Genomic DNA, 50,923 nt, shown 5'->3' on the forward strand with positions numbered 1-50,923 from the left:
CTCCTACCTAACTTCCTCGCATTCGCCAAATTTTGAGGTGGGAGTCTTACTGCCCGTTAAATCGGGATAAAAGGAGTGAATGTTTTATGCACCGTATTACGCTTGAACAAGTTTTTAAACATCACATTACACAAAAATATGTAAACCGTTCTGGAATGGTCCACGCGATTGCTGTCGCTTACCATGCGTTTCACTTAGCCAAAAAGCATCACGCCTCAGTCGATGCTGCGACAAAGGCTGGCTTCCTTCATGATATCGGACATCACACGTGGTACACAGGCGGCGAATGGGACTATGACTTGTATAAAAAGAATGATATACATGCGATTAAAGGGGCAGAAAGATCTCATAAATTGCTTATTAGATTAGGAGAACATCCGAAACTAGCAAAAGAAATTTCTGTTGCAATTCTTCTGCACACTGATTCTTTCCTACTAGAACAAACACTTGAAAGAACACCTCTACAAAACGTTATTAAGTGGGCGGATGAAGCCGATGAAGAGCCAGGCGGCGCACATCATTATAGAACGATTTCTTATGAAAAAGCATTGAAAGCAATTCAGCAATTAGACCGATTGGTAGAACGTGAATTACAAATAGAGCAAAAGAAATCGAATGACAAGGCAGAACATAGTTATCAATGAGAAAGAGGCATCACTATAGGGTGATACCTCTTTTATTATTTTCCCCTAAAAAAACACGCGGAATATTTCAAATTTAAATCTTGTATGTAATATTTAAACGTAACATTCCAAATTCAAATCAACTATAATTTTATATACAAATATAAAGAGGTGATTTGAACATATGCAATCCGCTACACAAATTCCACACGAACAGAAAAACTCCATGTCATGGTTACAATTTCTTGGAGTTTTATTCATTCTCTTTCCATGTCTCTCATTAATAAATATACTCTTTACATTTTTACCTATTGAGTTATATGGATACATTAACCCAGATACAAATAAACCTTTGCTTGAATCTATAGAAAATGTAAGTTATGAATTAGTTGCCCTACTTTTACTAATCGTATATATCATGAAATATAAACCACTGAAAGAACTAGTATTACCCACATTCGATTTTCGAGTTTTAAAATCTTTTCAGATGTACATCTATGTTCTCATTTATTATGTACTCACCCTGTTTGTAGATATGTTTGTATTAGATAAATTATTCCCTTCATCCGTACAAGAACAGTCTGATGCATTGCAACTTTCAACACTAGAGCACTATCCACTTCTCTTACTTCTAGCTGGTGGGATTTTTGCACCTATTTTTGAAGAGCTTGTGTGCAGAGGTATTCTTCTTCGTTTTTTCGAAGAGAAGTTTACCTTTTGGCCAGCTGTAATTCTCTCAAGTTTAATTTTCGGTATTGCTCATACGTACTCTGTGGGAATTATGGTTAGCGCATTTATGACGGGAATATTTGCTTGTTTATTGTACAAACAAACTAAATCTATTATTCCAGCTATGCTATTACATATTTTGACTAATATAATCGCCTTTTCAACGTAAAAAAGAGGTATCATCACGATACCTCTCTTTACTCTTTTATCACAACTTCAAACTCTTCTTCCATCACACTATCCCCTAGCTTTTCAAAGAGCCAATAACACATCATCCATACATTCCTATCAAATTATACATATTCATTAATAATATCCAAAATAAACCTTATGTAGTAAAATATAACTCATTACATAGAAGGAGATTATATATGTTGAGCTTACTTTGGGTTGTGTATATGCCACTTCTTGTTTTATGCGGATTTTTCGGTGGTATTTTTTTAATTATTACTAGCATTAAACATCGCAAATTATTTGTTGGTTTAATGGGACTACTTAGCTTCTCCTTTGTCACGCTACCTTTTGTTTTTTGGGGTATGGGGGTGAATAGCGATACAATCCTCCCTATTTCAACTACTTTATATTGGATACTGTTTTCTTTAACTGGATTATTGGCAGGATTAAGTGGATTACAAGCAAAAATTAAAAGTATACGCAACATGGGATTCATTATTTTTATTGCTGGAATATTAGGGGTCATCTTCTGGGAACTCATGTCTGTAGGTGATTCATTCTATACCTAATAGTTTTTTAGAAATCCACAAATCGGAGGTAATATAGAAGTGTTTGGAATATTAACTTGGACGATTTTGGCTCCTATTTTGATGCTATGCGAATTCATCATTGGCATTTTTTTAATTGCTGCTGGAATTAAATACCGAAAATTACTTACTTTTATAGCAGGATTGATTTGCATATTGCTTATCGTTGTTCCTATCATTTGTATAGGTTATGGAATAGACATAGAGCAGATGATCCCAATTTCAGGAACTTTATATTGGTGTCTCTTCTCTTTAGCTGGACTATTAGCTATTATAAGCGGAAGACAAATATCAAGTATCCGTTCTATGGGGACGATTTTGTTTATAACAGGATTATGCTCTGTGAGTGGTTATCATCTTTTATATCTCACTCTTTAAAAAGATAAAAAAGCAGGGAAATTAATTCCCTGCTTTTCTATTTCGTTTATTGCCTGATGGTAAGAAGAACGATAACAACCAAGCAATACCGGCTAATATTGTTGCAATTAAGAAGGCATCATTAATACCGTTAATTGCAGATAGCTTTGAAATTTGTCCGAATAATAGTTGCGTGCTCATCGCATCTCCTGCTTGTGCAGATCCAGCAACTGCAGCTAGGCTTTGGCCCATGCCGTGCACTTTATCAACTAAAATTGGGTTTGACGTTGTTAACATATTGCCGTAATCCGCTACGTGAGCAGTCGTTTGTTGCGTCATAAGTGTGATTAATATCGCTGTTCCAATTGAACCAGCTACTTGTCTTGACGTATTTTGCGTTGCTGTACCGTGAGAAATTAATTTCATCGGCAGTGCGTTCATACCAGCTGTCATAATTGGCATCATAATGAATGACATACCAATTGAGCGTATAATATAATCCGTCATAATAACGCTATACGGTGTATCCATCGATAACGTTGTAAATTTATATGTCGCAAATGTTGTAATGGCTAATCCGACAATTGCTAACGGACGAATACCATACTTATCAAATAGTTTACCTGCAACTGGTCCCATGATCCCCATAATTAATGATCCTGGAAGAAGTAATAAACCAGATTCCATTGGCGTAAAGCCGCGAATATTTTGCAGATATACAGGAAGTAATAACATACCTCCGAATAAGGCCATCGTTACAATCGCGTTAATTACTAATGTGAAAGTGAACGTCGGATATTTAAATACTTGCAAATCAAGCATTTTATTGTCCGTTGTTAACTCTCTCCAAATAAATACTGCTAAACCAATGACACCGATGATCATTGTTATAACAACTTCTGCACTAGTCCAGCCATTATTTCCAGCTTCACTAAATCCGTACAATAAGCTTCCTAGTCCAATACTTGAACTAATAACACCAAATACATCTAACTTTGTTTTAGACACCGGCTGTGCTAGTGTGAAGAATTTTAAAGATAAGAACGTAATAATTAAACCGATCACAAACATCCCATAGAACATTAAGTTCCAGCTATAATTTTCAATTACCCAACCTGTTATAGTTGGTCCGATAGCTGGTGCTAAAATCATCGCTACCCCTAGTAACCCCATCGCTGCTCCGCGTTTATGAGGCGGGAATAATGTCATGAAGATATTCATACCAACTGGCATTAAAATACCTGCACCGACCGCTTGAATAATGCGGCCCGTCATCATCATTGTAAAGTTACCTGATGTAGCACAAATGATAGATCCTACCGTGAAAAATAACATTGCCGCTACGAATAATTTACGATACGTAAATCGTGAAACTAAAAAGGCACTAATCGGCACTAAAATTCCGTTTACAAGCATGAAGCCTGTAATTAACCATTGGGCCGTTGAAGTTGATACGTTAAATTCGTTCATTAACGGAGGCAATGCAACATTAATGATCGTTTGATTTAAAATAGAAATGAACATACCGAGAATTAATACAGTTACAACTGCCTTTACATTCACATTCTCTACCGGCAATTGTCTCTTCAGCATTTCTTTTTCCTGTTTTACTTGCTCTTGCTTCCCTGTTTCTAATTCCACTACGTTAGAAGCTTCTGTTTCTTGTTTTTGTTCAATTTCTTTCTCTTCTGTTTCTAACTTACTTACTTCTATTTTACTTACGGCTGGGACTTGTTCTTCTCCCACGTTCGTTTTTTTCTTTCGTAAAAGACGATTTACAAGGAAGAAGACGATTATACAAAATAGTGCATATCCTACAATTGCAATTGAGGACATCTCATCTCCCCCTTACTTATGAATACGAACTGACACATTCATTCCAGGAACAATATTTACTGATTTACTATGGTCTAAAGAAATTTTAACTGGTACAACTTGCTTTACTTTCGTATAGTTCGCTGTTGCGTTACTTGATGGTAACATTGAGAATGTATTTGCTGTTGTTAATCCAACTTGTTCTACTTTTCCTGTTAACGTTGTATCTGGGTATGCATCTACATACACATCTACTGTTTGGCCTTTTTGAACATCATCAATAGTTGTTTCTTCAATGTTTGCTGTTACCCATAAGTTATTCATATCAAATGCGTAAGCAATTGGGCTACCCGCTCCAACGAACGCATTTGTTGTTGCGTTTGATTGTACAACTGTTGCATTTTGCGGAATCGTTACGTCTACTGTTTGCTCACCATTTGCTCCTGCTACAGTAACAGCACCTAATTTATCGTTCTCATTGTAGTTTTTTCCTACTTCTGCTTTCCAGTCAGTTAATTTACCCGCTACTGGTGATGCAATTGGAATTACCTTCCCGTCAATTTTTGCATTGTCTGTTTTTAAATAGTTTTCCGTTTGATTGTAATAGTAATAACCGCCGATACCGCCGCCAACTAATACAATTAATGTGATAATGTTGATAATTATCATTCTTCGAAACTGATTCATTGCATTCCTCTCCTTATATCGCATATAATTTTTTTCTAAACTATTTACATCCTTAGTGTTTATATTGTTTAATTGTTAATTATATTAACCTTTAAACAAAAAAAGCACACCTTTTACGACGCAAACTATGTTTTGTCTGCATCCTAGCGGTGCTGATTTCTAAAGGACTATCGTTTATAATTATAAATAATTATCCCGAATCTACAACCAACAATTTAAACCTATATGTTGTTTAAACAACATTACACTATACATGTGTTGTTTAAGTTTAAAAAATTAAACGAGGTGAAGTAAAAATGTCTATTAAAAATACAAATGATCCACGTGTAAAACGAACGAGACAACTCATACAGGATGCTTTTGTCGCTTTAGTAGGCGAAAAGGGCTTTGAAAATGTAACTGTGCAACATATCGCGGAACGCGCTCCTGTAAATCGTGCTACATTTTATAGCCATTACCATGATAAATATGATTTATTAGAAAAAAGTATAGAAGAAATGTTAGAAAAACTAGCTGAAGTAATTAAACCGCAAAAACGAAATAAAGAAGATTTTCAGCTCACATTTGACTCACCACATCCAACCTTTTTAGCTTTGTTTGAACATATAGCAGAAAACGTGAACTTCTATAACGTTATGCTTGGTGATAAAGCCGCTGGAAACTACTCTTATAAAATGATGAAAACAGTCCAAACACATTTAACATTAAGCTTATCTATTTCACAGCCGGATGATGAAGAACTCATGGTTCCTCGTGACATTCTTATTAGTTATGTTACAGGGGCTCATATCGGAATGATTATGTCATGGTTAAAAAGAGGCATGATTTATACCCCGCATTTCATGGCAATGCAATTAACTCGCTTAATTATTTTAGGAGCCCATACTGCAGCAGGATTAGAAAGACCATTTTAAAAACGGAAAAAGCGAAGGAAATTACCCTTCGCTTTTTTCTATTAATTAAATGTAATGTTATGTACAGCCTCTTTATCAAGACGTTTAATAACTTCTACAATTAACTTCACTGCGTTTTCGTAATCATCACGATGTAACATCGTTGCATGAGAATGAATGTAGCGTGTCGCAATCGTAATTGCCATAGACGGAATACCATTTACAGAAATGTGAATTGCTCCTGCATCCGTTCCCCCGCCCGCTACAGAATCATACTGATATGGAATTTGTAATTCATCAGCAACATCAACAACGAAATCACGTAAACCTGTATGACCAATAACGGAAGCATCATATAAAATAATCTGCGGCCCATCACCCATTTTACTTTGTGCTTCTTTGGCTGTTACACCTGGTGTATCCCCAGCAATACCAACATCTACAGCGAATGCGATATCTGGCTTAATATAGTTTGCAGATGTTTTCGCACCACGAAGACCAACTTCTTCTTGTACAGTCCCAACGCCGTATACAACGTTTGGATGCTTTTCATCTTTTAATTGTTTTAATACGTCAATTGCAATTGCACAGCCAATTCGGTTATCCCATGCTTTTGCAAGTAACATCTTTTCATTCTTCATCACTTGGAATTCGAAGTACGGTACAACTTGATCTCCTGGTCTTACGCCCCACTCCATCGCTTCTTCTTGGCTAGAAGCACCAATATCGATGAACATGTCTTTAATTTCAACTGGCTTTTTACGAGCTTCTGGAGGTAAAATGTGCGGTGGTTTTGAACCAATTACACCTGTTACATCTCCTTTACGCGTTACAATCGTTACGCGCTGTGCAAGCATAACTTGCGACCACCAGCCACCAACCGTTTGGAAACGAAGGAAGCCTTTGTCATCAATTTGTGTAATCATAAAGCCAACTTCATCTAAATGACCTGCCACCATAATTTTCGGGCCGTTTTCTTCCCCAACTTTTTTCGCAACTAAACTTCCTAAATTATCAGTAGAAAGTTCATCTGCAAACGGCTCAATATATTTCTTCATTACTTCACGTGGTTCACGCTCGTTACCCGCAATACCGCGTGCGTCTGTTAATTCTTTTAGCATTGTCAATGTCTCGTCTAATTTTGTCATTGCCAACACCCTCCTTTTTCTTCAGTCACTTTATTATACAAAAGTAAATTGAAATATTCAAAAATTAACTTAGTATCCTTGTGTTTGACGCTGATGATTTACTTCATTTTTATCTAAATATGCTTTTTCAATTTCTTCTTGTTCAAATTCAAGCGCTTGTCCAAGGCGAAGATAGCTTGTAAATAGTTCAATATAGTTCGTGATAGAAGGTTGATCTGTAAAACGAATCACTTTCGCATATGTGTCTAAGAAAATTTCCACTTGTGTTTTATTCGTTTGCGCACATTTATAGAATAAGAAGTTTTTATCAATTCCTAAATCGATTCCGATTGATAAAATAAAATGCAAACCATCTACGTATTCTTCTAATATTACTTCACGTTCTGACGCTGGTTTATTGCTCCAATATTTAAAACAACGTGTTTCATTTGCAAGTTCTCCAATTTCTACAAGAAGAGCTAACATTTTTTCTTTTAACAATTTCTTCGGTTGTAATTCATGCTCTTTCACAATACGGTCATCTAATTCTTTTTGTAATTTAAATAGTTGTAGTAAGTCCATTCTATTGTCCTCCTCCAACATCGCATTTTCCGCAACAATGTTGTTTCATCTCAAAGTTCATTATTATTTTTCGTTTCTTATTAACAAGTCAGCTACCTACATCTTTATAAAGATAGCTTGTCCTTAATTTGCAAATACGTTTCAATCATCGCTCACAGATTGTTCACTTGATGAAAGTTCCATATCATCTTTCCATTATAGCAGTGTCGTTTCTGCTAGGAAAGATGCACTTCCTCACGAATGAGTTCAAATAAAAAAAGTCAGGAGGATTCGCCTGACTTCATATGTATATTCTTTTATATCGCTATAGCTTTTATATTGATTTTGTCATATCGATAACGACACGTCCATTAATCTTTCTTACTTTCATGTAAACGCACGCCTCCTCGTTATCGTTACAAAAACTCTTACAAGCACATCTTAATATAATAGAGAGCAATAACTCATTTAATTGTGACGACACTAAGCGGGAAATTTCACAAGTTATTGAATGGTTATAATGAATACAAATAAAAAAACCTTAGAAGAAAGATCTTCTAAGGTTTTAAACAATTAGTTAATGTTGTTTTTTGCAACTGTTGCTAATTCAGCGAAAGCTTTTTCGTCATGAACAGCTAAGTCAGCAAGCATCTTGCGGTTAACTTCGATGCCAGCATTTTTTAAACCGTGCATTAAGCGGCTGTAAGAAAGACCATTCATACGAGCTGCTGCGTTGATACGTGTAATCCATAATTTACGGAAGTCACGTTTCTTTTGACGACGGTCACGGAATGCATACATTAGAGATTTCATAACCTGTTGGTTAGCAACCTTAAATAATGTACTCTTAGAACCGTAGTAACCTTTTGCTAATTTTATAACTTTTTTACGACGTTGACGAGTAACTGTACCACCTTTTACTCTTGGCATAATATTACCTCCTAGTTTGTTCTATATATCAGCCGAACTTATTTTAAGTTGTCAAGCATTTGACGAATGCGTTTGAAGTCACCAGCGCTAACTACACCAGCTTTACGTAGTTTACGTTTAGCTTTTGTAGATTTGTTAGCGAATAAATGGCTTGTGTAAGCGTGAGAACGCTTCAGTTTACCAGATCCAGTCTTTTTGAAACGCTTTGCAGCGCCGCGATGAGTTTTTTGTTTAGGCATAGGTATTTCCTCCTCTATCTATTACTTATCGTTTTTCGGTGCTAAAACTAAGAACATACTGCGTCCTTCCATTTTAGGCTTAGATTCAATTGTACTAACTTCAGCACAAGCTTCTGAGAAGCGATCTAAAACACGTTGACCGATTTCTTTATGAGTAATGGCACGTCCTTTAAAGCGAATTGACGCTTTAACCTTGTCGCCTTTCTCTAAAAACTTGACAGCATTACGAAGTTTTGTGTTAAAGTCATGTTCATCAATTGTTGGACTTAAACGAACTTCTTTCATGCTAATTACTTTTTGATTTTTGCGCTGTTCTTTTTCTTTCTTCTGTTGCTCAAAGCGGAATTTACCGTAGTCCATAATGCGGCATACTGGCGGTTTCGCATTTGGAGCAACCAATACTAAATCAAGATTAAGACCTGCAGCTAAGTCTAAAGCGTCATTACGAGACTTGATTCCAAGTTGATCGCCGTTTGCGCCAACTAAGCGTACTTCACGTGCACGAATTTGCTCGTTAATCATCATATCCTTGCTAATAGTAAGCCACCTCCAAGGTTTTCTTAGAATACGTTTTGCAATTGTAGAACCCGAACAAAAAAAGTGCGGGCACACGGCACCCACACTTGTAATATCTTTAGTAAGAAATACATTTACCTGCTAACTGCGAATGCGTCCATCAGGTGAGAAGCGGGTGCTTCTACTTGTCAAAACCATATTCTATTATCCTTGATGAGTTTATCATAGGACATGACGTCTGTCAAGAAGACGCGATGTGTTTTACTAACAACAAGAAATATTGTAACAAACAACCAGCATACTTGCAATACTTTTTTATGATAAGTATTGTTTGGTTATTTTTTCTAGATTTTCTTTTTTATAATACATAAAAAAGCCGCGGTATACCGCGGCTTTTTCTTATCGTTTTCCTTCTACTTTAATCATGTCAACAAACGCATCTAATGCGATTGTTTCTGATTTTTGTTCACCATATTTACGTACGTTAACGCCATTTTCAGTAACTTCATTGTCACCTACTACAAGCATGTACGGAATCTTTTGCATTTGTGCTTCACGGATTTTGTAACCAATTTTCTCTTCACGAGTGTCTAATTCAACACGGATACCAGCACGTCGTAATTCATCTTGTACTTTCTTCGCATAATCTAAATGTACTTGCGGAGAAACTGGAATTACTTGCGCCTGAACTGGAGCTAACCAAGTTGGGAATGCGCCTTTGTATTCTTCAATTAAGAAGGCTACAAAACGTTCCATAGTTGATACAACACCACGGTGAATTACAACTGGACGATGTTGTTTACCGTCTTCACCAACGTAAGTTAATTCAAAGCGTTCTGGAAGTAAGAAGTCTAATTGTACAGTTGAAAGTGTTTCGTCTTTTCCAAGAGCAGTACGAACTTGAACATCAAGTTTCGGACCATAGAATGCCGCTTCACCTTCAGCTTCATAGTAATCAAGACCCATTTCATCCATAGCTTCTTTTAACATACCTTGTGCTTTTTCCCACATCTCATCATCAGCATAATACTTTTTAGTATCTGCTGGGTCACGATAAGATAGACGGAATGAATAGTTTTCTAAACCGAAATCTTTGTACACTTCTAACGTTAAGTTTACAACACGTTTTAATTCTTCTTTAATTTGATCTGGACGAACGAAAATGTGCGCATCATTTAAAGTCATTCCGCGTACACGTTGTAATCCAGATAATGCTCCAGACATTTCATAGCGGTGCATTGTTCCAAGTTCCGCAATACGGATTGGTAATTCACGGTAGCTGTGAATATCGTTTTTATAAACCATCATATGGTGAGGGCAGTTCATTGGACGAAGAACTAATTCTTCATTATCCATTTCCATTGATGGGAACATGCCATCACGGTAATGGTTCCAGTGACCAGAAGTTTCATAAAGCTCTCTACTTCCTAACACTGGAGTGTATACGTGATCATAGCCTAAGCTTGCTTCTTTATCAACGATGTAACGCTCGATAATACGGCGAATTGTTGCACCTTTTGGTAACCAAAGTGGTAAACCTTGTCCTACTTTTTGGCTATTAGTAAATAGTTTTAACTCTTTACCTAATTTACGGTGATCGCGCTCTTTCGCTTCTTCAAGCATACGTAAGTGCTCATCTAATTCTGCTTTCTTAACGAATCCAGTACCGTAAATACGTTGTAACATTTTATTATTGCTATCGCCGCGCCAGTAAGCACCTGCAACGCTTAATAATTTAAACACTTTAATCTTCCCTGTAGATGGAAGGTGAACACCACGGCAAAGGTCGAAGAATTCGCCTTGCTCATAGATTGAAATAACTGCATCTTCTGGAAGATCGTTAATTAAATCTAATTTTAACTCATCGCCGATTTCTTCAAAGCGACGAAGTGCTTCTGCACGTGGTACTTCATGACGAACGATTTCTAAGTTTTCGTTCACGATTTTTTGCATTTCTTTTTCGATTTTCTTGAAGTCTTCAACTGTAATTGCTTCTTCCATATCAATATCGTAGTAGAAGCCATTTTCGATTACTGGACCAATGCCAAGCTCAAGCTTAACATCTTTATATAAACGTTTTAACGCTTGTGCTAAAAGGTGAGCTGTTGAGTGGCGTAAAATATATAAGCCATCTTCAGAATCTAATGTAATAATAGAAACTGCACCATCTTCTTCGATTGGTGTAACAAGATCGATCATCTCATCGTTTAATTTTCCAGCCACAGCTTTTTTCTTTAAGCCTGGGCTAATAGAAGCTGCGATTTCTTCAGTTGTTACTCCTTTTGGAAACTCCTTCACAGCTCCATCAGGGAAAGTAATTTTAACTACATCTGCCATCACTGGTCACTCCTCTTTTTTTTCAAAATAAAAAACACTCATCCCATAAAAAGGGACGAGTGTTGAATTCGTGGTTCCACCCTTGTTCCAATTAACCTTATTGTTAATTGCTCAAGTTCAACATAACGGTGTTGTCCGTTAGCAATTACTAGAAAAACGTTCACTGCTAAAGTTTAGAGGTGGTAAGTAATAATCCCGTAATAGGAAGCTCGCACCCTAAGGCTTCCCTCTCTGAAAATCGTAGAAAACTACCCATGTCCTCATCATAACATTTCGATATATTTCATTTATGTAGGTAATTATATGCTCAAAAACTTAGAAAATCAAGGGCGTTACCTTTATTTTTTAAATTTTTCACGTTGCGCTCAAATTCATGTAATCCATGTAGTTGCACTCGTTCCTGAAATACATTTCGCAAAGTAATAATCATATTATGATCTTGTTCTTTCGTATATAAATAAATCTTTTTCGGCGAAATAGAAAGAAGTGGTGCAATTACTTTCGTATCAATATATACATCCTGTTTCTTTAATAATTCTTCATCTATATATTGAACCAATTTATCCTGTTTTAAACGTCTACCTTTATCATCATAGAAAATAAAACTTTCATCAAAAATAAGATGTACACAGGACAAACGTGATTTCCGGCTACTTACTTGTTGGCGAAGTGTCTCAATGAACATTTGATATTCCTGCTCCATCTTATACTCATCAATTGCAACTTCAGCAAGCCTAGCTATCATTTCCCTATATGTACGAAGACGAAAACGAACGTATGATGAAAACGAGAATGAGAGCGGATCACAAAGCCAATCATTCAAAGATGACGCAATATAAGATTCGAATTTTTGACGTGTTAAATCACGGGCTACTCCTTTTCTTCTTTCCTTTAAAATCTCATGTGCCATATGCAATATTTGATGACACTCTTCTTGTTCTTCATAAAAAAACTTTTCCTTTAAAATGGTATGAATCCATTCATTTTGTTTCACATTCATAATGAAATATAGTAATACTGGCAATAAAATCTTTTCAATATAATTCGATTCACATAATGGTATATGAATAACAACCTTTTGTTCGTTTAAATATACACTTGTTTCCTTATATAAGGATTCCGTTCTTTTCGTTAGTTGTCTGTATACGTGCACAGCATCATTTTTTTCTTCGAAGCAAATTTCAATCACTTTTGTCCCCCCTTTTATCCCCGCTCTAAAGGATTGCATCTATACGTTACAAATCCTATAAGAGTCCGATCTATGGAAGTTCACTCTTAGTAGAAACCTATCTCCCATTGTTAGAACATCCACTCGATATGGCTTGCTAATTTTATATATATTAAGGGAGGGAGAAAAAAATGATACAAGCTACTCTGAAAAAATGTTTAAAATAAAAAAGAGCAAGCTTCTCAGCTCGCTCTTTACTTATTACGACGGTTCTTCCCGCCAATTGGGATTGGCTTCGCTAAATATTTAATTCGTTCCATAATACGGGCCGCTTTCATCTCTTCTGCTTCACCGCGCTGTGTATACGTTAAATGATGTTCCAACTGTTTGAAATCAAAGTTAGATGTAAAGAACGTCGGTAAGTTTTCCAACATACGGAACTGTAAGATTGCACCGAGTACATCATCACGTACAAAACTTGACATCGCTTCTGCCCCGATATCATCTAACATTAATACTTGTACACGTTTGACAGCATCAATCTTTCCGCTAATCGAATTATCTTGAATCGAACTTTTGATTTCACGTAAAAATTCAGGAAAGTATACGAGCATCGAACTAATTTTCTTTCGCGCAAGCTCATTTGCAATTGCCCCTAAAAGATACGTTTTCCCTACACCAAATTTACCGTACAAATATAAACCTTGTGCTTTTTTACCTGGTTCGTATGTGTTTAAAAATTCATTCGTTGCACCTATTGCATCAATACGTGCATCTAAACCTGAAGGGTCTAAATTTTCCATAGTTGCCTGCAAAATGTCAACTGGCATATATACACTTTGAACAAGTTTTTCATATTTTTTTCTCTCATCATATGCTACTTTTCTAATACAACGATCGTATTGAATATCAATCATCTTACCTTGGATGACGAGCTTCGGCTCATATCCTTGTAGCATATTTTTACATGACCCTAAATCTGGACAATCCGCACACCCTACACTTTGTCCAATATATTCATATAACTTCACAAGACTTCGTTCAATCATAGAAGTCGTTACTTCACCTTTATGTTCGTCTATAAATTCTTTCACACGAGGGTGCGCCATCACTTCTGCCTTTAAGACTTCATATCTATTTTTAAAGTTTTTATTTTCCATTAATTTCGTAAATGAATTTTGAATATGCTCCATTTTCTCACCTCAAAGAGCGTTCATTTTCTTTTATTAATCACGCTTATATTTTTTCAATACTTCTTCTAATCGTTTCCGTTCATCTTCTAACGTACTTGCATCTTTTTTCGCACTTACGTCATTTTTTACAGGTTCTTTCTCTTCTTCTTTCGACTCTTCTTTAAGCCAATCTGGTACCATTTCTTTTCGCACTGTTTTCTTCGCTGTACGGCCTTTTTTCTTCGTCTCAGCCCACTCTTGATATTGACGATTCTCTTCTTTCGCTAGCGCCATCGCCTCGCCTACTGTACCGACCTTTTTTCGCGCCCAATGTCCAGCAATCTTCTCGACATACGTTTTAGCAAGCTTCATATCTGAGCGTAGCATAACGTAATAAATAAGTACATTCACAACCCCTGGCGTTAACTTTTGGTTCATCATTACATCCTCAACGATTTGCAAGTCCGCTTTCGTCGCCTCTGCACCGCCTGAAATCTCTTTCAATAGTTGTTTTGGCGAGATTTCCTCTAACTGCTTCATTAGCATCTCTTCTTGCGTAGATGGCTCTTTCTCTTTCATTGTACGAGCAGCATGAGGTTGCACTCTTTCACTTAATACAGGTAACGCTTGACCATTTTCGAATTGATACCAATCGCGTGCTCCCTTCCGAAGCCTTTCGATATCAATTGTTTGCACTTCTGTCACTGCGCCAAGAACGATATTTTGCATCGATAACACATCCACACCGTACACATAAGCGAGTGTAATGACACATTCTCTCACTTGATCTGTAATCGCCTTTTTAGGAACAAGCGCTGATAGTCCGTCTACAAATAAAGAGAAATCAAAGAAATCATTCCAAACTTTCGGAGCATCCCCATTCTCGTTACTTGGCATAATTGTCGTTTTCGGGATACGCAGTTCTTCTTGCGCATATTCAAACTGACCTGGGTTAAACGAATCAAATATATCGTTGAAGGAGCGCGTAACATTTTCATAAGAAGCAAAATCGAATTCTTCTTCTAAGAAATATTGCTTTACTTGGTTGTATTTTGTCCGACTCAAGCGATTATATAAAAAGATACTTAAAACAATATCATCAAAAAACTGCTTCGGAGATAAAGGTGGTTGCAATTCATATATAAACATTCGAATATCTTTTTCTTTCTTAATATATACATTTAAAAGACCAATCGCTTCTAACTTTACTCGTTCCCCATATATTTCAGGAAGTTGCATTTGCATAGTCACCATAAGGGAGTGATGTGTATTCTCTTTTCCAAATACACGATCTTGCTCTAACTCTCCCCATAGTGTCATGTATAAGCTAAAAGCTCTACTACCTATTAACGGCTGATACAACATCGTTAATACTTTCCGGTCGTAATTATGTAACAACCCTTTCGCACTTACTTTATAACGATCAATCGGCAATAGCTCCATCCATGACTGTTTTTCCATTCTTGCCTTTCCTTTCTCTCATCCAATCTAACCTACATTTCACTCGTTCTATCTTTATTATATAATTTATTAGCGAAAAAGAGCTATTAGCTTCCGCTTCTAGCTCTCTTATCTCGTTTACTTACAGTATATAAAGAGCTTCCTTCTACTCTCTCTCTTTTTGCAGTATATCTTTTAATTCTTCAATAAATACATTTAAATCTTTAAATTGACGATACACAGAAGCAAAACGTACGTAAGCAACATCATCAATATCACGAAGTTCTTCCATAACAATTTCACCAATCATATCACTTTTCACTTCTGATATACCTAAGTTACGAAGTTCACGCTCCACACTTTGTGTTACTTCCTCTAACTGCCTTAAAGATACAGGTCTTTTTTCACACGCTTTAATTAAGCCGCGTAAAATTTTCTCTTTATTAAACTCTTCTCGTGTTCCTTCTTTTTTAACAACGATAAGAGGTGATTCTTCTACTCTTTCAAATGTCGTAAAGCGACTTAAACAACTTTCACACTCTCTTCTTCTTCGAATAGAGCGCCCCTCGTCTACCGGACGCGAATCTAACACTCTTGTGCCATTATGAAAACAGGATGGACAACGCAATTCATTCACTCCTTTACACTATAATCTTTATTTCTTCGCTACTCATCTACATGTGAAAATATATATACAATATTATATAACTCATTCTTCTACACTGACCACTATAAGTTCATACATAGCATGGTCCTATTTTATATAAACTAAAAAAGAGGTGCATTATACACCTCTTTACATTTTAAATCAATTATGTTCTTTTTTAAAGAGCTTTTGTTTCTCTCTGCTTAATTTCGAAGCTACCAGTGCCTCGAGGAAGCTCGATGCTCTCACGCGTTTTCGCGTTTAAACCTTCTGCAATATATTCTGCAGCAACATTTGGATCAATACGATCCCCACAAGTATAAACATCAATACTTGCGTAACCGTGCTCCGGAAAGCTATGAATTGTTAAATGTGATTCCGAGATAATTACTACTCCACTTACACCTTGTGGTGCAAATTTATGAAAAGCAACCTCACGTACTTCAGCACCAGCTCTTAGTGCTGCATCCACAAATAATTGTTCAATATACGGCATGTCATTAAGCTTGTCGAAATCGCAATCCCAAAGTTCAGCGATTACGTGACGACCCATCGTATCCATAGTATCCATTCTACAGTTCCCCCTTGTAAATTTATTCTAACTGTTCGAATTGAAAACTAATTTGCAATTTGGCTTGCTCCACTACCACGGGGGAAAGTTAGTCCAGAGAGGTCCTAACCCTTTAAGTAGTGACTACGTACCTCAGCTCTTAAGTTTACGAGTGTTAGTATACTTTGTTTATTTTCATTTTGCAACAACAGTTTTTTCGATTTTCTGTCATAATTTCCTCTTTACTTTTCCCTAAAAAAAATAAATGATTCACAAATACAGTAATCACAACGTTTTTGGTCTGTCCACTATTTGAAAATATACCCATATAATTTTTTTCTTTTCAGAAAAAAATAAAAAAAGAGAGCAAATATTCACTTGCCCTCTCCCTTATTCACTTAAATATGTTGCACATTTTCTTGTTTTGCTAATTCATCAACAACTAACGTTACAAGATCTACAACACGACGAGAGTAGCCCCACTCGTTATCATACCAAGCAAGTACTTTCACTTTACGATCACCCATTACCATTGTAGATAAACCATCAATAATAGCTGAGTGTGTATTTGTATTAAAGTCGATAGACACTAAAGGCTCTTCACTAAATTCTACAATTCCTTTTAACGCACCATTTGCAACAGTTTTGAATGCTTCATTAATATCTTCAACTGTTACATCACGTTTTACGTCTACTACTAAATCAACAAGAGACACGTTTGGTGTTGGTACACGAAGTGCCATACCATGAAGTTTTCCATTTAAATGCGGAAGAACTTTTGCAAGCGCTTTCGCAGCACCCGTCGTTGTAGGAATGATTGACTGTCCGCAAGCACGTGCTCTTCTTAAATCTTTATGTGGGTTATCAATGTTTTTTTGGTCATTTGTATAAGCGTGAACAGTTGTCATTAAACCGTTTTCAATTCCAAACTGCTCATCTAACACCTTTACAACAGGTGCTAAACAGTTTGTTGTACAAGATGCATTTGAAATAACGGTATGTTTTGTAATATCTAATTGGTCTTCGTTCACACCAACTACAATTGTTACATCTTCATTTTTACCAGGCGCTGTTAAAATAACTTTTTTCGCTCCAGCTTCAACGTGAAGAATTGCTTTTTCTTTTGAATTAAATTTACCAGTTGCTTCAATTACAACTTCAACACCTAGATCTGTCCAAGGCAATTCCTTTGGATCACGGTTGTTTAAAAGGCGAATCATTTTCCCATCTACTAATAAGTGATCTTCAAATGCTTCCACTGTTCCGGCAAACTTACCGTGTACTGTATCATATTTAATTAAATGTGCTAACGTTTCGGACGGATAGCTTGCATTGATTGCTACAATTTCGAATGCGCTTTCTTTTATTGCTTGACGAAACACCATTCTCCCAATACGTCCAAATCCATTAATTGCCACACGAGTCATAATATGTTATCCCCCTTGAATGCGTTATACTATTTATCTCAAATCCCAATATTAGTATAACACAAAAAGGAGGAATGTCACTAAGCATTTTCATTAATTTCACAATTTTTTAATCAATAATGTTCCACTTCTTTAAAATCACCTGTAATTGTGTTTTCGTTTCCATAATTGTGCCATCATTATTTATCACTTCATCTGCATTCTTCACTTTTTCTTCTAATGGCATTTGAGATTGAATACGCACCGTTGCTTCTTCTTCTGAAAAGTTATTTCGTTTCATTAAACGGTCTAATTGTGTATTCGGCTTAACCGCTACAACTAAAACGCGATCAACGAGACTCGTTAATTTACTTTCAAATAAAAGAGGAATATCTAACACAACCGCTTGCACACCTTCTTTTATGTACATTTCCTTTTGCATATTCATTTCCTCACGCACTGCCGGATGAACAATTTTATTTAACTGCAATCGTTTTTCTTCATTATGGAAAACGACACTTCCTAATTTCGGTCGATCCAGTTCTCCGTCTTTTTGTAACACTTCCGTTCCAAATACTTCTACAATTTTGTTATATGCTGGTTTTCCTCGTTCTACAACTTCTCGCGCAATAATATCTGCATCAATAACTGGTATACTTAGCTCGCGAAACATTTGAGACACTGTACTTTTTCCACTTGCAATGCCTCCTGTTAATCCAATTACTACTGTCATCATAATCCCCCTCATAATAAAAGGCGCGAAACTAGTGTTCCACGCCCATACTTACATTTTCCAAATTCCAATAATAATGAGTAATACCCCAGGCAGGAATGTAAATTTTTGTAACCATTTCATATTCGACAAAACCGTACCAAGCTTCATTCCAATAAATAAAAATAAAGAACTCATAACCGCGACTAATATCGCCATCATAGCAGGTGCATACCCTAATAAAGATGCACCAATTCCAGCACCAAACGAATCTACAGAAAGAGCTATACCAAGAAGTAGCGCTTCTCCTGCAGAAATGGTGCCCGATTTATCAAAATCCGCAACAGTCGGTTTCCGTAAAATTTGAATCACTAGTCCTAGTGAAGCAATCTCTAATTTCCAAACCTTCTCCTCTTGCTTCGGTTCTTCTTTTTTATCACTCCGAAAAAATTGGTATAATACCCAAATCCCTATTCCAATAAGAACAAGCCCACCGATACGCGTTGCGATAACAGGTGAAAAAATTTTCGCGATCATATGTCCAATTCCCATTGAAACGAGCATAACAGCCGCTGAACAGATTCCGATAATTATAATTGATCTTAGTGGAATTCTTACGCTTCTTAAACCGTATGTTAGCCCTACACTACAGCTATCTAAGCTTAATGTAAAAGCTAATAAAATAAGAGATAAATAAAGGTACATCGGTAAACTCCTCCCTTATACATAGCTCTGCTGTATGTATATGACAAATGCCTATCCGATGTTATCTCTTTTCTATATTCTAGGCTGACAAATTGGGCAGTAATGCGTTCCTCTTCCACCAACAACTGTTTTTTCTAAAATCGTACCGCAAGTCACACACGGTTCTCCCTTTTTTCCATATACATTTAGAAGTTCTTGGAATGAACCGATTTGCCCTTGCGAATTGATATACGTTCTAATTGTACTTCCGCCTCGCTTCACTGCTTCGCCTAGCGTTGTAACAATCGCTTCGTAAACTCTCTCAATTTCTTCTTCCGTTAAAGATGACGCTTCTCGCTCTGGATGAATATGAGAACGGAATAATACTTCATCTACATATATATTTCCAAGCCCTACTAAAAGACGCTGGTCTAATAATACGACTTTTATTTTGCGATTTGTCTTTTGCAATCTCTCTTGCAAATACTTCGGTGTCAATTCAGCATCAAATGGCTCTGGTCCTAAATCAGCAAGAGGCATTTGAGCAAACTCTTCACCTTTCTTAAAGAGATGCATCGTACCAAACTTTCTCACATCTTTATAATGCAATTCAGTTCCATCTGTAAATAAGAAACGTACGTGTGTATGTTTATCAATTGGCTCATCCTCTTGATGAAGTAAAAACTTACCTTCCATACGCAAATGTGAAACAATTACATAGTTTGTTACATACAAAAGCAAAAACTTACCTCTTCGCTTTATATTCTCGATCATCTCGCCTCTTAGCATGTCTTTAAAGATTTCTGCATCGTCCGGTCGTTTCACTATTTTTGGGTAAGTGATAATTACATCTTCAATCACTTTCCCCGTTACAAGATTTTCAAGTGTCCGTCTAACATTTTCAACCTCTGGTAATTCCGGCATTTTATCACTTCCTTATTTCGCGTCGTACCAAGTTGGACCGTAAGAATAATCAACTTTTAACGGAACTGCTAGTTCAATTGCATGCTCCATTACTTCAGGTACAAGCTTCTCTAATTTTTCCACTTCTTCTTTTGGCGCTTCAAAGATCAATTCATCGTGTACTTGCAGAAGTAAGCGAGCTTGTAGGCCTTCTTCTTCTAAGCGATCCGCCATAATAATCATAGCCTTTTTAATAATATCCGCCGCACTACCTTGAATTGGTGTATTCATTGCTGTACGCTCTGCAAAGCTACGTAAATTAAAGTTACGGCTCGTAATTTCTGGAATGTAACGACGGCGATTTAATAACGTTGAAACATATCCTTTTTGCTTCGCATCTTTTACAATGTCAGCCATATATTCTTGTACTCCAGGGAAGCTTTCTAAATACCTTTCGATAAATTCCCCTGCCGCTTTTCTCGTGATTCCTAAGTTTTGTGAAAGGCCGTAATCACTAATACCGTATACAATGCCGAAGTTTACAGCTTTCGCTTGTCGTCTCATATTAGATGTCACTTCATCTTTTCCAACACCGAATACATCCATAGCTGTTTTCGTATGAATATCCATGTCATGTTGGAACGCTTCAACTAAACCTTCATCTTTTGCAATGTGAGCAAGCACACGAAGTTCAATTTGTGAATAATCAGCCGCGTACATAATCCATCCTTCTTCTGAAGGAATAAACGCCTGACGAATCTTCCTTCCCTCTTCTAAGCGAATCGGGATATTTTGCAAGTTTGGTTCCGTTGAACTTAGTCGTCCTGTTTGCGTTAACACTTGGTTAAAGCGAGTATGAATTTTAGATGAATCGTCATGTACAACTTTTAGTAACCCTTCAATATATGTAGAGTTTAGTTTCCCTAATTGACGATAGTGTAAAATCTTCGGAATGATTGCATGATGATCCATAAGCTTGTCTAGTACATCAGCAGACGTAGAATAACCTGTTTTCGTCTTTTTAATAACAGGTAAATTTAAGTTTTCAAACAGAATAACCCCAAGCTGCTTCGGTGAATTAATATTAAATTCCGTTCCTGCAAGCTCATAAATCTCTTGTTCCATTTCCTTTAATCTACCCGCAAGCTCTTCTCCCATATTACGAAGACGCTCCGTATCAACTGTAACACCTTTCACTTCCATGTCAGCTAATACACGAGCAAGCGGTAATTCTAACTCTGTAAATAGTTCATATTGCTCATTCTTTTCTAACTCTTCTACGAATGTTTGCTTCACATCGAATAATACATGCACTTTACGAGCGACATGCTCAGCTACTACCTCTTGCTCAGGAACAGCACGCTTCGCACCTTTCCCGTAAACTTCTTCGTCAGATTTTACCGCATGTGTTTCTTTCATTTTCGCAACAGCACGGAAATCTTTATCGGTATCAGCTGGATCAAGTAAATAAGCGGCAATTAATAAATCAAAGTCAATCCCTTGAATATCTATACCTTTCCACTTGAGAGCAACGATAGCACGCTTCGCATCAAATGTATGTTTTCTCATTTCTCCATTTGCAAGCCACTCTTTAAAAGCATCCGATTTAAGAGCAACATCGGCCGGAATGAAGTAACAACCATTTTCATTTTGAATACCAAAACCTTGAATATCGGCTTTATGATAGTTATCTTCTTGCACTTCAACAATAAGCGCACTATCTTGCTGAAGCATTTCTTCTGTAACTTCTTCTACAATATCAAATGTAATATCATCTAATTCAGCTGGAGCCGTTTCCTCCGGCGTAACACCTAATTTATTTAAAAGGGATGTAAATCCTAAATTCTCGAACATCGGAATCAAATCGCTTGGTTCATACCCTTTATATGCCATATCATCTACATGCACAGTAATCGGTGCGTCTGTAATAATAGTCGCAAGTTCTTTACTCATAAGAGCTTGTTCTTTATTCGCTTCTAACTTTTCTTTTAATTTCTTTCCACTCACTTGATCTAAGTTTTCATATACTGCTTCTACCGTTTCAAATTGCGTTAATAATTTAATGGCTGTCTTCTCACCAACACCTGGTACACCTGGAATGTTATCTGATTGGTCTCCCATTAAACCTTTCATGTCGATAATTTGCTTTGGTGATAAGCTATATTTCTCAAATAAAGCTTCTTTCGTATATTCATCTACTTCTGTAATCCCTTTGCGAGGAATACATACAAGTGTATTATCTGAAACAAGTTGCAGTAAATCTTTATCTCCTGAAATAACCTTAACATGAAACCCTTGCTCACTCGCTTCTTTCGCTAACGTTCCCATAATGTCATCCGCTTCATAATTTTCCAGTTCATAACGCGGTACATTGAATGCATCAAGCATCTCACGAATAAACGGGAATTGCTCTGATAGTTCAGGTGGCGTCTTTTGACGCCCTCCCTTATAATCACTATACGTTTTATGACGGAACGTTGTTTTCCCCGCATCAAACGCCACAAGCATGTGCGTCGGTTTTTCTTCCTCTAATATTCTCATTAACATCATCGTAAAACCATAAATTGCGTTCGTATGTATACCTTTGTCGTTATTTAAAAGCGGTAGTGCAAAGAAAGCACGATACGCGATATTATTACCATCTACTAATACGACTTTTTTTTCCAAACTACAAACCTCCCCATACAAATTTGAAACGATTTTCCCACAGAAAAAAAACCGTTCCTATCCTCTCTCTATATTAACATGACTAATAGAGAGAAGAAAAATAACGGTTTTTTTCTATCATATATAACAGACTTACATTGGCATAAAAGGGAAGTGACGAGAATAGCATAACTACTCTCGTCCAAAATTACTCCTTGGATGAAGGGGTTTTCATATATTATATTAACAGAGCTTTATTAATATTTAATTAAGCCATTGTTAATATATTGTAAATATCCTTCATCCTATTTTTCAGTAGCTGATTTTGGTAAAACAACTGTAAATGTTGTACCTTCTCCAACCTCACTATCCACTGTAATCGTACCTTGATGTGCTTCAACTAAATGCTTTACAATTGATAAACCAAGACCCGTTCCACCCGTATTTCTACTTCTCGCTTTATCAACTCGATAAAAACGTTCAAATATACGAGGAATTTCTTCTTTACTAATACCAATTCCAGTATCCGACACTTTTATATACGCATTATATTTATCCTCTAATAATTCAACTGAAACAACGCCTCCAGCCGGCGTATATACGATTGCATTATTAATTAAATTAATAAAGATTTGTTTTAAGCGGCTCGGATCTCCAATAACGGAAACTCGTTTCAATACATTCACTTGTAAAGAGATTTCTTTTTCACCCGCTTTATTATCAAGCACCATGTGAATGTCTTCAAGAAGCCCCTTCATATCAACCGTACCCATATTTAATCTAAACCCTTGCTGCTCGATTTTTGACAAATCTAATAAATCTTCAATTAATCCTTGCATACGCTCACTTTCTTTTAAAATGATATGCAAGAAATGTTCGCAGAATTTTTTATTATCCATCGCTCCGTCCAAGAGTGTTTCTGAAAAACCTTTAATAGAAGTAATCGGTGTCTTCAATTCATGAGAAACATTCGCTAAAAAGTCTTTTCTCATTTGTTCTAATTTCTTTAACTCTGTAATGTCATGGAATACGAGAACAATCCCTTTCCACTCATGGTTTGTCCCAATAATTGGCGCTCCGTATACTTCGAAATGCTTGCGCTCAATACCTAGCGGCAATAACATTTGTTTACGCACTTTCACTTCTGTCATAAAAATTTCTTCCACAAGCTCAATAATTTCCGTATGGTGAAACGATTCATAATATAAACGGTCTAAATATTCTTCATCTGTTACGTGGAAAGTCTCCTTATAAGAACGGTTTACAAGGTTTATATAACCACGGCTATCAATTAAAATCATTCCGCTTCCCATATTTTCAATTAATGTGTGCAAACGATCTTGTTGCATTTCTTGTTCGAGTGTCATCTCTTGTAAATTACGAGCTAAAATATTAATTGCTTTACTCAGCATTCCTGTTTCATCCGAATGACTTTCATATGCACGCGCTTTATAATTACCCTTCGCTAATTCAATCGCAACTTTTGTAACTGATTCAATCGGCCTAATATATTGTCCTGTAATTTTGACACCTAGGAATACAACTACGAGACAAGCAATGACAAATCCGATAATTAATAATCCCCACGTTTTTTGGTGAACGTCCCTCAAAGTATCAATTGTACTTTTCACCAAAATGTATCCTTGTTTCCCTTCTACATCCTGGACGAACACAGCATGATAAAATTCATTCTTTTGATCTGTTTCTTTCGTAATGACTTTATTTTTTTGTTTTCCTGCTTCAGAAGAAAGTTCTTTAATCATCTCTTGACTAAATGCAGATTGTTTCCCTCCGCTATATTGAACTTTCTTTTTTTCATCCACAAATATAATAGAAGCTGGTATTTGTTCTTCTAACTTTTCAAATACATACGGCTTTTTTAAAACAGAATCAAACCCTTGCTCCTCTGCTAATACAGCAACATACCTTGTCTCTTTTACCATTCTTTCTTTAGCATGATCTATATAGTAATTTTCAAATACGGTTTCTAATAATACACCTAGTCCAACTAAAATAAAAACGATAAGAGAAACAAATGTAAAAAGAAGCCTGGAACGAAATTTATTCATCCCCTTTTGGCTCCTCTAATTTATAACCTAAACCACGTATCGTTTTAATGTACGTCGGTTTTTTCGTATTTTGTTCAATTTTATCGCGCAAATGGCTAATATGGACATCAACAATTCTTGTATCACCGGCAAAATCATAATTCCATACAGCACTCAATAATTGGTCACGAGTTAATACACGACTTTTATTTTTTGCAAGATAAACAAGTAACTCAAATTCTTTCGGTGTTAGTTCCAGTTTCCTACCTTGGAAGTACGCTTCATAAAACTCCGGTAAAATTTTAAGCTCTGCAATTATGATACTATCTTCATCTGGCGTTTCCGACACTTTTTCTTCTTGCTGTAATTTCGTGCGGCGCAAAATCGCTTTCACACGAGCAACAACTTCCCTTGGGCTAAACGGCTTCGTCATATAATCATCAGCCCCAAGCTCAAGACCTAGCACCTTATCAAATTCATCATCTTTTGCTGTTAGCATTAAAATCGGCGTCATAACACGCTGCAATCGTAATTCTTTACAAACTTCCATACCATCCATTTTTGGAAGCATTAAATCTAATATAATTAAATCTGGGCGTTCTGTTGTCGCTTTTTGAAGCGCCATTTCTCCATCCATCGCTGTTATAACTTCAAACCCAGCTTGTTGTAAATTAAATTCAATTAAAGTTAAGATAAATTCCTCATCATCAACTACTAAAATACGATTGTTCATTCTTTTCCTCCAAGTTATAGACTTGAAACCTTCTTCATCCTAGTATTTTCCCCGTTATTCTCATCATACTAGAAAACAAGGTCTCCCTCAATATAATTGTCTATTCATGGAGCTCGTTTGTGTAAAATTGAGAAAATAGAAGTAATTACGACTCACCTTCAGCTACACAGGATTTTTCCAAACTTTATAGATCGCTCTCTCTTTTTTAAAGCTCACTTCCGTATGAACTATACAATCTCGATTTTGCGCTAAGAAAAACGAAAGAGCATACGCTATTTTATAATCTGGTGTTTCATATCCATCAAATACTTTCCCGTACATTTCATTCGCGATTGAATCGGCCCACACTTCAGCTTCTCTTATCGTTTCAAAAATAATGTCTTCCCTTTCCCATTTCACAGTTATATCACCCTTTCCAAACAAAAAGTAGCGCTAGCATACCCTTAATAAGAATATGACTAGCGCTACTTTTATATCATTCTAACTTTCATTTTTTAAAAATTATCTAATGCTTTTTCCATAATGGAAACAGATTTAAAAGGTGGTGTTACTGTTAATGAACCTTTTACAACAGTTTCTCCTTTTTCATCATGAGCAAATACAAGCATATCAATTGTATGTTCCTCCTCTGAAACAGCCACAACTTCAAAGTGGATTTGTAACGTTTCATAATGGTGAACATGTTTCACGAACGTAAGGTCCTTCCTAGTAATATGACTACCTGGACCTGGTAAATATTTCGTAACCGCCGTTGTAATCAGCCCCGTTAGCATAATGCTTGGGACAATCGGCTTTTCATACGGAGTTTGGGATGCGTAATCATGCTGAATATATAATGGATTGGCATCATTCGTTAACCCTAAATACAATAACAAATCTTTATCCTCAATTTTTTCAGTGATAGATAATTTCTCTCCTACTGTAATTTCATCCATTCTACGACCAATTTGAACTTTTTTCTTTAACATGTTACAACCCCCTCCGATTTTTTCACCTTATTATCCTACTAAAAGCGATACCTTATCCGAAAATTACTATGACGAGGGCAATGTATAGTATAAGTTTATAGTTTCATTATAGGATACACCAAATGATAGCGTTTTCATATTATTTCAAAAAAACAATTTAGTAAATAGTAGAAAAAGATTCGGGGCCCCGAATCTTTTTCCGCTTATATTTAATTATTAAACAAGAACTTTCATAACGTTACGTACAGATTCTACAGAGCGATCTAACGCTTCTTTTTCATCTGCAAGAAGTTCTAATTCAATAATTTTTTCAATTCCGTTACCACCTAGAATTACTGGTACCCCTAAGTAAATGTCACTATAACCATACTCACCTTCAAGGTATGCAATAGCAGGTAATACACGGCGTTGATCTTTCAAGATTGCTTCTGTCATTTCAACTAAAGAAGCTGCTGGCGCGTAATATGCACTACCGTTTCCTAATAAGCCTACAATCTCACCGCCACCTTTACGTGTACGTTCTACGATTGCCTCTAAACGCTCTTTCGGAATTAATGTTTCTAACGGAATACCACCTGCATAGGAATAGCGTACAAGAGGTACCATATCGTCACCATGTCCACCAAGAACAAATCCTGTAATGTCTTTCACAGAAAGATTTAATTCTTGTGAAATGAATGTACGGAAACGAGCTGTATCCAATACGCCCGATTGACCGATAACACGCTCTTTCGGGAATCCTGCTTCTTTAAATACAGAATATGTCATTGCATCAACTGGATTTGTTAATACAACAATAATCGCATTTGGTGAATGTTTTGCAATGTCGCGCGTAATACTTTTCATAATTTTAGAGTTTGTTGCTACTAAGTCATCACGGCTCATACCAGGCTTACGCGCAATACCTGCTGTAATAACGACAACGTCAGAATCAGCAGTATCTACGTAATCAGATGTACCAATAATGTTAGCATCAAAACCTTGTACTGGGCTCGCTTCTAACATATCTAACGCTTTCCCTTTTGTTGGATTTTCCAGCTGTGGAATGTCCACTAATACAACATCTGCAAGTTCTTTTTGTGCTAATAAGAATGCTGTTGTTGCTCCTGTAAATCCTGCACCGATGACTGAAACTTTCTTGCGTTTGATTGTCATAATTTACCCCCCGCTTGAATTATGCGTTTTTGATTATCGCTACATCCATGTTTTTAATAAGTTCATTAGCGAACTCAGAACATTTCACTTCTGTTGCACCTTCCATTAAGCGTGCGAAATCATAAGTTACTACTTTTGATTCAATTGTTTTCTCAACTGAATCAGTTACTAAATTCGCAGCTTCGTTCCATCCTAAGTGCTCTAATAATAATACACCAGAAAGAAGAACAGAAGATGGATTTACTTTATCTAAACCTGCATATTTTGGAGCTGTACCATGTGTAGCTTCAAAGATAGCATGTCCAGTCACATAGTTAATGTTTGCACCAGGTGCAATACCAATTCCACCTACTTGTGCAGCAAGTGCATCCGAGATGTAGTCTCCGTTTAAGTTCATTGTTGCAACAACATCGAACTCACGTGGACGAGTTAAAATTTGTTGTAAGAAGATGTCTGCAATAGAATCTTTTACGATGATTTTCCCAGCAGATTCTGCTTCTGCCATCGCCTTATTCGCTGCATCTTTACCATCTTTTTCAACGATACGATCATATTCAGCCCAAGTAAATACTTTGTCGCCAAATTCTTGTTCAGCTACTTCGTAACCCCAGTTTTTGAAAGCACCTTCTGTAAATTTCATAATGTTTCCTTTATGAACTAATGTAACAGAAGAACGTTTTTCGTTAATTGCATATTGAATCGCAGCACGAACAAGACGCTTTGTCCCTTCCTCTGAAATTGGTTTAATACCAATCCCTGATGTTTCTGGGAAACGAATTTTATTAACGCCCATTGCTTCTTTTAAGAATGCAAGAACTTTTTCCGCTTCTGGAGAACCTTGTGCATATTCAATACCAGCGTAAATATCTTCTGTATTTTCACGGAAAATAACCATATCAGTATCTTCCGGACGTTTTACAGGTGAAGGAACACCTTCAAAGTAACGAACTGGACGTAGACATACATATAAATCTAATTCTTGACGAAGCGCAACGTTTAGAGAACGAATACCACCGCCAACTGGAGTTGTAAGTGGACCTTTAATTGCGATTAAATATTCACGAATTAAATTTAAAGTCTCTTCTGGTAACCACTCGCCTGTTTGGTTGAATGCTTTTTCCCCTGCAAGCACTTCTTTCCAAACAATTTTCTTCTCACCATCATATGCTTTCTCAACTGCTGCTTCTAGTACGCGAGATGCTGCAGCCCAAATATCAGGACCAATTCCATCTCCTTCGATAAATGGAATAATCGGATTGTTTGGTACATTCATAACACCATTAGTTACAGTAATTTTTTCACCTGTCGTCAATGTGATAACCCCCATGTTTGAAATTTCATATGTATGAAACTGAGGGAATAACCCCTCAGTTCAAACCGTTAGTCAAATTAAAATATTCTAATCATTATATCTTTCCGAAAAAATCAGACTTTTGAAAGCGTATTTTCACTATCAAAATAGTGTTTTTCACTTATCGTTGCGCAATTGGAACATACACTTGATGCGTAGGTCCATCATAATCAGCACGCGGACGGATTAAACGGTTATTTTCATATTGCTCTAGAATATGAGCTAACCAGCCTGACATACGGCTAATCGCAAAGATAGGTGTAAATAGGTCATGGTCAACTCCTAAACAATGGTATACAGAAGCTGAATAGAAATCAACATTTGGTGGAAGACCTTTTTCTTTTGTTACAATGTCTTCAATTTTGATAGACATATTATACCATTTGTCTTCTCCTAAAAGCACGCATAATCTCTTAGACATTTCGCGTAAGTGTTTCGCGCGTGGATCACCATGCTCATATACGCGATGACCAAATCCCATAATTTTCACTTTATTTTGAAGAGCATTATGAATATATGATTCTACATTTTCTTCTTCGCCAATTTCAGTTAACATCTTCATTACATTTTCATTTGCCCCGCCGTGAAGAGGACCTTTTAATGCACCGATTGCTGCTGTAATACCAGAATACACATCTGAAAGTGTAGCTACGCAAACACGTGCAGTAAATGTAGAAGCGTTTAACTCATGATCTGCATGAAGTACAAGTGCCTTATCAAAAGCCTCAATTTCAACTTCATTTGGCTCACGATCATTTAACATGTACAAAAAGTTTGCAGCTAATGATAGATCTTTTCTTGGCTCAACAACATCTAAACCTTTGCGAATTCTTGCATAAGCCGCAATTAAGGTTCCGACTTGAGCCTGTAATTTAACCGCTTTCAAATAATTAGACTTTCCATCCATTATTTCAGCGCTCTCATCATATAATGATAGCATGGAAATCGCAGTTCGTAAAACCGACATCGGGTGCGCGATTTTTAAATCTACTTGTTTCAAATATGTTAAAATTTCACCTGGTACTTTATAGTATTCAGATACAGTTTCACTAAATTCCGCTAGTTCTTTTTCGTTAGGAAGCTTGCGGTGCCATAATAAGTACACTACTTCTTCAAACGTAGCATTCTCAGCTAAATCATCAATATTATACCCAACATAAGTTAATGTATCATCAATAATAGAGCTCACAGATGATGTTGTTGCTACTACCCCTTCTAAACCTCGAATAACAGTCATGACATTCTCTCCTTTTCCTGAAAATTCTCCCAACCTTGCTCCTTATATCTATTTGCTCCCCTTATAAATTATGAACGCTCGTTCACTCTTTAGGCAAGCAAAATGCACGTTCATGCAAATTTGTTGCGATGTTCCCCTCTAATTGTCCATTACTTACAGGGAAAGCATGAGCGTGAATGTCTCTCCGAATCCTCACGCTCAGAACAACAAGTTAGTGAGGAAAATAAATTCCGAAGAGTTTTATGATAAAAACAACATAAAACANNTGTTTTATGTTGTTTTTATTTTATCTGGTGTAAAGTCTCTGCTGTTATGTAACTTTTCAAAGTTTCTAATTCTATTATAAACAATTATCTGACTTTTGTGAACAGGAAGAATTCAAAATTTTTATATTACTATAAAATTCCTTATTTAAACATCTGTATAATACTCATAACTGCATAGGCAATTCCAGCCCCAATTAATGGACCTACAGCAACTCCATTAAATAAAGCTACAGCTATAATTGTCCCAAAAACAAGTGCGGTTGTAATATGAGGATCAGTCGTTAATAATTGCACCCCACCTTTCGCCAATAAAGCAACCGCTACTCCTGAAGCTAAAGCAATCCATGCATAATATGATTTCGCCGCTTCTCCAAGCTGTTTAAACCCTATTTCCCCCGTCGCAATTGGGACAAGCACCGCAATTGTAATAACCGTCACACCTAGGTTAATTCCTTTCGTTTGTAAATAAGGAAAGACTTTATCGCCTAAAAACGTAAACTTCAATAAAAATAACACTCCAACAGCTACAGTAAGCGATTGGTTTTTAGCAATAAGTCCTATAATAAGTAGTATGAATAAAAATAACGTTGACTGACTAATCATGATTGCACTTCCTTTCTGAAAATAATGAACTTGTTTCCAAACAAAAATACCCTTAAACCTATCGTTATACATGCTATACCGATGCATATTTGACAATTATAATAAAGAAACAAATTGATTTTTATATACATTTCAAAATTACAAACAAGACTTTAACCAGAAAAAAATAAAGCATGCATATACATTTAAAAGCGGATGTCTCTCCTTTCTTTTATAATAAGAAACAGGTAAAATAAAAAAGAGAGAAAATGAAGTTTTTACCATATAGTAGAAGCGTCACCAACAAGCTTTTGTAGTCATTAATCCACTGCAAAAGCAGGCTAAATCCATCATTCCACTATAACATAAAGTGAAACTTTGATCAGTGAATCTCACTCGTTATAAGTTGAACGAATTAGGATAATCCAAATTGGAATGGGAGGTATACATCTTTGAACCGAAACTTACTATATATGATATTACGACTCATATTTGTCATTGTAGCAACGGTAGTTGGGTTCTATGCATTGCTGCACATGTCAGGCCTTATCTACCCTTTTATTATCGCTTTTGCATTCGCTTATTTGATTAATCCTGTCGTCAATTTCCTTAATCAAAAACTACAATTCCCTCGCGCATTAGCCGTACTCGTTAGCTTAATTCTCGTATTCGGAGCTATCGTCGGACTTGTTACATACCTTGTAACTGAAGCAATATCTGCCACAACATACTTACTACAAATTGTCACAGTGAAGTTTCCAGATATCGTTGCATTCGCCCAAGAATTTGCACTTAATCATATTATGCCTCTCTATGATGATTTAATTTCTAAATTTAATCATCTTGGAGAACCACAGCGATACACTATTACACAAAACATTCAAAACTTAGGCACCGAAGCAACGACACAAATGAAAGAACTTTTAACCGCCATTATAAGCGGATTAACAAATTTCATTAGTGCATTACCAACAACTTTAACTGTCCTTGTATTCGTCTTATTAGCCACCTTCTTCATTAGTTACGATTGGCACCGTCTTGCTCATAAAGTAAGAAAACTTCTACCTAATCGTGTACACGGATACGGAAAAACTATTTTTGTCGATTTAAGAAAAGCTTTGTTTGGTTTTGTTAAAGCGCAACTTACACTCGTATCTATGACAACTATCATTGTACTAATCGGCCTTTTAATATTACGCGTGCCATACGCAATTACTATCGCGATTATTACAGGGGTTGTAGATTTACTCCCGTATTTAGGAACTGGAGCCGTCTTCGTTCCTTGGGTTATATACGTATTTTTCACAGGCGATACTGCATTCGCCATCGGTCTTCTCATCCTATACATCGTCGTGATTGTCCAAAGACAAATCATGGAGCCAAAAGTACTTTCATCTAATATTGGACTCGATCCATTAGCGACACTCATCGCTCTATTTGTCGGCTTTAAGCTCTTTGGTTTTTTAGGATTAATCATCGGTCCAGTCATATTAGTACTACTTAATACATTACACAAAGCTCATGTATTCCACGACTTATGGAAATTTATTAAAGGCTCACCATCAAAATAATATTTTCAACTCATACACAACAAAAAATCAACTGAAATCAGTGGGGAATTCCCACTGATTATTCACTGTACTTTTTTGTACTACTACATTTAAAAGAGAATTTCCCATAAAAGGATAATCCTCTTATTTTTTTGCATAAAAACGCATATTTTAGGCCATAAATACATTTTTATTCTATTTATTCTATAATTATTACTTACATTTATTACTTTTTATGTAAATGAATAAATATACAAAATGAGGCAGGTGAACCCTGTAAGCAGTAGTTTTTCTCCTGTCTAACTTCTGCTTACTAGTCGAATCTTACTACAAGCAAGAACACCACCATAATATAACACTTTAAATTCACAAGAACCCTCTGTATCCCATCGTTTAATAACTAACAACAATCCAACCCCAACAGGAATCTAACAATTGACTATAGCAAACAAAAAAATAACGCGTAGATCGCTATAATCTACGCGTTATTTCTGAACAATAATAGTAGTTCTCTTTCTAAATTTCCAATCAATCCACTTCATAACAAGCGGCTTCAATAAAGCCCTCGTTACAGGAACAACAAAGATAAAACCTATTATATCCGTCACATATCCAGGCAGTACTAAAAGAATACCTCCTACGAATATAAAAATACCATCTAGAACCGTATCACCGGGCATTTCTCCTCTATTTAACCTAAATTGAATCTCTCTAAGTACTTTAAACCCTTGTCGTTTCGCCAAATATACACCCACAATACCCGTAAATACAATCATAGCGAACGCAGACCATAAACCTATTACATGACTCGATCCTATCAATACCGTAATCTCAATCGCCGGTATTACAATAAGTAAGAACAGCAACCACTTCACAGCTCCACACTCCTTCATATTTCATTCAAAAGGTTTGAAAGCATCACCCTTACAAAAACCCCTTATAAGCCCCTTAAAACACTCATATAAGCTTTATAAAGGACGAACAACCCTCTTCCACTAAACATTATAACAAACGTTTTTCAAAGCGATTTCAGGCATTTAAAGCTACCTCTATCCTTTTTTGTGTAAAAAAAAGAGAAGGACTCCGATCCTTCTCTCCGTATTACTTCTTATAGCACTTCCGCATGTCCATTATAAACAATTCCGCGCGCTGCATCAACTGTTACTTCTTGGCCACTTTTTAAAGTTGTTGTTACGCCGTTTACACCAACGATAACAGGAATACCGATTGATACACCTACAACAGCTGCATGGCTTGTTAGACCGCCTTCTTCTACAACTAGAGCAGCAGCTTTTTCAATTGCAGGAATCATATCTTTATCAGTGCTTGTTGTAACAAGGATATCGCCTTTGTTTACGTTCGCTACAGCTTCAGCAGCTGTTTTCGCTACAACTACTTTACCTTTTGCAGCTTTACGACCGATTCCTTGCCCTTTAGCAACTTCTTCACCAACAACGTGGATTTTCATTAAGTTTGTTGTACCAGTTTCAGCAACTGGAACACCAGCAGTGATTACTACAGTATCTCCAAGTCCGATTAGACCCGCATCCATACCTGTTTGAATTGCTGTATCTAACATTTCGTCAGTAGAAGCTGCACGTTTTCCAGCCATAAATGCTTGAACACCCCAAACAAGTGCAAGACGACGTCCTACTTGCTCGTCAGATGTTACAGCTACGATTGGAGATTTCGGACGGTATTTAGAGATCATTTTCGCAGTATGTCCACTTTCTGTTGGAGCTACGATTGCAGCTACATCAAGAGCAAGTGCTGTGTGCGCAACAGATTGGCTAATTGCATCTGTAATTGTTGGAGTGAACTCTTTAATACGTTTTTTGAACATATCTTCATATTGTAATGATTTTTCAACACGTACCGCAATGTTAGCCATCATTGTTACAGCTTCTACAGGGTATTGACCCGCAGCAGTTTCACCTGAAAGCATGATTGCATCTGTTCCATCAAAGATTGCGTTTGCTACGTCACTTGCTTCCGCACGAGTTGGACGTGGGTTACGTTGCATAGAATCTAACATTTGTGTTGCAGTAATAACTGGTTTGCCTAATACGTTACATTTTTTGATTAGACGTTTTTGTACTAATGGTACTTCTTCTGGTGGAATTTCTACACCCATATCACCACGAGCAACCATTAAACCGTCAGAAACTTCTAAGATTGAATCGATGTTGTCGATACCTTCTTGGTTTTCGATTTTTGGTACGATTTGGATGTATTGGGCGTTATGCCCTTCTAATAATTCACGAATTTCTAATACGTCAGATGCTTTACGTACGAAAGATGCTGCGATGAAATCAACTTTTTGCTCGATACCGAAAACGATATCTTGTACGTCTTTTTCAGTGATACCAGGAAGCTTAATGCTTACGTTTGGTACGTTAACACCTTTTTTATTTTTTACAGTTCCACTGTTTAATACTTTTGTACGGATGTTTCCATCAGCTTTCTCGATTACTTCTAGTTCGATAAGACCGTCATCGATTAGAATACGAGAACCCGGATCAACATCATCATAAAGACCAGCATAAGATACAGAGAACTTCTCTGCAGTTCCTAATACTTGTTCAGTAGAAAGAATTACTTCTGCACCTGTTACAAGCTCAGCTTGTCCGTCTACGAAGTCATGTGTACGGATTTCTGGACCTTTTGTATCAAGTAAGATACCAACTGTTTTACCAGTTTTCTTTGAAGCTTCACGAATATTTTTAATACGAGCTCCATGCTCTTCATGACTACCATGAGAGAAGTTTAAACGAGCAACGTTCATACCCGCTTCCATTAATTGCTCTAATTTCTCAATACTTTCACTAGCAGGACCTATAGTACATACAATTTTAGTTTTACGCATATTGCACCTCCGAAAATTATGAAACCGTTCCCAAATACAAGGCATTAAGCCAATTAGATAGATAATTCTTTAGATAATTGATACATATCTTTATCGATTGTATGCTTTTGAGCTAACGCTTCGATAATGTCATGATCAACAAGTTTATTATTTTGAATACCAACACAACGTCCGCCATTACCAGCAATTAATAATTCAACTGCTCTTGCGCCAAGACGACTAGCTAATACACGGTCTTGTGCACTTGGTGATCCACCACGTTGTACGTGACCTAATACAGTTACACGAGTATCAAAGCTTGTTGCTTCTTCAATGTGCTTACCGATGTCAATTGCACTTCCAACACCTTCAGCTACAACGATAATACTGTGCTTTTTGCCACGTTCACTACCTCGTTTCAGACGAGCGATAACATCTTCCATGTCATACTTTTCTTCTGGAATTAAGATAGTTTCTGCACCATCAGCTAAACCAGCCCATAATGCGATATCTCCAGCGTGACGTCCCATTACTTCGATAACATATGTACGTTCATGAGATGTAGCTGTATCACGGATTTTATCAATTGCATCAATAACAGTATTTAAAGCTGTATCGAAACCAATTGTGAAGTCTGTTCCAGGGATATCATTGTCGATTGTACCTGGTACACCTACACATGGGAATCCTTGCTCAGTTAATTTTTTTGCACCTTGGTAAGAACCATCTCCACCAATAACAACAAGTCCTTCAATACCATGTTTCTTTAATTGCTCGATTCCTTTTAGTCGTACTTCTGGGTCTTTAAACTCAGGACATCTTGCTGTATATAATTTTGTACCACCGCGGTGGATAATATCGCCAACAGAACCAAGTTCTAATTTTTCAATATGACCAGAAATTAAACCAGCGTATCCATGGTAAATACCATATACTTCAATATCATGGAAAATCGCTTTACGAACAACTGCACGAATGGCAGCATTCATACCAGGTGAATCTCCACCACTCGTTAATACACCAATACGTTTCATTTGTACTCACCTCATAAAGATTATTTGCCTTATAATAAAATAACACGAAAAAATACAAAAACACAATGGAGAAGATGTGTCTTTTCATAATAAAAACGTGCATTCGCGAAGAGGAACGCACGCTTTTCTTATTTTATCCCAATGGAAGCGTTTGAAAACGAAACTTGCCCAATTTTCATATATTTTTCATAACGTTTTTCGATTAATTCATCTTTCGAAATTCCGCTTAATTGTTCAAAAGTTTTCTTAAGCATTAAATCTATATTTTCTGATTGTTTCAAAACATTACGATGCGCTCCGCCTTTTGCCTCTGGAATAATTTCGTCAATTACACCTAATTCTTTCAAATCTAATGCTGTAATTTTCATCGCTTCTGCAGCTTCTTTTGCTTTACCAGCATCTTTCCAAAGAATCGCCGCCGCACCTTCTGGTGTAATAACAGAATAAGTGGAATTTTCTAGCATATGAATGTAATCTCCTACTCCAAGACCTAACGCACCACCGCTACCACCTTCACCGATAACAATGCAAATAACAGGTACAGTTAAACCCGCCATTTCAAATAAATTACGAGCGATAGCTTCACTTTGTCCACGTTCTTCAGCTGCTTTACCAGGATAAGCTCCCTTCGTATCGATGAAACAAATAATGGGACGATTAAACTTTTCCGCTTGTTTCATTAGACGCAGTGCTTTTCGATATCCTTCTGGATGAGGCATTCCAAAATTACGACGAATATTTTCTTTCGTATCTTTTCCGCGTTGGTGCCCAATTACAGTTACAGGCATCCCCTTATATTTCGCAATGCCGCCGACAATCGCTGCATCGTCGCCAAATAGGCGATCTCCATGACATTCAAAAAAATTAGTAAATAAGTGCTCAATATAATCGAGCGTTGTCGGTCGTTCTGCATGACGAGCAATTTGAACACGGTCCCATACTTTCATATTGCCGTATATATCTTCCTCTAGTTTTTCTAGCTTGTCTTCCAAAATACGAATCTCCTCACTGAAGTCCATCTGGCTGTTTTTCGTATAGTCTTTCAGTTCACGAATCTTATTTCTTAGCTCAACAACTGGTTTCTCAAATTCTAGCTCTGCCATACAGCCATTTCCCCTCCTTGATGAACTTCTAAAATCTTACGGAGTGATTCTCTCATATCATCACGATGCACCACCGCATCTAATTGACCATGCTCTAGTAAAAATTCTGCCGTTTGGAAATCTTCCGGCAGTTTCTCACGCACTGTTTGTTCAATTACGCGTCTACCAGCAAATCCGATAAGTGCACCTGGCTCTGCAAAATTGTAATCACCAAGTGAAGCGAAACTCGCTGAAACCCCGCCCGTCGTCGGGTGAGTCATAACAGAAATAAATAACCCTCCTGCATTACTATGCTTTTTCAAAGCTACGCTTGTTTTCGCCATTTGCATTAAACTTAATATCCCTTCTTGCATACGGGCACCACCCGACGCAGTAAAGATAATAAATGGAACTTGTAAGTCGTATGCCTTTTCAACCGCACGAGCAATTTTTTCTCCTACAACAGAGCCCATGCTGCCCATTCGAAAACGAGAATCCATTACTGCAACAACAACAAGCATGTCATCAATTGTTCCTTCACCAGTTACAACCGCTTCATTCAATTCAGTCTTCTTACGATCGTTTTCTAGTTTCTCTTCATATCCCGGAAACTCAAGTGGATTTAGTGAAACCATCTCTTTGTCATACTCACGAAATGAACCTTCGTCCAATATACTATCAAGGCGTTCCCATGCATTCATCGGATGATGATATCCACAATTCACGCATACTTTTAAATTTTTAAGAAGCTCTTTCGTATACATGATTTTTTTACATTTCGGACATTTTGTCATAACGCCATCTGGTACATCTTTTCGTACTTGTTCTGAAGGTATTGCAGCGTACTTTTTCTTTTTCACGAATAAATCTCTTAGCACAATTTGACCCCCTTCGTTGAGAGCTAAGGTTAGCGTAAGAAGAAAATGGGGCTAACACCAATGTTTGATGTTAGCCTTATCTTCTCAATCTGTCTAATAACCTCTCTCTTTACGTTTAACTTTAACCGCTATGCGGTAGAATGTTTGTCATAACGTGTCATGGTCATTTCGACAAATTTTATACATTACGAGTGAAACTGTATATTCTCTACTAATTCATCGTAAATTTTTAACGCATCATTTTCTTGTTTCACTTCCAAAGTAGCATAAAGCTTTCTATAGATTTCGATAGAATCTCCTGAAACTTCACAAGAAAGAGTTGCAACGTAATCATTTACGATCATCCAAATGCGATAGAGTAAATAATTATCGAATTGTTCAATAAGTGTTTTAAAGAACGTTTGATGAAGCACCGGAATTGAGCTTTCATTTTCTTCAAGCACTTGGTGTAATTTACTTAGTACTCCAGAAAACGTTTCTTTCGGTAAATTACATACAAGTCGAATCATATCTTTCTCAAGCAATCGTTTTGTTTGTAATAAATCACGAATTGTTTTCTCATCTTGCAGCAAGAACGGAGCAATTAATTGTACAAGACCGTTATCGTAAAAGTTTCGAATAAACGTCCCCTCACCACGTCTCGTTTCAATTAATCCTACCAGTTCTAAAGCACGTAATGCTTCTCTTACAGAGGAACGTCCAACATTTAAGCGTGAACTTAACTCACGCTCAGATGGCAAACGATCCCCTGCTACTAAACAATCCTCTTCCATAATGGAACGGATTTTTTTTACAATTTCGAGATATACTTTTGTATTTGATGATGTCAATGGAAATTCCTCGCTTATTCTTTACCAATCAGCGCTAATTGTTTTGTTTTCTCAGCGACTTCATTTGGATCTACTTGACGGCGAGCCACTCCTGTCTCCATTGCTGCTTTCGCAACGTAAGCCGCTACTTGAGGCGCTACGCGCGCGTCAAATGGTGCTGGAATGATATGGTCTGCATTCAACTCATCCTCTGATACAAGCTCTGCAATGGCTTGTACAGCTGCCATCTTCATTTCTTCATTAATTTGTGTCGCATGTACATCAAGTGCACCGCGGAAAATACCTGGGAACGCTAGTACATTATTTACTTGGTTCGGGAAGTCAGAACGACCTGTTCCAACGACAGCTGCGCCCGCTGCTTTTGCCAATTCTGGCATAATTTCTGGAACCGGATTCGCCATTGCAAAAATAATTGCATCGTCATTCATTGTACGAACCATCTCTTCAGTTAATGCACCTGCTGCAGATACACCAATGAATACGTCCGCACCTTGTAAAACGTCAGCTAAAGAACCTTCGATACGATTCTTATTTGTATATTTTGCAACTTCATCCTTCACCGGATTCATACCGACAGGACGACCTTCATAGATTGCACCTTTACGGTCACACATAATAACGTCACGTACACCATAGCGATATAAAAGTTTAATGATTGCAATACCTGCTGCACCTGCACCATTTGCGACAACTTTAATGTCGGACATTTTCTTTCCAACTAACTTCAGCGCGTTCACAAGGCCTGCTACTGTTACGATAGCTGTTCCGTGTTGATCATCATGGAATATCGGAATGTTTGTCTCTTTTTTCAAACGTTCTTCAATAACGAAGCAATTTGGTGCTGCGATATCTTCTAAGTTTACACCGCCAAAAGTTGGCTCCATTAATTTTACAGTTTCAACAATTTTATCTACATCGTTTGTATTTAAGGCAATCGGGAATGCATCTACGCCAGCAAAGCTCTTGAATAATACAGCTTTACCTTCCATTACTGGAAGAGATGCTTCAGGTCCAATGTTACCAAGACCAAGTACAGCCGTTCCATCAGTCACAACTGCTACCATATTTCCCTTCATTGTATATTCATATACCTTACTTTTATCGTCATAAATTTCTTTACAAGGCTCTGCAACCCCTGGAGAATATGCAAGACTTAAATCTTTTGCATTTTCTACTTTTACTTTTGATACAGTTTCTAATTTTCCTTGATGCACTTTATGCATGTGAAGTGCTTCTTCACGAAGTGTTGACAAACTATCCACTCTCCTCAAATTATTCTGGCTGATATCAATTTCTCCAAGTGGTCTGACCACGAACACTACTACTATAATAATCGAAGTGTAGGGAAATTGTCCATTATATTTTCACAACGACATTTTCGTCCCCTACAATTTCACGAAGTGCTCCTAGACATTCTTCACTTGGATGAATCGATAAACTTCGAGATAATTGTACCATTTTATGTTCCTTTTCATAATAAATTAGTACTTTCGTAAAACCTGAATAGTCAAACAATATTTTCGTAACTTGATTTACAAGCTTTTTTTCATATTGAGACGGCAATTTCACGTAAACAGATGCTTCTTTCATTTCTTCATAAACATCCATTTCTTCTAGCGGATATAGTCCATTCACGATCCATTGCAACTTATGATTTCTTTGCTCAATCGTACCATCAACTAAAACAATTGCCCCTTCTTGTAACCTGTGTGAAAAATGTATATACGTTTCTGGAAAAATGACGGCTTCCATTTCATCATTTTGATCACAGAATGTAATAAACGCCATCTTTTGCAACTTTTTCGTACGAATAACTTTCACACTTGTTATATATACGATTGCTCTTTGTACTTTTTTCTTATGTCGCATCGCCTGAGCAAGAGATGGGATTTCTAATTCTTTTCCTAACTCCGCATACTGCGCTGTCGGATAGCTAGATAAATAAAAACCGAGTGCTTCCTTCTCCTTATTTAACTGTTCAATAAAGGATAGCTCTTCTCCTTGTACATATTTTGATTTCGGAACAGCATCCCCTAAATCAAAGTCACGTGCAAGATTTGCATACTCTAACGCTCCTTTAAGACTTTTCCATAACGTCGTCCTCGAAACACCAAAATCGTCAAAACATCCAGACCAGACAAACGCTTCTAAATTTCGCTCTGTTACAAATTTTGATGGCATACGAAGACAAAACTCAAATAAATCTTCGAACATTTTTTTCTCTCGTTCTTCGAGTAGCGCAGTCACGGTAGCCATTCCGATATTCCGAATCGAAAGTAAACTATATCGAATCGCATTCCCTTCTATTTGGAAGTTGTAACCACTTCTCTGAAGAGACGGCGGTAAAACGTGAAAACCTTTCCGCTTCGTTTCTCGTACATACTGCACAATCTTATCTTCATTTCCAATTACGCTTGATAATAACGCAGTCATAAATTCCAGCGTATAATTCGCTTTTAAATATGCAAGCTGGTACCCAATCATACTGTAAGCTACAGCGTGACTTCGGTTAAAACCGTAATTCGCAAATCTTACAATTAAATCGTAAATTCGTTCTGAAGATGTCTCGTCGTATCCATTTTCCAAACAACCTTGAACAAAGTGCTTGCGTTCTTGATCTAAAATATCACGATTCTTTTTACTCACAGCACGGCGCAGTAAATCCGCTTCTCCAAGCGAAAATCCAGCTAACTTCGATGCGATTTGCATTATTTGTTCTTGGTATACGATTACGCCGTATGTTCGTTCTAAAATGGGCTTTAAATCTGGATGTAAATATTCAATTCGTCTTTCCCCATGCTTCGATTCAATAAAGGTTGGAATTTGTTCCATCGGTCCTGGTCTGTATAAAGAGTTAACAGCAACTATGTCTTCAAATTCATTCGGTTTTAACCCGCGAAGTACATTTCGCATACCACCTGATTCAAGCTGGAATACACCTGTTGTATCCCCTCTTCCTAACAATTGAAACGTCTTTTCATCTTGAAGAGGTAAATTTCTTATATCAATTTGTTTCCCAGTTTTTTTAACAATAAACTTTATAATATTTTCAAGTAACGTTAAATTACGTAAGCCTAAAAAGTCCATCTTGAGCAACCCAAGTTCTTCTAATGCATCAGCTGGATATTGCGTAACATAAACATCGTTATGCCCTTCTTGAATCGCTACACTTCCCGTTAACGGTTCTTGGCTCATTATAACGCCAGCTGCATGAATAGACGTATGACGCGGTAATCCCTCTACACGTTTTGCAATTTCAAACACACGCTCATGCAAAAGATTCCCTTGTATAAACTCACGGAGCGATTGCGATTCCTCATATGCATCTTTTAACGTTATACCAAGCTTTGATGGGATAAGTTTTGAAAATATGTCGATATCTCTTGGCGGGAGCCCCATTACACGAGCAATGTCTCTAATTGCGGCTTTCGCTGCAAGAGTTCCGAACGTTACAATTTGAGCGACACGAAGCTGACCATATTTATCTTTCACATATCGAATCATCTCATCACGTCTTATATCTGGAAAATCAATATCAATATCTGGAAGTGTCACACGTTCAGGGTTTAAAAACCTCTCAAATAATAAGTCATATTCAATTGGATCAATATCTGTAATTTCCAATACATAAGAAACGAGTGAACCCGCTGCCGATCCACGGCCTGGCCCAGTTAAAATACGATTTTCATGTGCATATTTCATAAAGTCCCATACGATGAGGAAATAATCGCTAAATCCCATACGAGAAATCACATGTAATTCATGATTCAAACGCTGTATATGCACTTCTTTTGGCGTACCATATCGTTTACTTAAGCCTTCTTCACAAACACGGCGCAAATACGTATCATTCGTCTCGTTAGATGGAACAGGAAACTTCGGTAGTTGATTTACATGGAAAGGAATTTCTACTTGGCAACGTTCCGCGATTGTTATTGTATTTTGAATCGCTTCCTCAGCATGAGAAAAGAGTGCTTCCATTTCATCCGATGACTTTAAATAATACTGATCCGTTTTCATTCTCGGCCTATCTGGATCAGTCATTTTCGTTCCGCCTTCAACAGATAATAAACATTCATGAACAAGTGCGTCACTTTGATTAATATAGCGAACATCATTTGTTGCAACGACTGGAACATTTACCTTATTAATAAATTCAGGCAGTTTTTCTTGTAAAAGCAGTTCATCTTGAATCGCATGATGCTGCAAACTTATATAAAAATTGCTGAACATATTTTGATACGTATGAGCTACTTCTTCAGCCTGACTCTCTTTGTCTTCTAATAATAACTGTTCAATTTCTCCGTCTTTCCCTGGTGAAATTGCAATTAATCCTTTCGCATAATGAGCAAGCCACTTCTTCGGAATACCTTCTTTTGACTTCGTCATAATGCTGCTAGAAATCTTTAATAAATTTTGATAGCCTATTTCATTCTCAGCAAGTAAGACGAGTGGATAAGACCTTTCTTCTTCTTCACTAAAAATAGAAGCTGTTAAACCGATAATAGGCTGTATACCATTTTTCTTGCATGCTTTATAAAACGGAATAACTCCATACATAACATTTTCATCTGTAATGGCCAGCGATGAAAATCCAAGCTCTTTCGCCCGAATGACAAGCTCATCAATTTTGCAAGCACTTTTTAATAAACTAAAAACGGTTTGACATTGTAAATGCACAAACTTCACTGTTGTACCCTCTCTTTACCTATGTGACTACTTTTATTATAGGTGATGGGGAAAGCGGAAATCAAAACATACTTCTCATACTTTGTCCATATATATGAAGAAGAAAGGGGAATGACGATGGATGTAAGAGAACATACTTTTTTCTCTCTGCTTATTATTAGTTACTTTATTGCCTTTGGAGTTATACTTGGTGGTTCATTAATTGGCGGATTTGGTGCATTTCTCGTCGGAAAACCAGCTCTAACTTATATTAGTCAATTTGCTCAAAACTTAAGAATTTGGGCACTCGTTGCAGCAATTGGCGGAACGTTCGATACCTTCTATAGCTTTGAAAGAAGCTTCTTTGGCGGAGATATGAAAGATATCGTAAAACAAATTCTCCTTATTTTTTTCGCAACTGGTGGTATGCAAACTGGTCTTATTATTATTAAGTGGCTTACACAGGAACATGTATGAGAGTACCGAGTGCCAATACAGCCAAAAGGTGGTATTTAGTTTTAGCTGGTGCTGCTGTTGGAGGGATTTTGAGCTGGTTTATTTTTTTGTACATATACGGTGTTTTTCAGCAGGAACAAGCTAGTAAAATAGCAGAACAAAAAGAAATCATCGAAAAACAAGAAGCAAAACTCCACGTCCTTCTCGAAGACCAAGAGAAATTGAACACAGAAAATAAACGACTCTTAACAATTCAAGAAATCAAAATAAAAATTATAAATCGAAAAAAATATGATTTAGACAATCTTACACTTGAAAATATGACCACCTCTATCCATAATGATCTCCAGCATCTTTTAACGAAAAACATTCAAAGCATCGCAAAAAATAAAGACCTACTCAAAAAAGTCATCGAAAATAAAACGTACAAACATTACGATCGTATATACCGCTTTAAAGTAGACACAGTCTCTTTTGATACCGTACTTGAAATTAGTATTGATATAGAGAAAGAAAAATAAAAAAAGGAGGGCCTCAGCGCCTCTCCTTCTCTTTCGTTCAACATACAACTTCTTATTTACATAGCTCACGTAAATCAGCAAAAAGGCGATCCGCTTCTTCCCAAGAAGATGCTTTTGCACCAGAAGCCATCGGATGTCCTCCGCCATTATATTGCATTGCTAATTTATTAATAACTGGTCCTTTTGAGCGAAGACGAACACGAATAACATCATCTTCCTCTAAAAATAGAACCCATGCCTTTAATCCATCAATATTACCAAGCGCCCCGACAACACCAGATGCTTCAGTAGAAAGTACATCAAACTCTTCTAGTACCTCTTTCGTTAATTTAATGTATGCTGCGCCTTCTTCTACCATCGTGAAATTTTGTAAAATATAACCGTTTAAACGAGCAATCTTTTCTTTTGTCTTATACATTTCATTGTATAAATCTGTGAATTTCACGTCCATATCAACAAGCTCACTTACGTAACGAAGTGTTTTCGCTGTTGTATTTGGGAATAAGAAACGACCTGTATCACCGACAATACCCGCTAAAATAAGGCGAGCTGCTTCCTTTGATATCGTTAATCCTTTATCTTTTCCATAACTGTAAAACTCATAAATCATTTCACTTGTAGAACTAGCTGTCGTATCCACCCACGTAATATCTCCGTACGGGTCTTCATTCGGATGATGATCAATTTTAATTACCATCTTTCCTTTTGCATAACGTTGATCACAAACACGCTCTTGATTTGCTGTATCACAAACGATAACAAGTGCATCTTCATATACACTATCTTCAATATCATCCATTACTCGTAAAAACGCTAAAGAAGGCTCGTTGTACCCAATCATATAAATATTTTTCTCTGGAAACGATTCTTGCAGAATTGTACCAAGTCCGCACTGAGAACCTAACGCATCTGGATCCGGACGTACATGACGATGAATAATAATTGTATCAAACTCTTTAATTGCTCCTAAAATTTGCTCATGCATATGTATAATCTCCTTTTTATTCAACTTCTTCATTTTATCCCGCATTAACGTGTAGTAAGACTCCCACCTCAAAAGTATTAAAAACAATGGGGCAAAATTAATTTGGAGCCCGGATGCACGTAAAAGCCCGATTGGTGAGGGCTAATAATTAGTACGTGGGATCTCCCCCACACTAATTAAAGTTTCACTTTATCCCCCATTATAACGGAAAACATTTCATACATGCGAACAATTGCTTTATAATAAAAATTAGAAAGTTTAGATTTTTCTTTTTTCTAAATTGTTATTTTTATACCAATCGATAGGAGCGTGTATTATGCCAGTATTCGTCTTTTGTATTATCATCTCATTTGTGTTGTACCTCTTCTACAAAACAAAATTCTTTCGTACAAACCGTCCAATGGAGAAAGGTTGGCTCTCAGGAAAATCCGCAATGGCACTCGGCTTATTCGTCCTATTCTTTGGGATAAACCAATTCTTTTTAGAACTTTCAACTGCACGCATTATCGTTGGTGTTTTGTTTATTTTACTTGGCAGCGCGAGTACATTTAATGGATTCCGCCAATATAAACATTTTTTACCATTAGCAGTCAAAGAAGCCGAATCTTATAAAACAACGTAAAAAAAGCATCAATATTGTGATACTTTTTTACGTCCCTTCACTTTCAAAATCGTATATGCAACAAACGCAGATGGTATATTAAAGAGATTACCTTGCACGTGAAAATGTAATTGTTCTTCTTCAAAAGACATCTGTTTGTATAATTCTTGCTGAGATAATCCTGTTCTTTTCTTTTTTTCATGCAATCCTTGTAAATATAAATATTGAATTGGTATCATCACAAGAAAGTAAAAGAGTGCGATACCACCAAAAAAGAGTACTTCTGATGACATATGGTATACCACCTTCCGACATCTATTATCTTATAATACAGTTATAACATAGTATAAACTGAAATTAAATTAATATTCTGTTTTTTAACCATATAATTACGTCTCCGCATATATATCCTGCTAAAACTCTTCCACATCTTTAGCAACAGCTTCAAAGCCCAATAAAACAAAAAAGATGGAACAAACCAAAGCGATTTGTTCCATCTTTTATTTATCGATCAATTGCACCATAAGTAACGCTTTCCCGACAACATTACCTTCATGATGCACTTCTACATCAACCTTACCAAATTTACGCCCAATTTCTAATACTTTCGGATGAACTGATACAACATTATCAATTTGAACTGGCTTTACGAAATAAATTGTTAAGTTCTCAACAATTGAATCGCTCTTCTTCTGCGCACGAATGACGCGGTTTGTTGCTTCTGTCACAATTGTTGTGAATACACCGTAAGATAACGTCCCGATTGAATTCGTCATTTGTGGTGTCACTGAAAATTGATATAAATGCTCATTTTTCGCTTCTTTCGGCGTCATAAATTGATTCGTTACAATGTCATCAATCGTTTCACCAACTTGTGGTTGACGCTGAATCATCTGCAAGGCCTGAAGTACATCTTGACGACTAATGATACCTTGCAATTTATTTCCATCCTCCACAACAGGAAGTAATTCAATACCTTCCCACACCATCATACGTGCTGCAGCTGCGACAGACATTTTTCCATTTACCGTAATAGGGTGTTTCGTCATCACTTTATCAATCGGTGTATCTTTCGCAACACCAATCATATCTTTCGAAGTTACGATACCTAACACCTTTTTATTTTCATCCACAATCGGATAGCGTCCATGCATCGTCTCTTCATTGTACTCATGCCATTTCTGCACTATGTCACTAGGCTTTAAATATAGTGTTTCTTCAATTGGTGTTAAAATATCTTCAACTAGTACAATTTCTTTCTTAATAAGTTGATCATAAATTGCACGGTTAATTAAAGTCGCGACCGTAAATGTATCATAACTACTCGAAATAATTGGCAATTTCAATTCATCTGCTAACTTTTTCACATGCTCTTCTGTATCAAATCCACCTGTAATTAATACAGCAGCCCCTGTTTCTAATGCTAATTGATGTGCGTTCGTACGGTTACCGATGATAAGTAAGTTCCCTGCTTCTGTATAGCGCATCATCGCTTCTAATTTCATAGCCCCAATAACGAATTTATTTAACGTTTTATGTAGTCCTTCTCTGCCCCCAAGTACTTGGCCATCGACAATGTTAACGACTTCTGCATATGTCAGTTTTTCGATATTCTCTTTCTTCTTTTGCTCAATTCGAATTGTTCCGACACGTTCAATTGTACTAACATACCCTTTATTTTCTGCATCTTTAATTGCACGGTAAGCGGTCCCTTCACTTACACTTAAATCTTTCGCAATTTGCCGCACAGAAATTTTATGCCCTACTGGCAGGCTATTAATATGTTCTAAAATTTGATTATGTTTGGTAGCCAAATGGTTTCACCATACTTTCTTTTCCCTAAATTCTTCATGTGTTGTATTTTCAGTATACTATATTTCCAAAACTGTTACACTCTCTCTTTGTATGTCTGTACTATTTTTTTTATAACAAAATGCTCCTTACATTACACCAGTCATTCTATTACAACAATGTAATGGTATTGTCATCTCGTTCGATGGTTTGTCCACACGCTTCCATATACAATTAAGACAAGAAATGAAACAAAGGAGTGGATACATTATGAAAAAATTTTTAGAGGTTGTAGGTGCTGTATTTTTAGCTTTCGTAGACGGGAAAAAAGTTGCAATGGAGTTGAATGAAACACCCGAACAGCCACGTACAAAAAGAAAAGAATTACCTAAACAAATACAAACTTTAAAAACTGTACTACACACATAAAAAACCCTTCACTTGTCGTTTCAAATGAAGGGTTTCTTTTTTATAGTGTAATACTTTCTCCAGCTTCTAATACTTTCCCTGTACAATTTTGTAGCTTTTCTACAAATTGATATGGATCTTGTTCAATAACCGAGAACGTATTATAATGCATCGGTACAACTGTTTTCGCACCAGTCCATTTTGCAGCTAAAACAGCATCTTCTGGCCCCATTGTGAAATTATCGCCAATTGGTAAAAATGCTACATCAATATTATTAAGTTCTCCAATTAACTTCATATCAGAGAATAACGCAGTATCTCCTGCATGATATACCGTTTTCTCCTCTGCCGTAAACAAAATACCAGCTGGCATACCTGTATATGTAATCGTCTTATTTTCTTCATCAATATAACTAGATCCGTGGAATGCTTGTGTGAATTTCACTTTACCAAAGTCAAATTCATGTGAACCTCCAATATGCATTGGATGTGTATTTACACCTTGCCAGCCTAAAAATGTCGCTAATTCAAATGGTGCCACAACGACCGCATTATTTTTCTTTGCTAACGCTACTGTATCGCCGACATGATCACCGTGTCCGTGCGATAAAATAATCGCATCAACTTTTACATCTTCAGCCTTTAAATCTGTTTTCGGATTTCCTGTTAAAAACGGATCAATTAAAATAACTTTTCCATTCGTTTCAATCTTTACAACTGAATGCCCGTGATAAGATACTTTCATCCTTACATTCCTCCCCTATTCACATTCTCACTTTTTATTCTACATGATTTCTCAATTACCTGTCTTTTCTAACATCTATTTACTTGTCATAACGCTTTCATCCGATGTAAAGTTATATTTGTAATTAAATATCTCGGGGGTGCCAATCGATGAATGCTAGATTAGAAAATTTAATGCAATGGCTAAAAGAAAAAAACGTAGAAGCTGCGTTCTTAACTTCTACACCGAACGTTTTCTACATGACAAACTTCCACTGTGAACCGCATGAAAGACTACTTGGTATGTTTGTATTCCAAGAAAAAGAACCTATTTTAATTTGTCCTAAAATGGAAGAAGGTCAAGCGCGTAACGCTGGCTGGGCACATGAAATCATCGGATTTACTGATACTGACAAACCATGGGATATGATTGCAAAAGCAATTAAAGATCGTGGTATTGATGCAAATGCAGTTGCAATTGAAAAAGAACATTTAAACGTAGAACGTTACGAAGAATTAACAAAATTATTCCCAAATGCAGCTTTCAAATCAGCTGAAGAGAAAGTTCGCGAGCTTCGCTTAATCAAAGATGAAAAAGAACTTTCTATTTTACGTGAAGCAGCTAAAATGGCAGACTATGCTGTTGAAGTTGGTATAAATGCAATTAAAGAAAATCGTAGTGAGCTAGAAGTATTAGCAATTATTGAGCATGAATTAAAAACAAAAGGCATCCATAAAATGTCATTCGATACGATGGTATTAGCAGGTGCAAACTCTGCTCTTCCACACGGTATTCCAGGTGCAAACAAAATGAAACGCGGCGATTTCGTACTATTTGATTTAGGTGTAATCATTGAAGGTTATTGCTCTGACATTACACGTACAGTAGCATTTGGTGATATTTCTGAAGAACAAACTCGCATTTACAACACTGTACTTGCTGGACAACTACAAGCAGTTGAAGCATGTAAACCAGGCGTTGCATTTGGTGCAATTGACAACGCTGCTCGCTCTGTTATCGCAGATGCAGGTTACGGAGACTTCTTCCCACACCGCCTTGGTCACGGACTTGGAATTAGCGTACACGAATATCCAGATGTAAAAGAAGGCAATGAGTCTCTATTAAGAGAAGGCATGGTCTTCACAATCGAGCCAGGTATTTACGTACCAAACGTAGGCGGCGTTCGTATTGAAGATGATATTTACATCACAAAAGACGGATCAGAAATCTTAACGAAGTTCCCGAAAGAATTACAATTTGTAAAATAATAAAGTGAAACTTTAATCAGTGGGGGTTTTGTTCATCCCC

Annotated in this window: 49 protein-coding genes and 2 other annotated features; of the genes, 11 read left to right on the top strand and 38 right to left on the bottom strand. The window is 36.7% G+C overall.

Translation table 11 applies throughout. The features are described from left to right. Positions 1-86: 86 nt before the first annotated feature. From V7038_RS12220 to V7038_RS12235, 4 genes are all read left to right on the top strand, one after another. The gene (locus V7038_RS12220; RefSeq protein WP_002112175.1) at positions 87-644 is read left to right on the top strand and encodes an HD domain-containing protein; all 558 of its coding nucleotides are present in this window, start codon (positions 87-89) and stop codon (positions 642-644) included. Positions 645-807: 163 nt separating this feature from the next. Continuing rightward, positions 808-1,521, top strand: coding sequence for a CPBP family intramembrane glutamic endopeptidase (locus tag V7038_RS12225; RefSeq protein ID WP_070129048.1), 714 nt, complete (start codon positions 808-810; stop codon positions 1,519-1,521). 202 nt (positions 1,522-1,723) lie between these two features. Continuing rightward, on the top strand, positions 1,724-2,095 hold the full coding sequence (locus tag V7038_RS12230) for a hypothetical protein (protein WP_002112177.1): 372 nt from the start codon (positions 1,724-1,726) through the stop codon (positions 2,093-2,095). 39 nt (positions 2,096-2,134) lie between these two features. After that, positions 2,135-2,491 carry an ammonia permease gene (locus V7038_RS12235; RefSeq protein ID WP_070129049.1) on the top strand — a complete coding sequence of 119 codons (357 nt, stop codon included), beginning with the start codon at positions 2,135-2,137 and terminating at the stop codon, positions 2,489-2,491. 21 nt (positions 2,492-2,512) lie between these two features. Here V7038_RS12235 and V7038_RS12240 read toward each other — a convergent pair whose 3' ends face one another. Beyond that, entirely contained in the window at positions 2,513-4,306 is a 1,794-nt protein-coding gene (locus V7038_RS12240; protein ID WP_002112180.1) for a DHA2 family efflux MFS transporter permease subunit, read from the bottom strand. Positions 4,307-4,318: 12 nt separating this feature from the next. Beyond that, the gene (locus tag V7038_RS12245; RefSeq protein ID WP_002112181.1) at positions 4,319-4,972 is read right to left on the bottom strand and encodes an HlyD family secretion protein; all 654 of its coding nucleotides are present in this window, start codon (positions 4,970-4,972) and stop codon (positions 4,319-4,321) included. A gap of 296 nt (positions 4,973-5,268) precedes the next feature. Here V7038_RS12245 and V7038_RS12250 point away from each other — a divergent pair, with 296 nt between their 5' ends. Beyond that, complete coding sequence (locus tag V7038_RS12250) at positions 5,269-5,886, top strand: TetR/AcrR family transcriptional regulator (protein ID WP_002067422.1); 618 nt, start codon at positions 5,269-5,271, stop codon at positions 5,884-5,886. Positions 5,887-5,927: 41 nt separating this feature from the next. On the opposite strand, the gene V7038_RS12255 is transcribed toward V7038_RS12250, so the two are convergent. The 24 genes from V7038_RS12255 to V7038_RS12370 form a co-directional block, all read right to left on the bottom strand. Next, positions 5,928-7,013, bottom strand: coding sequence for a M42 family metallopeptidase (locus V7038_RS12255; protein ID WP_335470362.1), 1,086 nt, complete (start codon positions 7,011-7,013; stop codon positions 5,928-5,930). 69 nt (positions 7,014-7,082) lie between these two features. Beyond that, positions 7,083-7,574, bottom strand: a complete 492-nt coding sequence (locus tag V7038_RS12260; RefSeq protein WP_002112184.1) for a dUTP diphosphatase — start codon at positions 7,572-7,574, stop codon at positions 7,083-7,085. Positions 7,575-8,126: 552 nt separating this feature from the next. Then, positions 8,127-8,483 (bottom strand): 50S ribosomal protein L20, encoded by a 357-nt coding sequence (gene rplT, locus V7038_RS12265; protein ID WP_001138364.1) that lies wholly within the window; start codon positions 8,481-8,483, stop codon positions 8,127-8,129. Between the two features lie 38 nt (positions 8,484-8,521). Continuing rightward, positions 8,522-8,722, bottom strand: coding sequence for a 50S ribosomal protein L35 (rpmI, locus tag V7038_RS12270; RefSeq protein WP_001125945.1), 201 nt, complete (start codon positions 8,720-8,722; stop codon positions 8,522-8,524). A 21-nt stretch (positions 8,723-8,743) separates the two neighbouring features. After that, complete coding sequence (gene infC / locus V7038_RS12275; protein WP_002015470.1) at positions 8,744-9,247, bottom strand: translation initiation factor IF-3; 504 nt, start codon at positions 9,245-9,247, stop codon at positions 8,744-8,746. A gap of 63 nt (positions 9,248-9,310) precedes the next feature. Beyond that, positions 9,311-9,431, bottom strand: a sequence feature (ribosomal protein L20 leader region). A 206-nt stretch (positions 9,432-9,637) separates the two neighbouring features. Next, positions 9,638-11,575 carry a threonine--tRNA ligase gene (gene thrS, locus V7038_RS12280; protein WP_002034275.1) on the bottom strand — a complete coding sequence of 646 codons (1,938 nt, stop codon included), beginning with the start codon at positions 11,573-11,575 and terminating at the stop codon, positions 9,638-9,640. Positions 11,576-11,623: 48 nt separating this feature from the next. Then, positions 11,624-11,851: a binding site (T-box leader), on the bottom strand. A 31-nt stretch (positions 11,852-11,882) separates the two neighbouring features. Next, positions 11,883-12,764, bottom strand: coding sequence for a putative sporulation protein YtxC (gene ytxC / locus V7038_RS12285; RefSeq protein ID WP_002112187.1), 882 nt, complete (start codon positions 12,762-12,764; stop codon positions 11,883-11,885). A 233-nt stretch (positions 12,765-12,997) separates the two neighbouring features. After that, positions 12,998-13,936 (bottom strand): primosomal protein DnaI, encoded by a 939-nt coding sequence (gene dnaI / locus V7038_RS12290; protein WP_002112188.1) that lies wholly within the window; start codon positions 13,934-13,936, stop codon positions 12,998-13,000. 33 nt (positions 13,937-13,969) lie between these two features. Beyond that, positions 13,970-15,376 (bottom strand): replication initiation and membrane attachment family protein, encoded by a 1,407-nt coding sequence (locus V7038_RS12295; RefSeq protein ID WP_002112189.1) that lies wholly within the window; start codon positions 15,374-15,376, stop codon positions 13,970-13,972. Positions 15,377-15,521: 145 nt separating this feature from the next. Then, positions 15,522-15,983, bottom strand: coding sequence for a transcriptional regulator NrdR (gene nrdR, locus V7038_RS12300; RefSeq protein ID WP_001203686.1), 462 nt, complete (start codon positions 15,981-15,983; stop codon positions 15,522-15,524). Between the two features lie 196 nt (positions 15,984-16,179). Further along, positions 16,180-16,563, bottom strand: coding sequence for an adenosylmethionine decarboxylase (gene speD, locus V7038_RS12305; protein ID WP_002003660.1), 384 nt, complete (start codon positions 16,561-16,563; stop codon positions 16,180-16,182). Positions 16,564-16,949: 386 nt separating this feature from the next. Continuing rightward, positions 16,950-17,978, bottom strand: coding sequence for a glyceraldehyde-3-phosphate dehydrogenase (locus V7038_RS12310; RefSeq protein WP_002112190.1), 1,029 nt, complete (start codon positions 17,976-17,978; stop codon positions 16,950-16,952). A 109-nt stretch (positions 17,979-18,087) separates the two neighbouring features. After that, positions 18,088-18,690 (bottom strand): dephospho-CoA kinase, encoded by a 603-nt coding sequence (coaE, locus tag V7038_RS12315; protein WP_002112191.1) that lies wholly within the window; start codon positions 18,688-18,690, stop codon positions 18,088-18,090. Between the two features lie 51 nt (positions 18,691-18,741). Beyond that, entirely contained in the window at positions 18,742-19,374 is a 633-nt protein-coding gene (gene ytaF / locus V7038_RS12320; protein WP_000281731.1) for a sporulation membrane protein YtaF, read from the bottom strand. A gap of 72 nt (positions 19,375-19,446) precedes the next feature. After that, positions 19,447-20,277: a DNA-formamidopyrimidine glycosylase gene (gene mutM / locus V7038_RS12325; protein WP_335470366.1), complete on the bottom strand. Its 831-nt coding sequence runs from the start codon at positions 20,275-20,277 to the stop codon at positions 19,447-19,449. A gap of 12 nt (positions 20,278-20,289) precedes the next feature. Beyond that, a complete protein-coding gene (polA, locus tag V7038_RS12330; protein WP_002112193.1) occupies positions 20,290-22,923 on the bottom strand; it encodes a DNA polymerase I in 2,634 nt (877 codons plus the stop codon). 284 nt (positions 22,924-23,207) lie between these two features. Then, the gene (gene phoR, locus V7038_RS12335) at positions 23,208-24,971 is read right to left on the bottom strand and encodes a sensory box histidine kinase PhoR (protein WP_002112194.1); all 1,764 of its coding nucleotides are present in this window, start codon (positions 24,969-24,971) and stop codon (positions 23,208-23,210) included. Continuing rightward, complete coding sequence (phoP, locus tag V7038_RS12340; protein WP_002112195.1) at positions 24,964-25,683, bottom strand: two-component system response regulator PhoP; 720 nt, start codon at positions 25,681-25,683, stop codon at positions 24,964-24,966. The genes phoR and phoP overlap by 8 nt, the downstream gene beginning before the upstream one ends. 162 nt (positions 25,684-25,845) lie before the next feature. Next, positions 25,846-26,082, bottom strand: coding sequence for a hypothetical protein (locus tag V7038_RS12345; RefSeq protein ID WP_002112196.1), 237 nt, complete (start codon positions 26,080-26,082; stop codon positions 25,846-25,848). Between the two features lie 95 nt (positions 26,083-26,177). Continuing rightward, complete coding sequence (locus V7038_RS12350) at positions 26,178-26,651, bottom strand: MaoC/PaaZ C-terminal domain-containing protein (RefSeq protein ID WP_002015489.1); 474 nt, start codon at positions 26,649-26,651, stop codon at positions 26,178-26,180. A gap of 216 nt (positions 26,652-26,867) precedes the next feature. After that, a complete protein-coding gene (gene mdh / locus V7038_RS12355) occupies positions 26,868-27,806 on the bottom strand; it encodes a malate dehydrogenase (RefSeq protein WP_002112197.1) in 939 nt (312 codons plus the stop codon). A 19-nt stretch (positions 27,807-27,825) separates the two neighbouring features. Further along, positions 27,826-29,118, bottom strand: coding sequence for an NADP-dependent isocitrate dehydrogenase (gene icd, locus V7038_RS12360; protein ID WP_002112198.1), 1,293 nt, complete (start codon positions 29,116-29,118; stop codon positions 27,826-27,828). Between the two features lie 160 nt (positions 29,119-29,278). Beyond that, positions 29,279-30,427 (bottom strand): citrate synthase, encoded by a 1,149-nt coding sequence (citZ, locus tag V7038_RS12365; protein ID WP_002112199.1) that lies wholly within the window; start codon positions 30,425-30,427, stop codon positions 29,279-29,281. Positions 30,428-30,801: 374 nt separating this feature from the next. Continuing rightward, a complete protein-coding gene (locus tag V7038_RS12370; RefSeq protein ID WP_002112200.1) occupies positions 30,802-31,263 on the bottom strand; it encodes a DUF441 domain-containing protein in 462 nt (153 codons plus the stop codon). Between the two features lie 431 nt (positions 31,264-31,694). Between V7038_RS12370 and ytvI the strand changes: the two genes are divergently transcribed. Further along, positions 31,695-32,813 (top strand): sporulation integral membrane protein YtvI, encoded by a 1,119-nt coding sequence (gene ytvI / locus V7038_RS12375; protein ID WP_002112201.1) that lies wholly within the window; start codon positions 31,695-31,697, stop codon positions 32,811-32,813. Positions 32,814-33,277: 464 nt separating this feature from the next. Here the strand turns inward: ytvI and V7038_RS12380 are convergent, their stop codons facing one another. The 8 genes from V7038_RS12380 to dnaE all read right to left on the bottom strand — a co-directional run bounded on the left by V7038_RS12380 (position 33,278) and on the right by dnaE (position 44,150). After that, positions 33,278-33,667, bottom strand: coding sequence for an FxsA family protein (locus V7038_RS12380; RefSeq protein ID WP_335470371.1), 390 nt, complete (start codon positions 33,665-33,667; stop codon positions 33,278-33,280). Between the two features lie 233 nt (positions 33,668-33,900). Further along, positions 33,901-35,658 carry a pyruvate kinase gene (pyk, locus tag V7038_RS12385; RefSeq protein WP_002112205.1) on the bottom strand — a complete coding sequence of 586 codons (1,758 nt, stop codon included), beginning with the start codon at positions 35,656-35,658 and terminating at the stop codon, positions 33,901-33,903. Between the two features lie 53 nt (positions 35,659-35,711). Further along, positions 35,712-36,671, bottom strand: coding sequence for a 6-phosphofructokinase (gene pfkA / locus V7038_RS12390; protein ID WP_002034288.1), 960 nt, complete (start codon positions 36,669-36,671; stop codon positions 35,712-35,714). Between the two features lie 128 nt (positions 36,672-36,799). Next, on the bottom strand, positions 36,800-37,774 hold the full coding sequence (gene accA, locus V7038_RS12395) for an acetyl-CoA carboxylase carboxyl transferase subunit alpha (protein ID WP_000818787.1): 975 nt from the start codon (positions 37,772-37,774) through the stop codon (positions 36,800-36,802). Further along, positions 37,762-38,631 carry an acetyl-CoA carboxylase, carboxyltransferase subunit beta gene (gene accD, locus V7038_RS12400; protein WP_002112206.1) on the bottom strand — a complete coding sequence of 290 codons (870 nt, stop codon included), beginning with the start codon at positions 38,629-38,631 and terminating at the stop codon, positions 37,762-37,764. The genes accA and accD overlap by 13 nt, the downstream gene beginning before the upstream one ends. Positions 38,632-38,816: 185 nt before the next feature. After that, the gene (locus V7038_RS12405; protein WP_002112207.1) at positions 38,817-39,461 is read right to left on the bottom strand and encodes a FadR/GntR family transcriptional regulator; all 645 of its coding nucleotides are present in this window, start codon (positions 39,459-39,461) and stop codon (positions 38,817-38,819) included. Positions 39,462-39,475: 14 nt separating this feature from the next. Then, the gene (locus tag V7038_RS12410) at positions 39,476-40,684 is read right to left on the bottom strand and encodes an NAD(P)-dependent malic enzyme (protein WP_165763976.1); all 1,209 of its coding nucleotides are present in this window, start codon (positions 40,682-40,684) and stop codon (positions 39,476-39,478) included. Positions 40,685-40,817: 133 nt separating this feature from the next. Further along, positions 40,818-44,150, bottom strand: a complete 3,333-nt coding sequence (gene dnaE / locus V7038_RS12415) for a DNA polymerase III subunit alpha (protein ID WP_335470375.1) — start codon at positions 44,148-44,150, stop codon at positions 40,818-40,820. A 42-nt stretch (positions 44,151-44,192) separates the two neighbouring features. On the opposite strand from dnaE, the gene V7038_RS12420 reads away from it, so the two are divergent. Both V7038_RS12420 and ytrI read left to right on the top strand, forming a co-directional pair. Next, a complete protein-coding gene (locus V7038_RS12420) occupies positions 44,193-44,606 on the top strand; it encodes a YtrH family sporulation protein (protein ID WP_199659327.1) in 414 nt (137 codons plus the stop codon). Beyond that, the gene (gene ytrI / locus V7038_RS12425) at positions 44,603-45,106 is read left to right on the top strand and encodes a sporulation membrane protein YtrI (protein WP_002112211.1); all 504 of its coding nucleotides are present in this window, start codon (positions 44,603-44,605) and stop codon (positions 45,104-45,106) included. The genes V7038_RS12420 and ytrI overlap by 4 nt, the downstream gene beginning before the upstream one ends. Before the next feature lie 52 nt (positions 45,107-45,158). On the opposite strand, the gene V7038_RS12430 is transcribed toward ytrI, so the two are convergent. Beyond that, positions 45,159-46,091 (bottom strand): DHH family phosphoesterase, encoded by a 933-nt coding sequence (locus V7038_RS12430; protein ID WP_206771421.1) that lies wholly within the window; start codon positions 46,089-46,091, stop codon positions 45,159-45,161. Positions 46,092-46,407: 316 nt separating this feature from the next. Between V7038_RS12430 and V7038_RS12435 the strand changes: the two genes are divergently transcribed. After that, positions 46,408-46,713 (top strand): YtpI family protein, encoded by a 306-nt coding sequence (locus V7038_RS12435; RefSeq protein ID WP_002088950.1) that lies wholly within the window; start codon positions 46,408-46,410, stop codon positions 46,711-46,713. Between the two features lie 8 nt (positions 46,714-46,721). Here the strand turns inward: V7038_RS12435 and V7038_RS12440 are convergent, their stop codons facing one another. Together V7038_RS12440 and V7038_RS12445 are read right to left on the bottom strand one after the other, a co-directional pair. Next, entirely contained in the window at positions 46,722-46,985 is a 264-nt protein-coding gene (locus V7038_RS12440) for a DUF3949 domain-containing protein (protein WP_335470378.1), read from the bottom strand. Positions 46,986-47,192: 207 nt separating this feature from the next. After that, on the bottom strand, positions 47,193-48,506 hold the full coding sequence (locus V7038_RS12445) for a DRTGG domain-containing protein (RefSeq protein ID WP_000201581.1): 1,314 nt from the start codon (positions 48,504-48,506) through the stop codon (positions 47,193-47,195). A gap of 247 nt (positions 48,507-48,753) precedes the next feature. Here V7038_RS12445 and V7038_RS12450 point away from each other — a divergent pair, with 247 nt between their 5' ends. Then, entirely contained in the window at positions 48,754-48,912 is a 159-nt protein-coding gene (locus V7038_RS12450; protein ID WP_002112214.1) for a hypothetical protein, read from the top strand. 40 nt (positions 48,913-48,952) lie between these two features. Here the strand turns inward: V7038_RS12450 and V7038_RS12455 are convergent, their stop codons facing one another. Then, positions 48,953-49,636: a metal-dependent hydrolase gene (locus V7038_RS12455; RefSeq protein ID WP_335470380.1), complete on the bottom strand. Its 684-nt coding sequence runs from the start codon at positions 49,634-49,636 to the stop codon at positions 48,953-48,955. 149 nt (positions 49,637-49,785) lie between these two features. Between V7038_RS12455 and pepQ the strand changes: the two genes are divergently transcribed. Continuing rightward, positions 49,786-50,883, top strand: a complete 1,098-nt coding sequence (pepQ, locus tag V7038_RS12460) for a Xaa-Pro dipeptidase (protein ID WP_335470383.1) — start codon at positions 49,786-49,788, stop codon at positions 50,881-50,883. Positions 50,884-50,923 lie beyond the last annotated feature (40 nt).

The sequence above is a fragment of the Bacillus sp. JJ783 genome, assembly GCF_036963225.1.
Taxonomy (GTDB): Bacteria; Bacillota; Bacilli; order Bacillales; family Bacillaceae_G; genus Bacillus_A; species Bacillus_A cereus_U.

Excerpts from the sequence above, each read along its gene's own strand:
- V7038_RS12220 (WP_002112175.1), top strand. The coding sequence starts at position 87 with ATGCACCGTATTACGCTTGAACAAGTTTTTAAACATCACATTACACAA.
- V7038_RS12225 (WP_070129048.1), top strand. The coding sequence starts at position 808 with ATGCAATCCGCTACACAAATTCCACACGAACAGAAAAACTCCATGTCA.
- V7038_RS12230 (WP_002112177.1), top strand. The coding sequence starts at position 1,724 with ATGTTGAGCTTACTTTGGGTTGTGTATATGCCACTTCTTGTTTTATGC.
- V7038_RS12240 (WP_002112180.1), bottom strand. The coding sequence starts at position 4,306 with ATGTCCTCAATTGCAATTGTAGGATATGCACTATTTTGTATAATCGTC.
- V7038_RS12245 (WP_002112181.1), bottom strand. The coding sequence starts at position 4,972 with ATGAATCAGTTTCGAAGAATGATAATTATCAACATTATCACATTAATT.
- V7038_RS12250 (WP_002067422.1), top strand. The coding sequence starts at position 5,269 with ATGTCTATTAAAAATACAAATGATCCACGTGTAAAACGAACGAGACAA.
- V7038_RS12255 (WP_335470362.1), bottom strand. The coding sequence starts at position 7,013 with ATGACAAAATTAGACGAGACATTGACAATGCTAAAAGAATTAACAGAC.
- V7038_RS12260 (WP_002112184.1), bottom strand. The coding sequence starts at position 7,574 with ATGGACTTACTACAACTATTTAAATTACAAAAAGAATTAGATGACCGT.
- rplT (WP_001138364.1), bottom strand. The coding sequence starts at position 8,483 with ATGCCAAGAGTAAAAGGTGGTACAGTTACTCGTCAACGTCGTAAAAAA.
- rpmI (WP_001125945.1), bottom strand. The coding sequence starts at position 8,722 with ATGCCTAAACAAAAAACTCATCGCGGCGCTGCAAAGCGTTTCAAAAAG.
- infC (WP_002015470.1), bottom strand. The coding sequence starts at position 9,247 with ATGATGATTAACGAGCAAATTCGTGCACGTGAAGTACGCTTAGTTGGC.
- thrS (WP_002034275.1), bottom strand. The coding sequence starts at position 11,575 with ATGGCAGATGTAGTTAAAATTACTTTCCCTGATGGAGCTGTGAAGGAG.
- dnaI (WP_002112188.1), bottom strand. The coding sequence starts at position 13,936 with ATGGAGCATATTCAAAATTCATTTACGAAATTAATGGAAAATAAAAAC.
- V7038_RS12295 (WP_002112189.1), bottom strand. The coding sequence starts at position 15,376 with ATGGAAAAACAGTCATGGATGGAGCTATTGCCGATTGATCGTTATAAA.
- speD (WP_002003660.1), bottom strand. The coding sequence starts at position 16,563 with ATGGATACGATGGGTCGTCACGTAATCGCTGAACTTTGGGATTGCGAT.
- V7038_RS12310 (WP_002112190.1), bottom strand. The coding sequence starts at position 17,978 with ATGACTCGTGTGGCAATTAATGGATTTGGACGTATTGGGAGAATGGTG.
- coaE (WP_002112191.1), bottom strand. The coding sequence starts at position 18,690 with ATGACAGTAGTAATTGGATTAACAGGAGGCATTGCAAGTGGAAAAAGT.
- ytaF (WP_000281731.1), bottom strand. The coding sequence starts at position 19,374 with ATGTACCTTTATTTATCTCTTATTTTATTAGCTTTTACATTAAGCTTA.
- mutM (WP_335470366.1), bottom strand. The coding sequence starts at position 20,277 with ATGCCGGAATTACCAGAGGTTGAAAATGTTAGACGGACACTTGAAAAT.
- phoR (WP_002112194.1), bottom strand. The coding sequence starts at position 24,971 with ATGAATAAATTTCGTTCCAGGCTTCTTTTTACATTTGTTTCTCTTATC.
- phoP (WP_002112195.1), bottom strand. The coding sequence starts at position 25,683 with ATGAACAATCGTATTTTAGTAGTTGATGATGAGGAATTTATCTTAACT.
- V7038_RS12350 (WP_002015489.1), bottom strand. The coding sequence starts at position 26,651 with ATGTTAAAGAAAAAAGTTCAAATTGGTCGTAGAATGGATGAAATTACA.
- mdh (WP_002112197.1), bottom strand. The coding sequence starts at position 27,806 with ATGACAATCAAACGCAAGAAAGTTTCAGTCATCGGTGCAGGATTTACA.
- V7038_RS12370 (WP_002112200.1), bottom strand. The coding sequence starts at position 31,263 with ATGATTAGTCAGTCAACGTTATTTTTATTCATACTACTTATTATAGGA.
- pyk (WP_002112205.1), bottom strand. The coding sequence starts at position 35,658 with ATGCGTAAAACTAAAATTGTATGTACTATAGGTCCTGCTAGTGAAAGT.
- pfkA (WP_002034288.1), bottom strand. The coding sequence starts at position 36,671 with ATGAAACGTATTGGTGTATTAACGAGTGGTGGAGATTCACCTGGTATG.
- accA (WP_000818787.1), bottom strand. The coding sequence starts at position 37,774 with ATGGCAGAGCTAGAATTTGAGAAACCAGTTGTTGAGCTAAGAAATAAG.
- V7038_RS12410 (WP_165763976.1), bottom strand. The coding sequence starts at position 40,684 with ATGCATAAAGTGCATCAAGGAAAATTAGAAACTGTATCAAAAGTAAAA.
- ytrI (WP_002112211.1), top strand. The coding sequence starts at position 44,603 with ATGAGAGTACCGAGTGCCAATACAGCCAAAAGGTGGTATTTAGTTTTA.
- V7038_RS12430 (WP_206771421.1), bottom strand. The coding sequence starts at position 46,091 with ATGCATGAGCAAATTTTAGGAGCAATTAAAGAGTTTGATACAATTATT.
- V7038_RS12435 (WP_002088950.1), top strand. The coding sequence starts at position 46,408 with ATGCCAGTATTCGTCTTTTGTATTATCATCTCATTTGTGTTGTACCTC.
- V7038_RS12440 (WP_335470378.1), bottom strand. The coding sequence starts at position 46,985 with ATGTCATCAGAAGTACTCTTTTTTGGTGGTATCGCACTCTTTTACTTT.
- V7038_RS12450 (WP_002112214.1), top strand. The coding sequence starts at position 48,754 with ATGAAAAAATTTTTAGAGGTTGTAGGTGCTGTATTTTTAGCTTTCGTA.
- V7038_RS12455 (WP_335470380.1), bottom strand. The coding sequence starts at position 49,636 with ATGAAAGTATCTTATCACGGGCATTCAGTTGTAAAGATTGAAACGAAT.
- pepQ (WP_335470383.1), top strand. The coding sequence starts at position 49,786 with ATGAATGCTAGATTAGAAAATTTAATGCAATGGCTAAAAGAAAAAAAC.